The organism is Bacillus sp. FJAT-25509 (assembly GCF_001420605.1).
Lineage (GTDB): Bacteria > Bacillota > Bacilli > Bacillales > Bacillaceae_G > Gottfriedia.
The window spans coordinates 288,356-346,026 of record NZ_LJIZ01000038.1 but is presented as its reverse complement, the minus strand read 5'-3'; the positions used below and the strand labels follow the sequence as shown (position 1 = coordinate 346,026).

General features: G+C 31.7%; 57 protein-coding genes, 1 pseudogene and 1 other annotated feature (2 of these 59 running past the window's edge). Of the genes and pseudogenes, 10 read left to right on the top strand and 48 right to left on the bottom strand.

All coding sequences use genetic code 11. The features are described 5' to 3' along the window. Together AN960_RS23585 and AN960_RS23580 are read right to left on the bottom strand one after the other, a co-directional pair. Positions 1–479 carry the 5' portion of a zinc metalloprotease gene (locus tag AN960_RS23585; RefSeq protein ID WP_056477243.1) on the bottom strand. 106 nt of this gene lie to the left of the window's left edge, so 479 of the gene's 585 nt are visible here — the first part of the coding sequence; it begins with the start codon at positions 477–479; the stop codon falls past the left edge of the window. 477 nt (positions 480–956) lie between these two features. Next, complete coding sequence (locus AN960_RS23580) at positions 957–2,426, bottom strand: long-chain-fatty-acid--CoA ligase (protein WP_056477240.1); 1,470 nt, start codon at positions 2,424–2,426, stop codon at positions 957–959. A gap of 247 nt (positions 2,427–2,673) precedes the next feature. On the opposite strand from AN960_RS23580, the gene AN960_RS23575 reads away from it, so the two are divergent. From AN960_RS23575 to AN960_RS23570, 3 genes are all read left to right on the top strand, one after another. Beyond that, on the top strand, positions 2,674–3,753 hold the full coding sequence (locus tag AN960_RS23575; protein WP_056477237.1) for a site-2 protease family protein: 1,080 nt from the start codon (positions 2,674–2,676) through the stop codon (positions 3,751–3,753). Positions 3,754–4,093: 340 nt separating this feature from the next. Beyond that, positions 4,094–4,270, top strand: coding sequence for a hypothetical protein (locus AN960_RS24700; RefSeq protein WP_156339761.1), 177 nt, complete (start codon positions 4,094–4,096; stop codon positions 4,268–4,270). Between the two features lie 27 nt (positions 4,271–4,297). Further along, entirely contained in the window at positions 4,298–4,954 is a 657-nt protein-coding gene (locus tag AN960_RS23570) for a nucleoside/nucleotide kinase family protein (RefSeq protein ID WP_056477234.1), read from the top strand. A gap of 618 nt (positions 4,955–5,572) precedes the next feature. Here the strand turns inward: AN960_RS23570 and AN960_RS23565 are convergent. The 7 genes from AN960_RS23565 to AN960_RS23535 form a co-directional block, all read right to left on the bottom strand. Then, a complete protein-coding gene (locus AN960_RS23565; protein WP_056477232.1) occupies positions 5,573–6,010 on the bottom strand; it encodes a VOC family protein in 438 nt (145 codons plus the stop codon). A 216-nt stretch (positions 6,011–6,226) separates the two neighbouring features. Continuing rightward, positions 6,227–6,805 (bottom strand): hypothetical protein, encoded by a 579-nt coding sequence (locus tag AN960_RS23560; protein ID WP_056477229.1) that lies wholly within the window; start codon positions 6,803–6,805, stop codon positions 6,227–6,229. 194 nt (positions 6,806–6,999) lie between these two features. Further along, positions 7,000–7,353: a hypothetical protein gene (locus AN960_RS23555; RefSeq protein WP_056477226.1), complete on the bottom strand. Its 354-nt coding sequence runs from the start codon at positions 7,351–7,353 to the stop codon at positions 7,000–7,002. Positions 7,354–7,577: 224 nt separating this feature from the next. Next, complete coding sequence (locus AN960_RS23550; RefSeq protein WP_056477223.1) at positions 7,578–9,200, bottom strand: SH3 domain-containing protein; 1,623 nt, start codon at positions 9,198–9,200, stop codon at positions 7,578–7,580. Between the two features lie 441 nt (positions 9,201–9,641). Then, complete coding sequence (locus AN960_RS23545; protein WP_056477220.1) at positions 9,642–10,136, bottom strand: VanZ family protein; 495 nt, start codon at positions 10,134–10,136, stop codon at positions 9,642–9,644. A gap of 169 nt (positions 10,137–10,305) precedes the next feature. Beyond that, positions 10,306–10,671 (bottom strand): hypothetical protein, encoded by a 366-nt coding sequence (locus AN960_RS23540; protein WP_056477217.1) that lies wholly within the window; start codon positions 10,669–10,671, stop codon positions 10,306–10,308. Positions 10,672–10,973: 302 nt separating this feature from the next. Continuing rightward, positions 10,974–11,432, bottom strand: coding sequence for a VOC family protein (locus AN960_RS23535; RefSeq protein WP_056477214.1), 459 nt, complete (start codon positions 11,430–11,432; stop codon positions 10,974–10,976). Positions 11,433–11,595: 163 nt separating this feature from the next. Here AN960_RS23535 and AN960_RS23530 point away from each other — a divergent pair, with 163 nt between their 5' ends. Then, positions 11,596–12,522, top strand: a complete 927-nt coding sequence (locus tag AN960_RS23530) for a helix-turn-helix transcriptional regulator (RefSeq protein ID WP_056477211.1) — start codon at positions 11,596–11,598, stop codon at positions 12,520–12,522. A gap of 314 nt (positions 12,523–12,836) precedes the next feature. Here the strand turns inward: AN960_RS23530 and AN960_RS23525 are convergent, their stop codons facing one another. Then, a complete protein-coding gene (locus AN960_RS23525; protein WP_056477209.1) occupies positions 12,837–13,613 on the bottom strand; it encodes a hypothetical protein in 777 nt (258 codons plus the stop codon). A 539-nt stretch (positions 13,614–14,152) separates the two neighbouring features. Between AN960_RS23525 and AN960_RS23520 the strand changes: the two genes are divergently transcribed. Beyond that, positions 14,153–14,347: a hypothetical protein gene (locus tag AN960_RS23520; RefSeq protein ID WP_056477206.1), complete on the top strand. Its 195-nt coding sequence runs from the start codon at positions 14,153–14,155 to the stop codon at positions 14,345–14,347. A 134-nt stretch (positions 14,348–14,481) separates the two neighbouring features. On the opposite strand, the gene AN960_RS23515 is transcribed toward AN960_RS23520, so the two are convergent. The 10 genes from AN960_RS23515 to AN960_RS23470 all read right to left on the bottom strand — a co-directional run bounded on the left by AN960_RS23515 (position 14,482) and on the right by AN960_RS23470 (position 24,693). Beyond that, positions 14,482–15,381 carry a peptidase MA family metallohydrolase gene (locus AN960_RS23515; protein WP_056477203.1) on the bottom strand — a complete coding sequence of 300 codons (900 nt, stop codon included), beginning with the start codon at positions 15,379–15,381 and terminating at the stop codon, positions 14,482–14,484. Positions 15,382–15,597: 216 nt separating this feature from the next. Further along, entirely contained in the window at positions 15,598–16,509 is a 912-nt protein-coding gene (locus AN960_RS23510) for an aminoglycoside phosphotransferase family protein (RefSeq protein ID WP_056477200.1), read from the bottom strand. A 141-nt stretch (positions 16,510–16,650) separates the two neighbouring features. Further along, on the bottom strand, positions 16,651–17,118 hold the full coding sequence (locus AN960_RS23505; protein ID WP_056477197.1) for an NUDIX domain-containing protein: 468 nt from the start codon (positions 17,116–17,118) through the stop codon (positions 16,651–16,653). 159 nt (positions 17,119–17,277) lie between these two features. Next, on the bottom strand, positions 17,278–18,441 hold the full coding sequence (gene argD, locus AN960_RS23500; protein ID WP_056477194.1) for an acetylornithine transaminase: 1,164 nt from the start codon (positions 18,439–18,441) through the stop codon (positions 17,278–17,280). Beyond that, on the bottom strand, positions 18,434–19,204 hold the full coding sequence (gene argB / locus AN960_RS23495; protein ID WP_056477190.1) for an acetylglutamate kinase: 771 nt from the start codon (positions 19,202–19,204) through the stop codon (positions 18,434–18,436). Before argB ends, argD begins: the two co-directional genes overlap by 8 nt. A 14-nt stretch (positions 19,205–19,218) precedes the next feature. Next, positions 19,219–20,442: a bifunctional ornithine acetyltransferase/N-acetylglutamate synthase gene (gene argJ / locus AN960_RS23490; protein WP_056477187.1), complete on the bottom strand. Its 1,224-nt coding sequence runs from the start codon at positions 20,440–20,442 to the stop codon at positions 19,219–19,221. A 13-nt stretch (positions 20,443–20,455) separates the two neighbouring features. Next, positions 20,456–21,487 (bottom strand): N-acetyl-gamma-glutamyl-phosphate reductase, encoded by a 1,032-nt coding sequence (gene argC, locus AN960_RS23485; RefSeq protein WP_056477184.1) that lies wholly within the window; start codon positions 21,485–21,487, stop codon positions 20,456–20,458. Between the two features lie 179 nt (positions 21,488–21,666). Further along, positions 21,667–22,887, bottom strand: coding sequence for a phospholipase D-like domain-containing protein (locus AN960_RS23480; RefSeq protein WP_056477181.1), 1,221 nt, complete (start codon positions 22,885–22,887; stop codon positions 21,667–21,669). Between the two features lie 157 nt (positions 22,888–23,044). Further along, positions 23,045–23,623, bottom strand: a complete 579-nt coding sequence (locus AN960_RS23475) for a TetR/AcrR family transcriptional regulator (protein ID WP_056477178.1) — start codon at positions 23,621–23,623, stop codon at positions 23,045–23,047. Between the two features lie 41 nt (positions 23,624–23,664). Next, the gene (locus AN960_RS23470) at positions 23,665–24,693 is read right to left on the bottom strand and encodes an alpha/beta fold hydrolase (protein ID WP_056477175.1); all 1,029 of its coding nucleotides are present in this window, start codon (positions 24,691–24,693) and stop codon (positions 23,665–23,667) included. A gap of 427 nt (positions 24,694–25,120) precedes the next feature. Between AN960_RS23470 and AN960_RS23465 the strand changes: the two genes are divergently transcribed. Further along, entirely contained in the window at positions 25,121–25,963 is an 843-nt protein-coding gene (locus AN960_RS23465) for a hypothetical protein (RefSeq protein ID WP_056477172.1), read from the top strand. 332 nt (positions 25,964–26,295) lie between these two features. Here AN960_RS23465 and AN960_RS23460 read toward each other — a convergent pair whose 3' ends face one another. The 12 genes from AN960_RS23460 to AN960_RS23405 all read right to left on the bottom strand — a co-directional run bounded on the left by AN960_RS23460 (position 26,296) and on the right by AN960_RS23405 (position 35,894). Then, on the bottom strand, positions 26,296–27,153 hold the full coding sequence (locus tag AN960_RS23460) for a GNAT family N-acetyltransferase (RefSeq protein WP_286131789.1): 858 nt from the start codon (positions 27,151–27,153) through the stop codon (positions 26,296–26,298). A gap of 150 nt (positions 27,154–27,303) precedes the next feature. Next, positions 27,304–27,489 (bottom strand): hypothetical protein, encoded by a 186-nt coding sequence (locus tag AN960_RS23455; protein ID WP_056477169.1) that lies wholly within the window; start codon positions 27,487–27,489, stop codon positions 27,304–27,306. Positions 27,490–27,530: 41 nt separating this feature from the next. Further along, on the bottom strand, positions 27,531–27,767 hold the full coding sequence (locus AN960_RS23450) for a hypothetical protein (RefSeq protein ID WP_056477166.1): 237 nt from the start codon (positions 27,765–27,767) through the stop codon (positions 27,531–27,533). 206 nt (positions 27,768–27,973) lie between these two features. Continuing rightward, a complete protein-coding gene (locus AN960_RS23445) occupies positions 27,974–28,399 on the bottom strand; it encodes an SRPBCC family protein (RefSeq protein WP_056477163.1) in 426 nt (141 codons plus the stop codon). A gap of 182 nt (positions 28,400–28,581) precedes the next feature. Then, positions 28,582–28,770 carry a hypothetical protein gene (locus AN960_RS23440; RefSeq protein ID WP_056477161.1) on the bottom strand — a complete coding sequence of 63 codons (189 nt, stop codon included), beginning with the start codon at positions 28,768–28,770 and terminating at the stop codon, positions 28,582–28,584. A 77-nt stretch (positions 28,771–28,847) separates the two neighbouring features. Next, the gene (locus AN960_RS23435) at positions 28,848–29,231 is read right to left on the bottom strand and encodes a DUF5412 family protein (protein ID WP_056477158.1); all 384 of its coding nucleotides are present in this window, start codon (positions 29,229–29,231) and stop codon (positions 28,848–28,850) included. A gap of 237 nt (positions 29,232–29,468) precedes the next feature. After that, positions 29,469–29,648: a hypothetical protein gene (locus AN960_RS23430; protein WP_056477155.1), complete on the bottom strand. Its 180-nt coding sequence runs from the start codon at positions 29,646–29,648 to the stop codon at positions 29,469–29,471. A gap of 233 nt (positions 29,649–29,881) precedes the next feature. After that, positions 29,882–30,652: a 3-hydroxyacyl-CoA dehydrogenase gene (locus AN960_RS23425; RefSeq protein ID WP_056477151.1), complete on the bottom strand. Its 771-nt coding sequence runs from the start codon at positions 30,650–30,652 to the stop codon at positions 29,882–29,884. Positions 30,653–30,682: 30 nt separating this feature from the next. Then, positions 30,683–31,834 carry a thiolase family protein gene (locus tag AN960_RS23420; RefSeq protein WP_056477148.1) on the bottom strand — a complete coding sequence of 384 codons (1,152 nt, stop codon included), beginning with the start codon at positions 31,832–31,834 and terminating at the stop codon, positions 30,683–30,685. A gap of 29 nt (positions 31,835–31,863) precedes the next feature. Continuing rightward, positions 31,864–33,012: an acyl-CoA dehydrogenase family protein gene (locus tag AN960_RS23415; RefSeq protein WP_172795452.1), complete on the bottom strand. Its 1,149-nt coding sequence runs from the start codon at positions 33,010–33,012 to the stop codon at positions 31,864–31,866. 187 nt (positions 33,013–33,199) lie between these two features. After that, positions 33,200–34,204 (bottom strand): zinc-dependent alcohol dehydrogenase family protein, encoded by a 1,005-nt coding sequence (locus AN960_RS23410; protein ID WP_056477145.1) that lies wholly within the window; start codon positions 34,202–34,204, stop codon positions 33,200–33,202. 841 nt (positions 34,205–35,045) lie between these two features. Next, positions 35,046–35,894: a DegV family protein gene (locus AN960_RS23405; RefSeq protein WP_056477142.1), complete on the bottom strand. Its 849-nt coding sequence runs from the start codon at positions 35,892–35,894 to the stop codon at positions 35,046–35,048. 315 nt (positions 35,895–36,209) lie between these two features. Between AN960_RS23405 and AN960_RS25250 the strand changes: the two genes are divergently transcribed. Further along, complete coding sequence (locus AN960_RS25250) at positions 36,210–37,229, top strand: barstar family protein (protein WP_286131788.1); 1,020 nt, start codon at positions 36,210–36,212, stop codon at positions 37,227–37,229. A 148-nt stretch (positions 37,230–37,377) separates the two neighbouring features. On the opposite strand, the gene leuD is transcribed toward AN960_RS25250, so the two are convergent. The 9 genes and pseudogenes from leuD to ilvE all read right to left on the bottom strand — a co-directional run bounded on the left by leuD (position 37,378) and on the right by ilvE (position 47,715). After that, a complete protein-coding gene (gene leuD, locus AN960_RS23395) occupies positions 37,378–37,953 on the bottom strand; it encodes a 3-isopropylmalate dehydratase small subunit (RefSeq protein ID WP_056477140.1) in 576 nt (191 codons plus the stop codon). Further along, positions 37,931–39,325 (bottom strand): 3-isopropylmalate dehydratase large subunit, encoded by a 1,395-nt coding sequence (leuC, locus tag AN960_RS23390; protein ID WP_056477137.1) that lies wholly within the window; start codon positions 39,323–39,325, stop codon positions 37,931–37,933. Before leuC ends, leuD begins: the two co-directional genes overlap by 23 nt. Then, entirely contained in the window at positions 39,322–40,389 is a 1,068-nt protein-coding gene (gene leuB / locus AN960_RS23385) for a 3-isopropylmalate dehydrogenase (protein ID WP_056477134.1), read from the bottom strand. The genes leuC and leuB overlap by 4 nt, the downstream gene beginning before the upstream one ends. A 41-nt stretch (positions 40,390–40,430) precedes the next feature. Further along, a pseudogene (locus AN960_RS23380) lies at positions 40,431–41,552 on the bottom strand (2-isopropylmalate synthase); the annotation flags it as partial. A gap of 3 nt (positions 41,553–41,555) precedes the next feature. After that, complete coding sequence (gene ilvC / locus AN960_RS23375; protein WP_286131796.1) at positions 41,556–42,596, bottom strand: ketol-acid reductoisomerase; 1,041 nt, start codon at positions 42,594–42,596, stop codon at positions 41,556–41,558. A 16-nt stretch (positions 42,597–42,612) separates the two neighbouring features. After that, positions 42,613–43,128 carry an acetolactate synthase small subunit gene (gene ilvN, locus AN960_RS23370; RefSeq protein WP_025671139.1) on the bottom strand — a complete coding sequence of 172 codons (516 nt, stop codon included), beginning with the start codon at positions 43,126–43,128 and terminating at the stop codon, positions 42,613–42,615. Further along, the gene (gene ilvB / locus AN960_RS23365; RefSeq protein WP_056477353.1) at positions 43,128–44,831 is read right to left on the bottom strand and encodes an acetolactate synthase large subunit; all 1,704 of its coding nucleotides are present in this window, start codon (positions 44,829–44,831) and stop codon (positions 43,128–43,130) included. The genes ilvN and ilvB overlap by 1 nt, the downstream gene beginning before the upstream one ends. 84 nt (positions 44,832–44,915) lie before the next feature. Then, positions 44,916–45,152 (bottom strand) — a binding site (T-box leader). Next, entirely contained in the window at positions 45,151–46,818 is a 1,668-nt protein-coding gene (gene ilvD, locus AN960_RS23360; RefSeq protein ID WP_056477128.1) for a dihydroxy-acid dehydratase, read from the bottom strand. (Overlaps the previous feature by 2 nt.) A 6-nt stretch (positions 46,819–46,824) precedes the next feature. Further along, on the bottom strand, positions 46,825–47,715 hold the full coding sequence (gene ilvE / locus AN960_RS23355) for a branched-chain-amino-acid transaminase (protein ID WP_056477125.1): 891 nt from the start codon (positions 47,713–47,715) through the stop codon (positions 46,825–46,827). Between the two features lie 262 nt (positions 47,716–47,977). Between ilvE and AN960_RS23350 the strand changes: the two genes are divergently transcribed. Then, on the top strand, positions 47,978–48,166 hold the full coding sequence (locus AN960_RS23350) for a hypothetical protein (protein WP_056477121.1): 189 nt from the start codon (positions 47,978–47,980) through the stop codon (positions 48,164–48,166). Between the two features lie 402 nt (positions 48,167–48,568). Here the strand turns inward: AN960_RS23350 and AN960_RS23340 are convergent, their stop codons facing one another. Both AN960_RS23340 and AN960_RS23335 read right to left on the bottom strand, forming a co-directional pair. Beyond that, positions 48,569–50,095 (bottom strand): ABC transporter permease/substrate-binding protein, encoded by a 1,527-nt coding sequence (locus tag AN960_RS23340; protein WP_056477114.1) that lies wholly within the window; start codon positions 50,093–50,095, stop codon positions 48,569–48,571. Position 50,096: 1 nt separating this feature from the next. Continuing rightward, positions 50,097–50,849 carry an ABC transporter ATP-binding protein gene (locus tag AN960_RS23335; protein WP_056477112.1) on the bottom strand — a complete coding sequence of 251 codons (753 nt, stop codon included), beginning with the start codon at positions 50,847–50,849 and terminating at the stop codon, positions 50,097–50,099. A gap of 211 nt (positions 50,850–51,060) precedes the next feature. Here AN960_RS23335 and brnQ point away from each other — a divergent pair, with 211 nt between their 5' ends. Next, a complete protein-coding gene (gene brnQ / locus AN960_RS23330) occupies positions 51,061–52,395 on the top strand; it encodes a branched-chain amino acid transport system II carrier protein (protein ID WP_056477109.1) in 1,335 nt (444 codons plus the stop codon). 67 nt (positions 52,396–52,462) lie between these two features. Here brnQ and AN960_RS23325 read toward each other — a convergent pair whose 3' ends face one another. Continuing rightward, entirely contained in the window at positions 52,463–53,635 is a 1,173-nt protein-coding gene (locus AN960_RS23325; RefSeq protein ID WP_056477106.1) for a lactate 2-monooxygenase, read from the bottom strand. 362 nt (positions 53,636–53,997) lie between these two features. Between AN960_RS23325 and AN960_RS23320 the strand changes: the two genes are divergently transcribed. Continuing rightward, a complete protein-coding gene (locus tag AN960_RS23320; RefSeq protein ID WP_056477104.1) occupies positions 53,998–54,474 on the top strand; it encodes a nucleoside deaminase in 477 nt (158 codons plus the stop codon). Positions 54,475–54,530: 56 nt separating this feature from the next. Here AN960_RS23320 and AN960_RS23315 read toward each other — a convergent pair whose 3' ends face one another. The 4 genes from AN960_RS23315 to AN960_RS23300 all read right to left on the bottom strand — a co-directional run. Beyond that, a complete protein-coding gene (locus AN960_RS23315) occupies positions 54,531–54,989 on the bottom strand; it encodes a YkvA family protein (protein WP_056477101.1) in 459 nt (152 codons plus the stop codon). Between the two features lie 135 nt (positions 54,990–55,124). Further along, a complete protein-coding gene (locus AN960_RS23310) occupies positions 55,125–56,747 on the bottom strand; it encodes an ABC-F family ATP-binding cassette domain-containing protein (protein ID WP_056477099.1) in 1,623 nt (540 codons plus the stop codon). 124 nt (positions 56,748–56,871) lie between these two features. After that, positions 56,872–57,510 (bottom strand): SdpI family protein, encoded by a 639-nt coding sequence (locus AN960_RS23305; protein ID WP_056477096.1) that lies wholly within the window; start codon positions 57,508–57,510, stop codon positions 56,872–56,874. Further along, positions 57,507–57,671, bottom strand: the 3' portion of a protein-coding gene (locus AN960_RS23300; RefSeq protein WP_056477093.1) for an autorepressor SdpR family transcription factor. It continues 114 nt past the right edge of the window; the window shows 165 of its 279 coding nt (coding positions 115–279); the start codon falls outside the window, past its right edge; its stop codon occupies positions 57,507–57,509. Before AN960_RS23300 ends, AN960_RS23305 begins: the two co-directional genes overlap by 4 nt.

Sequence of the window (57,671 nt, the reverse complement as noted above, 5' to 3'; positions counted from 1 at the left end):
TTTAGCCCAAATGCATGTCCAATTTCATGACTAATAGTTACTTGTTGATATTGAGGAAATTTTGACAATAAACTTTCGGATAATTCAATTTTTGACCAATACCAATTTTGTACAGACGGATCCACTTTTGTTTGATTTACAAAAAACATAGTTTGTCCTACAATACCTATTCCAATTGATTGGACCTTGTAAATATCAACTGTACTAGCACTTTTATTTGTTGTTTTTCTATATGAAATTGGTGTCGTAATACCAGTGTATTTTGTTGAATAAGTCCACCGGTCAAATGCATTTGCTATTTTAGTAGAAAACGTACTTGCCGATGAGTCTACCCAATAAAATTTTGTACTTTTTCCGTAGTTTCCAATTCCAGAAGACATCTTATGGCCTTTATAAGTGGTATAAGTTTTTGCGTTAATTGGAATCATAAAAACAAACATTATTCCTAACAATAAGGCTTTTTTTATAAATCTTTTCATAAAACCCTCCACAAATAATTTTTTTAAACTCATTTTTGCTGTTGAGATCAATTGAGATGGTAAACAACAAAATGAATTCTATTAAATCTTACCAAAATTTAGCATTTATTTGTTTGTAGTAATGTGTCTATAATAAGAATTTCAGACTATACCAACCTCTTAATTTAGCAGGACTATTTACCAGATTAATTATGTGATAATTATTCCACTCAATTAGAATATACCTATAAAAACAATCTAAATTTAACGGATTCAACAACTTCGAAAACCAGTTTACTAAAGGAATAATTTTTCATAGAGATACTTTAGTGTGATTTAAGAATTAATACCTATAATAAGAAAAGGAGAATTTATCTATTTTTACTATCGAACAAAAATTTAAACAAAGGTTAGTAAAAGATTTATTAGCATTGTTTTATAATAAAAATCTACAAAATAGCAAAAAAAAAAGACCATTCAAATGATTGGTCTCTAAAATTATTTAAGATTTCTTTTTAAAATTTTCCCAGTACTATTTTTAGGTAGTTCTTTTACAAAATAAATTTCCTTTGGAACTTTATAATAAACAAGTGCTTTTTTGCAAAAATCAATGATTTCACTTTCTAAAAGTGAGTCATTTGAAACGACTAAATAAGCACATACACTCTCACCTATTAATTGATTCGATTTTCCGACAACTGCTGCTTCAATAATATTAGGATGCTGATAAAGGCGCTCTTCTATTTCTCTAGGGTAAACATTATATCCGTTCGTTATAATAACATCTTTTTTTCGATCTAATAAAAATAAATACCCATCTTCATCCTTTTTACCGAGATCACCTGTTTTAAACCAACCGTTTAAAAATGCTTTTTCAGTTTCTTCTATATTATTTAAATAACCACTCATTACATTTGGACCAATCGCAACAACTTCTCCTACTTCACCAACTGGAACTTCTTCACCATATTCATTTACTATTTTTGTCTCAACACTAGGTAGATCTAGACCAACCGATCCCGGTTTACAAATACCACGATATGGATTAAAAGTAAGTACTGGAGCTGTTTCAGATAATCCATAGCCTTCCACAATTGACACACTGTATTTTTCTTGAATCGACTGTAATAATTCGATTGGTATAGATGCCCCACCAGAAATACATGCTCTCAAACTACTAAAATCGTTTGCTGTCGCGCTTTTTAATTGATATAAATAATTATAAATCGTCGGGACTGCTGCAATTAAAGTAGCTTTTTCTTTTTTTATTACGTCAACTAATTCAGCTGGATTAAATTTAGGAATGATGATCGTTGATGCTCCATTTAACAAAATCATATTTACACATAATGTTAAGCAAAATGAATGAAACATAGGAAGGACGGCAATCATTTGATCATTTTCGCTTAATTCGATTAACTTAGAAAAATCATTTGCATTTTCAATTAAATTAAAATGGGACAACATTGCACCTTTAGGATTACCAGTTGTTCCCGATGTATACAGAATGACAGCCGTATCATCCTGTCGGGTTTCAATTTCTTCTAATTGATTTTTTATTTTCACTATCGGTTGTATTTCATCTATTAAAATAATATTTAATAATGTAGGACACTGTTTTTTAACACTTTTAAGTTTTTTTTCCTGTTCACTAGTTGAAATAACAAGTTTTGTAGAAGAGTCATTTAAAATATAGCTAAGTTCACTCTCCGTAAAAGCCGGATTTAAAGGAATTACAATTGCACCAAGTCTTAATATTGCTAAATAAGTTTGAATAAACTCAGGAGAATTTCCTAATAAAATCGCAATTTTATCTCCTTTTTCAATCTTATTTTCGACTAAAATTTGAGCCAGGTATTCACAAGATGAAATGAGTTCTTCATAATTTGTTTTATTTCCATTGTATTTATATGCTATGTTTTTCCTTTTATTTTCCGCTACTTCTTTGATGATTCCATATATGTTCATTACTTTATCAATCCTTAGTTAATTTCGTTGTTAGTATTTCATACAATTAATTATTCTTGAAAAACACAAAAGTTAGAAAGAGACCTTTCTAACAATCAATTTGACTATTCTATATTCACACTTTAATCTTAATTTTTATTTCAAATTCAATAAAAGTACCGACTTTAGTCCTTATTTTCTATTAGTCTATAATGGTATAATTTTAATACTACATAATCATATCATAATTAGCGAGCAGGTGAAATGAATGGCACAACCAATAATCAACAGTAAAACAAAAAAATCGTTAACAAGAATTGGTGTAGTAATCGCAATAATAGGTACTAAATTAAAGCTAATATTACCGTTATTAAAAGCTGCAAAATTTTTATCTTTCTTAAGCATGATCTTGTATTTATTTGTATACGGATTTACATTTGGATGGTATTTTGCTTTCGCACTCGTTTACTTATTAATTTGTCATGAAGGCGGGCATTTAATTGCTGCGAAACAAAAGGGTCTACCAACTTCACCAGCATTTTTTATTCCTTTTGTCGGGGCAGTTATTTCACTTAAAGAAATGCCAAAAGATGCTGTAACGGAATCTTATGTAGCGTTTGGTGGTCCGTTTTTAGGCTTAATTTCAGTTTTACCAGCAATTCCTCTCTATCATTACACGCATAATGAATTTTTCGGATTAGTAATTGCTTTAGGCTGTATCCTTAATTTGTTTAACTTAATTCCGATTTCTCCTTTAGATGGAGGGAGAATTTTAAGTGTTTTACCTCCAATTTTTTGGTTTATCGGTATTATGATGATGCTAGTATATTTATTTTATCAACCTAACTTTATCGCATTTTATATTATTATTTTAGGTATTACTACATTCATTAAACGAATTCGAGAAGCTTACCAGTTAAAGGTAATTAAAGAAAAAATAAAACTATATGAACATACAATTAAACAATTTCAATTTGGGATTTTTAATGACTATTCTGATCGTACGATTGTAAAACGTTTCTTTATCCCATTTTTTGAAGATAATAAGAAACTAGAATTCGAAATTCATAAGGAACGTCTTGAAATAAACTATCTAATTCGAACTGTTCGAGCACGCCTCCATGAACCAGAATTAGATTGGCGAACTTATATTGATGAAAAGATTCAAGAAATTAAGCATAAAAAGGTGGCACCTTTACTGAAACAACAGGAAACATTAGAAACTTACTATGTTTCTAGTAATCGTAAAAAATGGCAAATTTTTATTGCTTATATCATTTTAGCGAGTAGTTTAGCTTTACTTGGATTTTGGAGTTTTGGTTTAATTGAACATGTTTTAGGTAGATAAGTGAAAAAGAACCTATTTTGAAAATACTATTCAAAATAGGTTCTTTTCTTTTAATCGTTTAATATTATGTCCCTTTTATGTATGCCCCTTGATATTCTTACTGTTTTTATTTACTACGGGGGTGTTGAAGAAAAGTATAGGGCTAAGGAAACCATTAATAATATGCATTTGTTAGAGCTAAATAATAGTTTAGTTTAAAAAAAGGTAGAGGAATTTTGTGGCAAAATATGGAATATCTTTAAAGGAGATAGAACTGAACTGAATTTTATTTTACATACTTTTTTGCGTAAATTTGAGTTTTGTTTATATTACATTTAAAAAAGGCAGGAGGTATACTACAATGTTTGGATATGTAATTTTGGGAATTGTTATTTTAATAATTGCATTTGGCTTCTTTATGGAAAAGAAGTTTGGAACTGGCTCTCCAAATAAAAGCGATAATCAAACATTAAATGAAGAAATAGGGAGAGAATCAACCAATCCTAATAATTCGAATAATATTAATGGACCATACTAAAAAGTTCTTCGCTAAACAGGGGGAAATATGTTAAGGAGCAAACTAATTTCTGATTTAGTAAATAAAATATTGTGCTTAAAAATAGATCATCCAATTCGAGTGGGTATTAGTGGGATCACAGCATCTGGTAAGACAACAATTGCAAATGAAATTGCTGAGGAACTTAAACACAGGAAAAAGAACGTGATTAGAACTAGTATAGATAATTTTCATAACCCGAGAGAGATTCGCTACAAACTCGGGAAGGAATCTGCTTTAGGATATTATGAGTTTGCCCATGATTACGAGTCTTTTAAGCAAAAACTTTTAATTCCTTTAGGACCAAATGGCAACCTACATTATCAAACAACTTCCTTCGACTTGCTTAAAGATGAGTATATTAATGCAGATTTAAAAGTTGCAACCAATGATATGATCTTTATGATAGATGGAACATTTTTATTTAAGAAGGATTTGTGTAACCTGTACGATTTTAAAATATTCGTACATACCGAATTTGATATTGCAAGAAAAAGAGGAGCAATCCGAGAAGAACGAGCATTCGGAAGCCTTGAAAAAGCAGAAGAAATGTTTATTAAAAGGTATCATGCAGCTTCGAAACTCTATTTGGAGCAACACTCACCTCAGCTTAATGCCGATGTAATTATTAATAATAATGATTTAAATAATCCGAGTTTTGTATAAAAAATAATAAATTTTTGTTCTACTAACTCATGCTTCATTCTCAACTAAAGGCTATCTATCTAGACAGCCTTTTTTTATATTTGGCTCCGTTGAATTTAAAGATTGATTTTTGAACTTAAAAAAGATTGTCTAATTTGATACCCTTGAAGAAAATCTTAATCAAGTAAATCATACTTTAATTCAATAATATTCTTCCTTACATGTATAAAATTATTATGTATTTTCTTTAGTTCTGTATGGTCTTGGAGACGGGATTGAAGTTAATCTTTAATTAATTCATCGTATTCTTCTTCGTCTATCTCGATTGGAATCCATTCACCAGAACGAGGATAAAAACCTTTTAAAAATAATAGGTTAAGTGATTTTAATGGGGATTACCTTATCATAATCTGCATATGCTTCTGGGAATAAATCATACTCTAATGTTCTCATATACTTTATCCTTTCTTTTATGGTTTTTACTGTACTACTATTAAACTAATTATAACATTCCTTAAATAACTATCCTGCCGTTTACTTCCATAAAAAAATCGACTAAATAGCCGATCATGTTGTTCATCCAATGTACACGATAGTTTAAGAAGAAATCTTTAAAGTTGGAGATCTACCATTCAATATTTAACTGATTTTCTCCGCCAACTCTAAAATAATTCCCTCTGGACCACGAACGTAGCATAACTTATAACTTTCTTCATATTGCTGTATCTCACTAAAGATTTCCATGTCTTTCTCTTTCAATTTTGCAACAATAGCTTCGATATCTTCAACAGCAAAGCAAATGTGTCGGATACCTAGCGTATTTGCAAAAGGTTTCTGAATATCTGTTTCATCTGACGGCGAATAAAATTTGACTAGTTCTATCCATGTCTGACCATCTGGCATCCCTAATCCTACACATGCCGTTTTAACATCTTTAAGCCCAACTATTTTGTCTAACTGTTCTCCATCCAATTCCCATTCCGCGTGCACTTCAAGTCCTAAATCAAGAAAAAACGCTTTAGCCGCTGAAAGATCATTTACGTTTATACTCACATGATCTATTCTATTGATCTTCATATCTCAACCTCCTATGTTCCTGTTATTTTCAATTTCTGTGTAGTTTAAGGTTTGTTTGATATTCTAATTCCCTTAAAACAGAAAATATCCTTCTTCAACTAATCTGCCATTTGCTTATATAAATAAAGCTACCTATTTAACTATTGCAATGAGTTAGTTGAACAAATTTCTTTCAAGTCAGCATATTCTTACTGAATTAATTTACGATTTTATGTACTATGCAATTTGTTCTATTTTACACTTTTGGCAAAGTGGATATTCAGATAAAAAAGAAGTCATTCTCTGTTTCATTTCGCCAAATGAAATACCGTAATAATATAAAGCTGTATTTTCAGAACCTTCCCAATAGCTATAAAATCGTCCACAACCATCAAGCACTTCATCAATTTTTTCGATCACATAGTTTATATCACAGTTCTGATACACTTCTTCAGACAATTCTGTACCATTTAAATAAAGTGCAAGTCCTTCAAGAGTTCCAACAGATTGTTCGAGCCCATCGCCTCTCAGAAAGGACCCCTTTGGTACACCAATTCTATCAATAATTTGTAATAGTTTATCAACGTTTTCCATTTTGTTATCTTTAAGTAATATTTCTATATCACAAAACTCTATTTCGCCGGTTGCCTGTTGCATCGTTCCGCCACCGTCTATGGTTCCGCATTTACTAGCCTCTAAAGCTTCGTTTATAGGTTCCTCGAATAACTCGCCACGATCAATAGGTAGTACCCGTGCATTAAGTTGTAATGTTAAATGATAATTATTATTTTTTTTAAAAATATCAAACAGTCCCATTTTTACCTCCACATATTTTTTCCGTATTTTTTCGTTAAAGTGATTTAGTTTAAGAAACAACTTTTTTAGTAAAATATAGCCCTAAGCTAATAATATCAATATCTAAGACTATAAAACTCATTTACTTATGGTATAGTTCGCCTCAATATTATTAATGTAACTAAAACAATGCGTTTGTTGAATAAGATTGTCTTTTATTTTTTAAAGTTCACAAATGAACCAATTAAAGCCCCTATTCCTCCAAAAAGTAGTGTTGATGAACCTTTTAAAAATGAGCGTTCAAAAAATGCGATATTTAATAGCCCATTATAAAGAAAAATAAATATGAAGCAGATTACAATAAAATACCACTTTGAAGTAAACCCACGATTCAAACCGTGTTCTTTCATTTTCTTTTTAATCAAATGTTGAGTGTAGAATAAGAAAACAAGAAAAAGAACCAATAAAACTAACACAATGCTAATCGAAATTTTCATTTTTATAATTGTATAAAATATCATAAAAACAATTCCAATAATTATTAATTCAATCCGTTCATACCTATTCATAATTACTCCTTTTTATTGGTTATTTCAACCTGTTATTTTAACTAAAATGTTGATAAGAAAATTATCTATTATGTGTCAGTAATCGTCAATTGGGTTATTTTTTGTGTACTATGAAAATAATTTCTGTATAAAAGGAAGTCTATGTCGCACTTCCATAGTAGTTACATAAGGATATAAAAAAAACCTATCCAAATTGATAGGTTCAAAATTAAATTATTATTAATTTATTTCAAGTACTTACTTACCACATATCCTAAATTCCCATCAACATTCACATAATTCCATCCAGTAAATTTCTGAAGTACAATGACCTGCTTGTTTTTACTAATAACTTTTATTGAACGAGACGATGTACTTTTCGTTAATTTTAATGGAATTGCAGCAGTAGTAGTTTTTTTCTGATTAATACCGTTTGTAATCTTTACCTCTGACTTCTTCACATAATATACATTTGCTCCGTTGGCAATCTTTACATAAGTTTTATCTTCACGAATTACAATAAAACGCATATTTTTAGGTGCTCTTTTTTCATACTTCTTCAAATACTTGTCACTATAAAGGGCTGCTCCATTTGTTTTGGTAACGTCTAAAAACTTAGGTGATATTAAACGGTAGTTATTTTCAATATAGTTAAAAGATCCATATACTGTATTTGATTTCACTTGAGTATAAACTGGATCATTAACAAATCCGCTTAATGCAATCTCATATTTTACAATTTCTTTCTCACCGATTGGGGTGATAGTATTTGTTTCTGGATTTTTTATTGGAAACTTCACAACCTGAGTCGTTGTTTTAGTTGGTATCTTATTAAATGTAAAATCTGTATATCCTTTGTTACTTCTTAGATAGCCCCAACTTGTACCTGCCGGAATATCAAGTGTAATTGAAAATCCACCTTCTACTTGCTGTACAGATTTTATTTTAGGACTTGTAAAAAAAATAGGACTGCTTTGTTTGATTTCAAAAAATGCTCCAGGAAGATTTAAATCTGGACCCCCATGCCAATTTGGTGTGCTTGAGAAATCACGATTTCCATAAGTGTCGTATGACATTATATTTAATGTTTCTGGTCCTTTTGTAAGGTTATAAAAATTCTGGAGGTATGTATAAGTTCCGTCTGGATTAAACTCATCTTTTGTAATTACCTTCAAAAGATTTGGTATTGTCTTTATTCCACCACTATAGATCTCCATTTTTTCAAAATCAGGGTCACTTGGACGCTTGACTGTTAAGTAAGCATAATCCCCCTTTTCATTAACTTTAATGAGTTCAGCGTGTCCGGGAGGCGTATAATCAATAATAAAATTTTTACTTACTTCTTCGCAATTATCATTTCTTACAACTAAAGTATACAATCCATCTTCATTAATTAAATCATTTGTGAAAACTTGCTTAGCTACACCATCTTTATATAATAAACCGTTTCCATTAAAATTTAGTACAGAAGGGTTAACTGTTGATTCCAAAGTTATTGATGGTGGCGTAGTGTCTTTTTCTGTTGAAATGTCAGTATTATAGATTAGACTTCTTCCATCAGCAGTTATTTCATAAATTTTATAGTTATACGTTGTATTAGAAACTAAGCGTCTATCATCCAATCTAAAAGACATTCCATAATCTATTGTACCAATTACTTCATTATCACGTTGTAATTCATAACTTAAACCTTCTTGATTAGGTTTCTCTAACCAATTAAAAGAAATTTCATGTTCAGTTTTTGTAATCTCAATATTATCTGTTGCTGTTGCATAAACTTCTTTTGGAAGATATAAACCAAATAATCCAACCAAAAAACAAACAAGAATGAGGAAGGTTGTCCTCAATTTATTATTTAAACTCAACAAAATAAATCCTCCCTATATTAAAACAAATAGAATACCAAAATATATTTTAATAGAAAGATTCTCTAGGATATAGTGGGAAAAAATGGAACACTTTTTGCACAAAAAAACTGATTTCTAATTATTTTAATAGAAATCAGCTTTTTCATATTTATAGATACATAACTTTATCTTTCTCTTTTTTTACTCTTATAATTATCTTTGCTGTTAACTGCTCTGGTTGTTCGTACGCGAACTGAATTTCAGTAAAAAGTTCGTTTATAATCTCCTCAACATTCCCTAATGTTAGTTTTTTTTGAAAGAAACTCCACTTTAATCTGACCTTTCAAATTTCATTCCTCTCAAAATAATTTAGAAATTACTTATAAAGAAAAGAGAATCAATTGCTCTTCATGAACTACAACTAATGCACTGCGATAGTTGAATAGTTTAGTCATATTTTTGTTATAAATCAGTGGTTATTTTTAGATGGTTTTTCCTATTATAGATTAATTGAATGAGTTTAATTGGTACATAACCTAATAACCCTCTAAGAGTATTTAAAATTAAATCATCAATGTCAAAACTTCCTAAGTCAAATAATAGCTGAATTAATTCGTAAGTTAAACTTAAACTAAAAGTTGTAATTAAGATAACATTAAAATTTTTAAACCTTTTCAATAATATTGGAAGGATGAAACCAAAAGGTACAAAACCTATAATGTTTCCAACTATGTTTGTAATCCTAATATTTAGATTTATGTCAGCTAAAAATAAATAATAAATAATAGTTTTTAAAGGAATAAAATTATGTCCATGCCAACGATCATCATTATTGTTAAAATTAAAATGACTGATTATTTCTGATGGAGAAACATATTTAAATAGTATTTGATTTGTAAGGACGACAAGATATAGACAAAATGCTAAGGTTAAGACAATTTTCATAAATAATTTCATAGATTTCTACGACTCCTAATAATTATTAACCACTCACCAAATATAACATAATTTACCAATTTTATTATATTCCTTATTCAACTAATCTACCATTTTTTGCATAAAAAAAGAGCCGATCACAGCTCCAAATTGTTATTGAACTAACGTATGCGTGGGGTTGATTACAAAATTATTCTATAATTTGTGTTTTCTTAGCTTTCATAACTCTAAAAAAGAAAAGTATATGAAAATATAGATAGACAAAGATGCCTAAACCTGGAGCAAAAATCACTGGAAATGAGTACAAGATTAATTGTATCAAATAGTCATATATTTGCTTTTTAGGAGGAGTTCTTTTTATTATGTAATCTATTATTAGAGTTACAGGTATCCCAATAACCACGTATACAATAAAGAACATTAATGAAATAAACAAATAACCCATACCATTTGCATATGCTAAGTTTTGTTCACTTCGAAATTCTGGAAAAATTAATATATGAACAATATCAATTAGAAAGATAGAAACAATAATTGCTAGAAATATCTTTTTCATAAATACACCCTTTCTTAGGACTTATTATAATGGATTCCTAAAAGATAGAGTCAATTTTTGAAAATTGATTAAATAATACCGCTTACCTTATTGAACTAAACTGCAATTTAAGACAATAAAAAAATCGACTATTTAGCCGATTTTTTATTCAACATACGCTAGTATTAGTTAAATAATTTCTTATTATTTTTACTTTTTACTACATTGTCCCATATGGTATAGACCGCACTTTGTGCAAATAGCAAGAAAAGCCTACATTAAAATTAAGTGTTAAATAGATTTGTGCAAGAAATTCAAAACGATCAATTTTCTTTTTGATGACCTCTTTTTACAGCCTCTTCTGATAGTGCAGTAAAAATTTGAAAGGTAATACCGAATTTGTCGGTTACAATGGCGTAGGCAGGACTAAAATGAACTTGTTTCAGTGGCATCACCACTTGACCTTCTTGTTTTAACATTTCGTAAAACTTATTTGTTTTCTCTATTTCATTAGTAGTAATACAGATGTTAACATTGTTCCCGTTTCGATATTGTATACCTGGAAACATATCTGCAATCATGATATTGGTCTCGCCGATTTTTATAATTGCGTGTGCTACTAAATCCTTCAATTTTTCTGGTAGAGGGGATTTAGGATCTTCTGGTGCATCCCCGAATGTTTGGCAAAATAAAAGATTTGCATCGAGTGATTCCTTGTAAAATTCAATAGCTTCCTTTGCATTTCCATCCATCATCAAAAATGAATTCAATTGTACTGTCAAAGTAATACAACTCCTTTAAATTTCAGTGTAATGTTAAATCATTGGTCAGGTTAGTAATCCAATATATCAACGTGATTGTATTGTTTCCTACATCAATATTGATTACACTTACTAGTGTAGTGCCTAAAGGTGACAAATCTAGGCACCATTAAGAGGTGTTTTTATGAAAAAATCAGAACGAATTAATCAAATACTTCGCTTCATCAATCAAAAACAGCATTTTACACTTAAAGATTTAATGCAGGAATTTCAGATTTCAAAAAGGACAGCACTTAGAGATGTGGCTTCATTAGAAGAAATTGGCGCTCCAATCTATGCAGAATACGGTCGTTATGGGGGATATCGTTTACTTAATCAAATGAAGCTTCCACCTATCTATTTTAATAATCAAGAAATCCTAGCGCTTTACTTTGCAATGCAGGCACTTCGAAGCTTTTCAAATTTACCTTTTCAAGTATCCTATCGTACAATTCATGAAAAATTCATTAACGAACTGTCGGAATCTCAAAAACAAGATATAGAGAGGATGCAAAATCGCGTATCCTTTCAACATACTGTACAAAACAAAGAAAGCATACATTTAGAAATATTATTAATGGCAGCTGTTCAAAATATCGTACTAAAAATAACCTATCAAAACAACCTTCGTACTATTCACCCTATTGCAATATACGTAATGAAGGGATATTGGTATTGTCAAGCATATGATATGGATAAAACGGCTTACCGTGTTTTTCGCTGTGATCGTATTTCTTCAGCTGAAATAACAACCATTCAACCTTTGGAAGAATTAAAAGAAATAACTAAGCAAAATTCGCATTCACTTTGGAATCCATCAGAAAAAGCAATAAAGTTTAAATGGTTGATAAACCAAGCAGGAATAGAATTATTTCAACAGGAACATTATCCATCTATGGAATTAATCTACGAGTTTGAAAATTCATATATTATTGGTACATATGAGCCAAATGAACTTGGTTTTATCATTAAATATCTCGCCAGATTAGGGCCAACAGTAAAAATCATAGAGCCCACTAATTTAAAGGAAGCTTTACGAAAATATTATAGAGATATTATAGAAAATATATAATCAATGGGTTCTATCAAATTTTTGATAGGCTAAAGGAATACAAAAATTGAAAAAGAACTGGTTTTGAGTGAATTTCTTCGATAATGTGTAAGTAATTAATGCATTCCTTCATATTATGTGGTTTTATAAATAAAGTAGTCGAGACAAAACGAAGCATGAGAGGGGCTTAGGGGTAAATTGACATGATTCTAATTTTGCGAAAATATATCATTTCGTTTTTTTATGGAACTAAACTACCATTAAGCTCAAAAAAAACAATTGACTATTCAGCCGATTGTTTTTTTCAACCATTGAGTTAGTTGCTTAAGATTATATTATTTTGTTCTTAAATGTATCTTGTCATCAACATGGACCAGCGTACCGTCAGTACTTATTAGTTCAATATAAACTTGATTACTATCTCTCAATTTCTTTCGATAATCAAATAACTTAAAACTAAATGGAATCGTTATTACTTCATTATTTGATTTTGTATTTTCAGGAAATAAATCAGCTATTTTAATAGGAAATTCTGAATCATCACCAACGTCATTACCACTTATTGCTAGAATTAAGCCCTGATCAAGCGAAGTGTATTTTGCAATGCTAATTTTTCCTTCGATATTTTCATCCCAATTGTATTTCTTTTTAGTTAAAATAATATTTCTAGGATACGAAGCTAAGTACTGTTGGATAAACTGTTTTTGCAATTTTTGACTAATATAAAATGTAGATTGTTTACCGTCATACGGGCTCGTATCGTGTTCAAATGTCCAACCATATTCCATAAAAGTTAGCTTTACTTTGTATGTATTCGGTTTTCTTTCATTGTAAATTTCTTTCTTATTTTCTAACAATAAATCTAGCATCCATCCGTAATCTGCACTTTTTAATTCAACTTGATTACCTAAACGTTTGTCATTACTATTCACTCGTATTGATTCAATAAAAAAATCAGGATCATTTTCTTTAACATACTTTAGGTTTAGCTTTTTAATAGAAATTTGATCCCTCTCGTTATCAGGTATATTGCACTTTACCAGTAATAAACAGGATAAAAGTAATAAAGTAATTAATATGATAATCTTCTTGAAATGTGATGTCTTTTTCAATAAACATATACCTCAATTCATTTAAATAACTACTTTTAGTATAACATTCTTAAGCAACTAAACTGCCATTCACTTGAACAAGAAAAATTTAATTTTAGTAGAAAAAATGCGAAATTCCCCCAAATTACAAATACCCGTTTAATAGGTATAATTTACTTAAAGCATATTAAAATGGCGTGGGTACAATAAATATCTATAATTTTCTTCAACTATTTTTTCTTTTTATTGGAGTGAATTTATTCCATCATTTATTTGATAGACAATATGAAAAAGAAGGTACTATTTAAAAAGATACTTTTACTATTACTAGACATAGTCTAATTGCTGCAATTATTGGTTTTATAGTCATTTTCATTTTTAAAATTGTTAAAAGTTATTTTATACTAGCTTAAATTATTATTGAACTATCTCCAAATTTGATTTTTCGAATTTTCTAGTTAGACATTTTAATTTAGAAGAATTGTTTAAATGGCTGAAAAAATGATGAAGATAATGTTGAGAATTAAAAGAAAGAAATAACAACATTAGGGGGAAAAGAAATGGAAATAATGTTAAAACTCGGTTATTTTTCGCTTGGTACACTTCCGATCATTTATGAATTAGTTGAAGAACTTAAGAAAAGAAAAACTGAAACAAAAAGCAGTAAGAAAACCACTTTGATTAGAAGTTTATTATTCTCAGTGGGTATGATCATAATTTTGTATTATTTTTACGATGCCTTTTTCAATGTTTAAAAGTTTGTTAAGTTGATATTATAAACTTAACAATATTTCAAGGCGGAATAAAATAAAAAACGAAACCAACTTTCTAACATATTACAAGGTCAACCAGCTAGATTTCTGGTTGACCATTTTTAATGATTTATTTTTCATTTGTAGGAAACCATAAATTTATCTTCCAAATCATAAAGAGTTATTCCTGTTATTTTTTCGAAACTTTCCTCAAATTTCCCTGTTGAGTTTGTTGAATAAATTATTTCTTTTAAAACTCCTTCTTCATAGTTATCCACAAGGTATTTTATCGCGAAGTAACTTTCCATATATACATTTGTATCCTCTTGAAATCTTGCGGTTTGCCACTGCTTCCCATCATTTAATTGATCAAAAGGTACTACTTTGAAATTTGTAGGCTCTACTATTGTTTTATCATTTCCAATATATTCAGATATACCTTCGTTAAACCATAATGGATAAGCTGAAGCACCACCTTTTGTACTTGCTACCATTTGACTAAATATATAATGGGTGTACTCATGTAAAATAGATTTTTGAAAGAAATATAGTGATGTTTCCTTTTTTTCTAAAATCGATTCTTTATCTTCGTACTTTATTGCTATTAGTTTATCAAAATCCGAATAAAACCCAGACACATCAATAAGACCACTTAACTCCTGCATCTCTTTCTTATCTTTAAATACGATTAGATCAACAGGCTTTACTTTTACTGTTCCAAAGACCTTTTTATTTTTATTAATCGCCCAATCTAACGTTTCCTTCGTAATTGGAATAAGTTCTGAAAAATCATTTGGATAGTAAATAGTAACATTATGAAATTTATCTTTTAATCTAGTTTCTTTTAGGTCTCTTTCGGCTTTCCCCTCAAAATTCGCAGTCAGAATCATTTTAATTGATTGGAGATAAGGTAATTTTTCGTTAGTTTTGTTCTCTAAAGCTTTGTGAAAATATACTCCCACACCAATGACAAATAAAAATAAAACAAGTATTATGGCAGATAAAGTGATACCGAAAATCTTAATAAATCTTTTCATTTTGCTAAACCTCGCTAGTTTCAGGGATAAAAGAATTAATAAATGTAAGAATATTCCCACTTTATCATTAAATTTAAATAACTTGCACTAGATTCTCATTAATTAAAACAAATTGCCTAGCTCTTTCTTATGCAACTATTGCCATTTTGTTCCATAAGAAATTCAACTATCTTCTCTAACAAAACCTTATATTTAGATAAAACAACCAAAAAAATTTTACTGATAATATTTTTTATGTAAATCTTTAAAAACATTTATCGCTTTAAAAAAGTATTCATTATAAGTTCCTTCATCTTCTAAACTCCAACATGTTGATAATACAGCATGCGAATAACCCCACAGTAGTACTCTTTCTTTATTTAGATTCAATTCTATTACTAGTTGATCAATTCGATTTTCTAGAGTTGTAGAAATATCTTTCCCCTCTAATTTGTTCAAAAGAAACTGGATGATGTCATATTCTCTTTCACCTATTAATCCTTTTGGATCAATAACTTTCCATGTGTTTTCTCCAGCTTTTAATATATTATAATGATGTAAGTCCCCGTGAAGTAAGTATTTTGTAGTTTGTGTACGATTCATTTCCTTAAAAATAGTAAATGCATCTAATAGCATTTCTTTTGATATAGGGTCTAAGCCATTAGGAAATTTTTCAACAATTCGTCTTAAGCTATTTTCTCTACTTAATATGGAAGGTATTTTAGTAGATTTAGGTGCAGCTATCCATAAGTTTTTCATCACTGTGACAGCTATGTGCATTGCCTCTTCTTCATTTTCAATTGTAGCCAGAGTTTCACCAGGCAGTAGTTGTTCTAGAATTAGGATTCCTTCATTAAGATCGTAGTCAATAACTTTAACGAAATCATTCTCTTTAAACTCCTTTAAAGCTTCAACCTCACTATTAAATTCCTCATTAGGGACTGCTAATTTAATAACTGCGTTTTTCTGACCATCTATTAAAATTGGCGCAACAAAATTATATGATAATTCAAATGGAGATAATATTTTCATATTCCATCGAATTTCACATCTTTTACACAAGTCTTCAAAATTCTCGAGCCATAATTCTCCTTTTTCTTTATGGATATCTTTAATGGTTTTTATAAACTGATCTGGAAGAGCTATCATTTAATCACCCTGTTCTATAAAGAATCGTTTTTGATAGATGAACTAACGTATAATTGCGCTTTGGAAAAGTAGAAAAGTTGAGTCCCTCAAAAATTACATAGAGAAACTCATCTCTCATTAAATGAAAGATGGAGTGTATAATCAAATTAGTTGTTCTTTTAATTTGTACTCTTCAATTAATCGATTATTTTGATGTTTACCTTTTGCATATTTAATAATTTGAGCTTTAATATTTGGAAATAAGATGATCTTGTCTAATTCATTGATTGGTACCCATTTTACGCCAGTTTGGTTTGGATCTGGATTTAGTGGCATTGTTGGAATTGAGTCTTCTTTAATATGACAGCGAAACATTAAACTTAATCCATGTATTTTATGACCGGTCATATGAGGTGCATTTTCTGAAACAAATACTAGTTCACCTACCTCAACATCTACACCTGCTTCTTCAAATGCTTCTCTTTTTACAGCTTCAATAATTGTCTCACCAGGTTCGGTACCACCAGCTGGTAAATTATAATGAATTCCGTCCTCATCTGTAAATTGAATTAATAACACTGAATCATTTTCAATAATTAAAGCACATGCTCTTACGCGAATATGATACATAACCTAGCGCTCCTCCCCTAATAAAAGTGATTATTCCATTATCTAAAAAATAAATTCAACTTTCAATCTATTTCTACTAATCAAGTAGAAAGACCTAAATAATAAAAAGGCATCATGGTATAGGTCCATGAATGCCTTCTAGTCAAAAAATACTATTCACTATTTAACTTGGCTATTTAAAAAATAATTAGAAAGTACTTGTTTCATAATTTGGATTGCTTCATCTATTTCCTCGTATGATAAATTGATTGGCGGTAATAGTCTTAATACATTAGGGCCAGCAGTACCAACGATTAAACCATTCTTTAAAAATTGCTCCACTAATTGATCCACAGAAAGATTTAATTCGATACCAACCATTAATCCTTTACCGCGTATTTCTACTATTTGTGGAAACTCTTCTTTTATTTCGGCTAATTTATCAAATAAATACTGTCCTTTATCTTTTACACTATTTAAGAATGGCAAATCATTAATAATATTGATTGTTTCAAATGCAGCAGCCATTGCTAAATAATTTCCACCAAAGGTTGAACCGTGCGCACCTAACGAGAATGTATTTGCTAGTTTGTTCTTACCGAGCATTGCCCCAACTGGAAAACCATTCCCTAAACCTTTTGCTAGCGTAATAATATCTGGATCTAGTGGAGTTTGTTCATAGGCAAACATTGTTCCTGTTCTGCCCACTCCGGTTTGTACTTCATCAACAATGAGTAATAATTCATGTTTTTTACAAAGAGCTTGAACCCCTTCAAAAAAATCATTATTACCAACGATTACACCACCTTCACCTTGGATTACCTCCAAAATAATTGCTCCAGTATTTTCATTAATTTCATTTTGTAAAGCATTTAAATCATTATAAGGTACATATGTAAAACCACTTAACATTTCGCCGTATCCTTCATGAATTTTAGACTGACCTGTCGCAGCCATTGATCCAAACGTACGGCCATGAAAGCTTTGTTTAAAACTAATAATTTGAGATTTACCTGAATGTTTTCTTGCTAATTTTATAGCTGCTTCATTCGCTTCTGTACCACTGTTACAGAAAAATACTAATCCATCCTTAAAGCTTTTTACTAAAATTTTAGCTAGCTCTTCTTGTTTTTTAATTGTAAATAAATTTGATACATGCCAAATCGATTCTACTTGTTCTTTTAGTGCATTTACAACGTTTGGATGACAATGACCTAAGTTACAAACAGCAATTCCACTTAAAAAATCTAGGTACTTGTTATTTTCGTCATCATATAAGTAAGTACCTTTTCCATTTTGAAAATTAATTGTTTTTTTATTATATGTTGGGAATAAATTACTCACTTAACACAACTCCTTTTGAAAATACTGTCCCGTTAATCGTTCCATTTTCATTTAAGAAATTCTCACCTACAATAGCCACTGAATTTACAACATTTAATGCATTTAAGGCACTTGTAACTTTAGGAATCATGCCACCATAAATTGTTTTTTCATCAATTAATTTGTTAACTTCACTAGGTGTAATCTTTTCAATTAATTTATGTTCAAAATCTAAAACACCATTTGTGTTTGTTATAAAGCAGAGTAATTCCGCATTCATTGCCTTGGCGATACTTTTTGCCGCTTCGTCTGCATTAATATTATATTTTTGGCCTATTTTATCCACCCCGACAGGTGAAAGTACTGGTACATAATCATTGTTAAGTAGTAAATCTAATAGATTCGTATTTACATCCTCAATTTCTCCAACCCAACCTAATTTTCCCTTATTAAAAAGTGAAGCTTCAAGTAATAGATTGTCACATCCTGATAGACCAATCGCTTTAATATTATATTGATTACAAATAATCGTTAAATCTTTATTGATTTTTCCATTTAGTACATATTCTACAATTTCTAGAACTTCAGATGAAGTCTTACGAATGCCATCTTCCATTTCTACTGGAATTGAAAACTTTACTAATAAGTTATTTATAAGTGGTCCCCCTCCATGAACAAGGATGACCTTTTTACCGCTCATTTTTAATTGGTTTATATTTTCAAAGAATGTATTTGATAAGTTATGGATTAAACTACCACCAAGTTTAATGACTACTGTTTCCAATGTTTAATTCCCCCTTATGTGCGATAGCTTGCATTTATTTTCACATAATCATAAGTTAAATCGCAGCCCCAAGCAGTACCAATTTCATCTCCTTCGTGTAAATGGACATCAATATAAATAATCTCATTTTTCAAAGCAACTTTAGCCTCTTCTTCATTAAACTCAACTGGTTTACTACCAAATAGAACTGTTACACCATTAATGGCGATGTCGATTTGATTAAAATTACCTTCGACCCCACTATATCCAATGGCACCAATAATTCTCCCCCAGTTAGCGTCTTCACCATAAACAGCTGTTTTTACTAAATTTGATCCAACGATTGATTTAGCAATTTGATTTGCATTTTTTTGGCTTGAAGCTCCATTTACATTTACTTCAATTAACTTAGTTGCCCCTTCACCATCTCTAGCAATCTTTTTAGCCAAGTCTTCACAAACTAATTGAAATGCGGCTACAAAGTTAGCCCAATCTGGATGACTTTCAGTTAATTCCTCATGTTCAACAGCTCCATTTGCCATAACTAAAACCATATCATTTGTTGAAGTATCTCCATCAACTGTAATTTGGTTAAATGTCTTATCTGTCACTTCTTTTAATAAAGTTTGTAACTGACAAGAACTGATCGTCGCATCAGTTGTCACAAAACCAAGCATAGTTGCCATATTTGGATGAATCATTCCAGAACCTTTAGCAGACCCAGCAATCGTTACAAGCTTTCCATCGATCAATACTTCATAACAAGTAGTTTTTATAACTGTATCTGTCGTTAATATTGCATGGCCAAAATCTTCTCCATCTTCTAACTTATTCCCGAGAGTTAACTTGTCAATTCCACCTTTTAATCGATCCATTTTTAAATATTCACCGATTACGCCCGTTGATGCGATTGCGACTAAGTGTTCTGGCAGATTAAGGTGCTCAGCACACCATGATCTCATTAAATAGGCATCATCTTCTCCTTTTTTACCTGTACATGCATTTGCACAACCACTATTTACTAAAACTGCTTGAAGCTTATTACTATATGAAATACTCTTTTTTGTAATTGCAATTGGTGCAGCTGGAAATAAATTTAATGTATAAACTGCCGCAACTGATGCTGGCTTCTCGGAATAAATTAATCCTAAATCTTTACGTTTATAACGTAGTCCAGCATGAACTCCACTTGCATAAAAACCATTTGGTGATGTAATTGTTCCATTTATTTTTTTTATATTCTTTTCTTTTGTTATCAACTTTTATCTCTCCTTATGGAAATATTGGTGTAAATTGTAAACCTGTTTCATCTGGTAAACCTAACATTAAATTCATATTTTGAATCGCCTGACCTGCCGCTCCCTTAACAAGGTTATCAATGACAGAAACGATTGTGATTCGATTTGTACGATCGTCGTAAGTTGCGTATAAATCACAAAAATTTGAACCATAAACATCTTTTGTACAAGGTACACTATCTCTTACTCTCACAAAATAGGAATCTTCATAACTTTGATTATAGATTTCTTTTAATTCATCGTTACTAATTTCACGTGTTGAAGTAACATAAATTGTTGACAAAATTCCTCTTGTCATTGGAACTAAATGTGGTGTAAAAGTTATGAAATCCTGTTTTGAATCAATTGATTCAATAAATTGTTCAATTTCAGGTATATGTTGATGTTCAGTAATTTTATAGGCTGATAAATTTTCATTTCGATTCATAAATTGAGTCGTTTCATTTGCTGTTTTTCCAGCTCCAGAAATTCCAGATTTAGCATCTACTATTATTGAATTTTTCCCTACAATTCCTGCCTTTAATAATGGTGCGACTCCAAGTAGCGTTGCTGTTGGATAACATCCTGGATTAGCTATTTGGTTAGATTGTTTGATCGCTTCTCGATTAAGTTCAGATAGTCCGTATGTAAATTCGTTTGTTTTTGAAAAACAAGGATGCGTATGTTTATACCATTTTTGATATGTTTCTTCTTTGTTTAATCGAAAATCCCCTGATAGATCAATCAATTTTGTTTTCGAAAAATCGATTTCTTCCATTAACTCACTGCTAACTCCATGTGGTGTAGCAAAAAACAAAATATCATTTTCGGAAACAGATTTATTTTTATTCCACTTTTTTATTGGCCCACTAGAACGATTAGCTAAATGTGGATAATAAGTAGACAAATCTTCCTTATAATTTGATGTTGAATAAAAATTCATACCGCTTATTTCCGGATGCATTGATAGGAATCTTACAAGTTCCAGACCACCATATCCGGTTGCCCCTATAATACCGATTTTCATTTTTATATCCCCTTTTATAAAATTATATTCTTCATTATAATTATGAATAAATATAAAATCAATTGTATTTTTATAAATATTTGAAAATAAAAAAAGATTAACCAATTTTCTTGGTTAATCTTTCATTATTTTTTCATTGTATTCCTTAAATTAAAATACAGTACAACTAGTTGTTTGCCCTATAAATAAAATTCAAATACTTTAGCAATTTTTTCTTTTATTCGTTCTTTAAAAGGTAAATTTTTAATATAAGTAGGCGTAATTTCAAATGATTGATTGAATACATTGGCTAATTCTGGTTCTACCTGTTTGATAAACTGTTGATCATATATATAACAATTCAATTCATCCGTTAAATGAAATGACCTGGAATCAAAATTGGTTGTGCCAATCATTAGAACTTTATCATCAATTTTAATTACTTTACCGTGAAAAATACCTTTTTTAAACCCATAAACTTTTATGTTATTTTTCCAAGCTTGCTTTATATATGGAAATGCTGCTTGTTGTACTAAAAGTGCATCTGACTTATGAGAATATAATACTTTTACTTCAATTCCTCTATTTGCTGCATCTAATAATGAATCCCATATTACTTTATTATTCGGTATAAAATAAGGAGAATAAATTGTAATCGAATGTTTTGCTTGTTTAAACAATTTACTATATTCTTGCTCAATCCCTATTTTAGTATAAGAAACAAATTGATGCTGGCTTTTCCCATTTTTTTTACTGATGGCCATCTGTGTAATTTTTTGGTCTGAATTTTTTCTCCAATCATGTACAAATTGTTTTTCTAAGCCTTCAACACCGCTACCTACTAACCTAAGTTGAACATCTTCCCAAGGTTTTAATCCTTTTTTTTCATCTATATACTTTTTACCTATATTGAACCCACCAATATAGCCAATTTCTCCATCAATAATCGTCATTCGACGATGATTTCTGTTGTTTAACGATGCAAAAAAATAAGATAATTGCGGTTTATTAAAATATGTAAAATGTACTCCATGATCGATTAAAGATTTTCTTTCTTTTCGCTCTAATAAAATTCCACCAAGACGATCAACTGCATAATAAACTGGAATTCCTTCATCACTCTTCTTTTTTAAGACATCTAAAAATTCATGAGATACACGATCATTAGAAACTGAAAAAAAGTAGATATGGACTTCCTTTTTTGCATTCCTAATATCATTAAATAATTGGTTATTTAATTTCTTTCCGTTCATATAAATCGACAAATCACTATGTCCAATTGGATAAGTTATTGGCTTTTCAGCAAAAACATTCTTTTTTTGAGCTTTTTCCATTTCAATCTCATTTAAAGCAAATAAAATTACTAAAAGTGAAAATAGAAGAACTAAAGTTTTAAAGATGAATTTTAATATTTTTTTCATAGATTCCTCTTACATAGGTTTGGCATAAGAGTATTTTTTGAATAAAATGTCTTAAATATCCATATTTATTTTAATTATGGAAAATAAAAGGCTGTCTAACTAGACAACCCTTAAGGACTTTTATTACTAAGAATTTTTATTTCAATCAGCGTACCTTTTAAGCCCTTAACATTTTCATCAAAAAATCAGAAGTAGGTAAGCCAAATTTATCATCCACAAGATCTTGAATGGTTAAGCTATTTATCACATTGATATACCATACTAATATTTTTCGTGGATCTTCTTTTAAAAATTCACCACTTTCTTGACCTTTTATAAATATTGGTACTAGTAAATCAATTAAATAATCAGGCGAATATTTAGATAATAATTCAGTCACTTTTTCTGGTACTTCTGTTTTTTTCCTCGCTTGTTGGACAATCATAAATGCATATTTATGGTTTTCGTCTAACATTTTTTCAGTTAATAATTTTAGTAGTTGGTATGGAGTTCCTTGAAAAAATTGCAATGAACTTAGCTCTCTTTCAGACTCAAGCATTAAACCTTCGATAATTTGAAAAAACAGTTCTGCCTTTGATTGAAAGTGACGGAATATTAAACCTTCACTAACTTTTGCCTCAGTTGCAATTACACTTGTTTTCGTATTTTTATAACCATTCAATGCGAATATTTTCAAGGCAGATTGTTTTATAAGCACCTTTCTATCAGTTTGTTGATTATGATCTTTTGGTAACAACTTACTCACTCCAATTTATACATTCTTACTTATTTATTTTTTTAATTAATTGCTAATGGCCTTACTCTATTTATTAATTCTTGTAAAAACTGCTCAGGTCTTGCAAAGCAAGCTAAGTGTCCGGCGTTATTTATATAAATAAACTCTTTTAAAGGTGCTTCGATTTCTTGCAAAAACCGTTTTGCATTTTCGGTAGGCGTAATAATATCATGGTCTCCTTGAAAAATAAAGAAAGGAATTGAAAATACCGTTCCTAGCCGGCCATAATTAAAGTTTATCAGTTCATTAAACAATTGATTTCCCGAAAATTTCATCCCTTTAAATATATCGAATAGATCGCTTACATTATGTTGTGGTGATGAAAGCATAGAAGGCAATATAAGGTCCATTACCATATTAGGAACATTTTTTGTAGATTTTACTAATATCTGATTTCTTTTATCAAACTCTTTTTGTGTCCATTTTGATTGATCTGGTCCTAAATCTTTTAAAAACTTTAGTCCCCTCGTATTCCCTGCATCAGTCAAAGCATCAATCTCCAATTGGTATGTGATATTTTCATAATCAAAACAGTTTTGATCAGTTCCTACATACGCATAAAAGAGATTTGGCCTTTCCTTTATTAATAATGTGGCTATAAGACTACCGACGGAACTTCCAACCAAAATAATTTTATCTTTTTCAAGTTCATTACAAATTAGACTACATAAATCAATTCCATCTTCTACCAACTGGTTTAATGTAATTTTACCACAGCCTTCTTTACCATTCCTTTTAAAAGTTTTTCCTGCACCACGCTGATCCCATTGAACAATCGTAAAATGCTTTTCCCAAGAACATATTAAAGAACTAAAAACAGTATAAGTTGAGGCAGGGCCACCATGAACCAATAAAAGAACAGGGTTTCTTCTATCTTCTCCTCGGATTGTAATCCATTGATCAATCCCCCCAATCGTTACATACTTTTCTTCATTAATCATATATTCAGAATTAATTTCTAACTTCTTTTCATTTTTCCTTTGATTAAATTTACGAAAAAAGATATCAGGTAAAATATTGGATTTTGTCATTTAGAGTCTTTCCTTTCTAATGTCAAATAGTGAGTGAGTTACTCACTCATAATATATTATGCATCTTGCTCTGTCAATTCTACTAAAACATATAAAAAAATTAGAAAACTTCCATTTTTCATTTAATCACCATATCTACCTTAAACTATTTATTTATTAATCCAAATATGTTTGTTTTTTCAACTTCCCCGCTATTTTGTTCAAAAAAATTCCACTAAACAGTCGTCAAGTTGTGCAGCTCAGCAGTTGTTAGTTTTATAAGATTTATTAATATATTATTTAGTTAAGTATGAGTAAAGCCCCAAAAGACTAATCTCATTTTCCTTTTTAAGAAGGATGCCTTATATTTCCAAATTTTTAATAGCAATTTTTTCTAAAAAATAACACAAAATAGATGTATTCTAAACATCGGAGTTGACTTATAGTTGTGAAAAAAGTTTTATTTATTGTAATCCTGTCCCTTTCATTAATTAGCTTTACAGATTTTACTTACGCTATAACAGACGAACCAGTACTTACCCCAATTAGCTTTCAAATAGAAATTCAGGATTGGGAAGCTGTAAACAAAATAATCCCAAAATACTCTTTGTTCACTGTAATCGATGTTGAAAGTGGAAAGAGCTTTAATGTACAAAGAAGAGCTGGTAGTAGGCATGCAGATGTGCAGCCTTTAACAAGAGAAGATACTAGGATAATGAAAGAAATATACGGAGGGAACTGGAGTTGGCGAAGAAGGGCTGTATTAATTTTAGCTGATGACAACCTAATCCCTGCCTCCATGCACGGAATGCCACATGGTGCAGGTTCGCTTCCAAACGGTTTCTGTGGTCATTTTTGTATTCATTTTATGGGAAGTACGACACATCGGACAGGTAAGGCAGACTTATCTCATCATGTGATGATCCTTAAAGCTGCTGGGAGGATTAATGAATATATGAGTAACCTTCCACCGTCCCAACTACTAAATGTATTATTTGTTACGATTAAAAACAGAGATAAAGGCTTGGTTAAAAATATTGCCATAAGTAATCAAAAAAATATGAAAAAAGAACTTAAGAAATTAGAAAAAATTGATGCGATTCAGTGGACTTTGCCCCAAACCAAGGAATTAAGAGCATACTCTATTGCAACTGAAATCCCAGTTGAGGTTAATCTTTTTATAAAAGATATAGGCCGGATTAGAAAGAAACTTTCTTTTTCATTGGTGAGAACGTCTCCTATTTCTCCATGGAAAGTGAATATCGATCCTTTGCTTTCAAGCATTAACTAGCTATCTAATTACAAGGGGTCAAGTTTTCTGTGTTTTTCAGTTATATCATTTCTTGATCCGTCATTAACATTAAAAAGGGCTACCATAGTAGCCCTTCTTTACACCTAATGTCTTGCACAATTGCAAATGAAATCCTTTCAAATCTGAACTTTTGTATATTCCTAAAATATTGAAAACCGCTTTAATTTATTCATTTTAGCTAATGACCTTAATATTTTGTTTTTTCCTTCAACTAAAGTTAAAATGGATAGACCTATTATTACCGTTATGATATGAAAAAACGTCTTTTCATTCAATTATGGCAATGCTTTAGTTCAATAACAAACCACAATCTATGCTCTAGGAATTACAACTGCATTGCATGTTTTTTCATAAAATTCTATTGGTCCCGCTCCACCGATTATTGCATACTCATAACCAATTTCATTCATATCTTTTAAACAGTGATGAAGTAAAGAAAATCCAATTCCGTTAATCCTCTTAGTTAACGAGACTCCCATTGGTCCAAAATAACATTTTTTATTTTTATATACATCATAACAAGCGAATCCGACAATTTCTCCATCTTTATCTAAAGCAATAAATATCGAAGGCTCAATTAGTAAGAACGCATCTTTTATTGTTTGGATCCAATCACTTGAAAAGTTATGATTTACAAAATTAAATAGATTGATATAATCATTTCTATTTATTTTTCGAACTTTTATTTGCTTAGTAGTATCTGGAAATATGTAATGATCAAGATGAGTGATCATATCGCGAGAAGTAGTACCAAGTTCTAAAATAATTTGTTTTTGCTCTTCTGTGAGAAAGTTTTCAACTACATTTTTATTAATTAATGCCTTTAATAAATGACCTACATTGAGATATACTTGATTGTATTTTTTCATATATTCAGTAGCAAGTACCATTACTGCCAATACTTCACTGGATACAGATACATTAAAAAATTCACTCACCAAATTTTGAACTGGAACAATATCCGATTGATCAATCAAATTTCTTAAAGAGTTTAAATCAATATTACATTTCAATGTAATTTCGCCAAGCGTACCAGTATTTTCCTGAAAACATGCTAATAGTAAGTGTTCTGGTCTTAAGACCTCATTTTTTGAAGATTTAACTTCGCATTCTGCGTTTCTAATAATTCTTTGAATTCGATCAGTGAGTTTAGTATTTGATTTAGTCAATATTACTACTCCCTTTTAAGCGATTTTTCATTTTTGAATTTAATAATCTCTTAAAACTTATTAAACTTTCATCATTTTCCCATTAAAAATGAGCTGCCTTAATTTTATTACAAATCATATTTTCAACTACCGTTTAAAATCAACGTGGTTCTAATTGTTCTTTTTGCCCTTATTATCATATCTCAATTTTAAAATGTACAATATTGAGGCAATCGTTACAGTTACGATTGATGTCATTAATTCTATTTTTTTATTGTCTAAAGTCATATAAATTATATTTACAATTATTATTAGTAAAAAGAAAATTGTTCTATACTTTCGGACAATAACTTCCATTTATTCCGCTCCTTTTTTCCCTTAAGTTAACTCCTAGTAATTTACCAAGCTATGTTGTTTTTTTCCCTGCTTTTATATATCCATTCCACAACTTTTCCAATAACAAAACCAAAGATAATTGGATTCAATGAACCACCAAAGGAAAATCCTCCATTTGAAGTTTCCTCAAAATTGAACCATTTTAAATATTCGATGTTAAATAAATAACCACACAAGTACAATACAAAAGTTGTAACAATGAATACAATTGTTGGAATCCAGAAAGTTTTCCTTTTCATTTAAATACCTCCTTAAATTCTTTTTTTGGTAAATTATTACATTTTATATTTATAAATAGAATACCATGATTAACTTGTTTAGTCTTGACCAACTAATCAGCCAAAAACCTTAAATAAAAGGCCACATATATCGATTTGGTATGAAAATATGCATTCTAAGCAAAAAAAAGAGAATGATTCAATAACATCATTCTCTTTATATCTACTTAAATGTTTGTTTGTTCTGCATATTTTTTAAAATTGTCTAGAATTGCTTGCCATCCTTGTTGTTGAAACTCAACAGGATTAGTTGTTTCAGGATCGAATGTTTCAATTACTTCCGTTTCGTTTTCTTTACCACTAAATGTGATATTAACCTTTCTTCCATCACCTAGAGTATAAGCAATAACCTCATATTTTTTTACTTCATCATAAATCCCACCAAAGTCGAAACCAAAACTGCCATCTTTTGCTTCCATTCTTGAACGGAATTCTCCACCAACACGCAAGTCATTTTCTGCAATTGGTGTGTGCCAGTCGTCTGAAGCACTGTTCCATTTTTTAATATGTTCAGGTTCTGTCCAAAATTCCCATACTTTTTCGATTGATGCATTAATAGTTGCTTTTACTGTAACTTGTTTAGATGTTTCCATTTTAATACCGCCTCTCTTGATACCAATATTTTTTAAAATAATCAAAATTTGTGGCTAACTACATTGTATACGATTTCAAAAAAACGTTCTATCTATTCATTTTTTTCGTTTCTCATAAATGTATACAAATTATTTATTTTCTTATATTCAATACTTTGATAATAGTTTATTGAATCTACTTATTAACTTTTAGCTAGTTTATAAAAGTTAGATGCAAGGCAACAAACTATTCCAACAATAAGTACACTAAATGAAATAGTTGTATTTATTAGTCCAAAGGAAATAGTATTTGTAATCAAACCAAATCCCCAAACAAATAAAATCGTTCCAATAACAATTAACGTTTTTCCTGTCTGAGAAAATTTTTTCATTATATCCCCCTATTTTCAATAATTGACGCTTCGTTTACTACAACAAGGTAATATGCTGTTGTTAATTGTATAAGACTTTACATATTTCTGAAATCATAGTTTTCACTGCTGATGTTAATTTGTTTCTGATTCACTAATATTTCTTTATTATTTACCCATTGAATATTAAAAGGTTCACCTGGCAGCCACAATATAAATTTTTCTTTTTCCTTCTTATCTTTGGAACTCAACTGACCAATATAACTATAATCTGACTTCATAAATACTCCACCATTTAAATAAATCGTTAGTTTATGTTTCTTGTCAGGAGATTCAAGTTGTTTTATTTCATCAAGATTATTAACATTGACATCCTCCAATGCTGTAATGGCGTTTGTCTGATTAGTACTAAAAAAATAAAAAGCACCAATGTATATAGAAATTACAATAATAGTGTATATGACTACTTTCCGTTTAATCATAATTTAAAATTCCCCTATAAAAATTAATATCCAAGTATATCTAATTCTTTATTATTGAACTTAATCCATGTTTATATCCTCTAAACGACTTTCCATTACTTTATCCCCCAACCAAAATTCAATTAATCTATTATTCTTTTTATCAACATATCCTATTATGTCGAAACCCTGCTCTACTCTTTTAAAATAATTTGGTCCGTATAATGAAATTTCGGTAGTTTCATAGTAATAGTAAATTTAGCGTACACCTATTTTCTTCTCACTTTTTATTACAAAATAGATAGAGCAAGCTAAAAATATAAGACCTAATCCTACACCATATATCATTGAAAACTCAAGTACATTTTTAAGCGCTAATCCACCTGTAATTGAAGCAATAAACAAAAGTAAAAATAATACTGTGTATTTATTTTTCATAGTTAGAACACTCCTAAAAATTAATTACTGCACTGATACATTTTACCATATATTGGAAATTTTATAGTTGTTTTTTTGAAAATTCTTATTCAACTAATCTTCCAAGTTAGCTAAATAAGAATATCAATAATCTTCTTTAAAACGATCTCCACTTAAAACAACTACTAATTCCAAACATAAAAAAAGCAGGAGAACAAGTTAATACCCTGCTCTTCCTGCATTTGTAGTCACTCTTATTTTGGTTGCATACGAATTGCACCATCTAAACGGATCACTTCACCATTTAACATTGGATTTTCAACAATGCTCTTCGCTAAGTGTGCGTATTCTGATGGCTTACCAAGACGTGATGGGAATGGAACCATGTTTCCTAATGATTCTCTAGCTTTTTCTGGTAATACATCAAACATTGGTGTTTCAAATATACCTGGAGCAATACTCATCACTCTGATGCCGTATCTTGATAAATCCCTAGCAATTGGTAATGTCATTCCAGCTACTGCGCTTTTTGATGCACCGTAAGCTGCTTGCCCCATTTGGCCATCAAATGCTGCTACTGAAGCGGTGTTAATAATAACACCTCTTTCACCAAATTCATTTGGTTCATTGTTAATCATTTGTTCAGCGGCTAAACGAATAACGTTAAACGTACCAACTAAGTTTACATTAATGATTTTTTGGAAAGATTCTAATGAATGAATTCCGTCTCTTTTAATTACTTTTTCGGCTAAAACAATACCCGCACAGTTTACTACTGTATTGATTGAACCATATTTCGTTAAAACTTTTGCAATTGAATTTTTTACACTTTCTTCTGAAGAAACATCTGTTTTTTCGAAACAAACATTGTCTTCACCTAATTCAGCAATTAAGCTAGTAGCTCTTTCTTCATTTAAATCGAAGATAGCAGCCTTCCCACCATTTTCTACGATCATTCTAACTGTACCTGCACCTAGTCCTGATGCTCCACCTGTAACGATTGCTATGCTATCACGAATGTTCATTTTTTAAATCCCCCAATTTGTTGTTGTTTATTAATTTAATCTCTCAATAATCGTTGCATTTGCCATACCATGGCCTTCACAGATCGCTTGTAATCCAAAACGTGAGCCTGTTTTCTCTAAAGCATTACACAATGTAACCATAACCCTTGCTCCACTAGCCCCAAGTGGGTGACCTAATGCGATCGCACCACCGAATATATTTAATTTTTCAAATGGTACATTTAATTCTTTTTGCCATGCTAAAGGAACTGCAGCAAATGCTTCATTTATTTCAAATAAATCGATTTGATCGATTGTTAAACCACATTTATGTAGAACTTTTTGAGTAGCTTGAATTGGTCCTGTTAACATTAACTGAGGGTCAGATCCTACTACTGTTCTCCCAATAATTCGAAACTTTGGTTTAAATCCTAATTGATGAGCCTTCTCTTTACTCATTAAAAGTAAGCCTGCAGCACCATCACTTATTTGACTTGCATTTCCAGCGGTAACCGAACCAGTTTCAGTAAATGCTGGTTTTAAAGTTGCTAATTTCTCAATAGAAGAGTTTTCTCTAGGTCCTTCGTCTTTTGTAACTTTAACAAGTTCACCTTCTTGATTCGTAACAGAAACTGCTACAATTTCTTCTTCAAAATAGCCTTGTTTCATTGCTTTTAATGCTTTTTGATGGCTATTATAAGCAAATTCATCTTGCTCACTTCGACTGATATTCCACTTCTCATTTATGCGTTCTGCTGAAATCCCTTGGTTAAAGTCACCAAACCTATTCGTTAGTTTTTCATTCCATTTTGATCCTTTTAAATTCGAAAACATTGGTACACGTGTCATGCTTTCAACACCAGCTGCAATGACAATGTCCATATCTCCACTTAAAATGGCTTGTGATGCAAAATGGACAGATTGCTGACTTGACCCGCATTGACGGTCAATCGTAACACCAGGCACTTCAATTGGTAGACCTGCTAATAAAGCGGCAACTCTACCAATATCACCAGCCTGTTCTCCAATTTGAGTAACACAGCCCATAATCACATCATCTATTTCTTTTGGATCAAATTCATTTCGACTTACTAATTCCTTTAGTACTATTGCAGCTAAGTCATCAGGTCTTGTTTCGCTAAAGCTGCCGCCTCTTTTACCAATAGGTGTTCTTAAAGCATCAACAATAACTACTTCTCTCATAAATTTGTTCCTCCATTTTTAAGTCTGGATTAATTTAATCCCATTTGTTTTGCAATAATCGTCTTCATGATTTCATTTGTACCTGCGTAAATTGACATGATCTGAATATCTCTGAAGCGTCTAGCAATCTCGTATTCTTCCATATATCCATATCCACCATGCAATTGGAGGCACTCTGAAGCAACTTTTTTGCCTAAATCTGTAATCCACCATTTTGCCATCGATACTTGCTTAACAACATTTACGCCTTCTATGTGCTTATAAATTAAGTCCTCAATGAAAGTACGACCAATTTCAATTTCAGTAGCCAATTCTACAAGTTTAAATTGAGTATTTTGGAACCCAGCAATTGATTTTCCAAATGCTTTTCTACTTTTTACATACTCAGTTGTCACTTTCAACATTTGTTCAGCTGAAACTAATGCTTCTAATGCAACTACTAATCTTTCTTGCTGTAATTTTTCCATTAAGTAATAGAAGCCTTTTCCTTCTTCACCTAATAAATTCTTTACAGGTACTTTAGCATCTTGGAAAATTAATTCAGCCGTATCTTGGCTATGAAGTCCTACTTTATTCAATTTCTTTCCTCTAGAAAACCCAACTGTATCTTTTTCGACAACTAGCAAGCTTATTCCTTTATGAGCAGGTCGAATTGTCGTATCAGTTTTAACTGCAATGATAATTAGGTCTGAATGAATACCATTCGTAATAAACGTTTTCTCACCATTAACGATATAGTAATCCCCTTCTTTTACCGCAGTTGTTTTAATATTTGCTAAATCCGATCCAGCACCTGGTTCAGTCATCGCAACAGCACTAATATATTCACCTGAAATACATTTAGGCAACCATTCCATTTTTTGCTCTTCATTTGCATAAGCAGTCAAATAAGGTACAACAATATCATTGTGCAATGCTACACCAACTAAACTTGAACCAACTTTCTCAAGTTCCTCTATAATAATGACTGAATAGCCAAAATCTACACCTAACCCACCATATTTTTCGTCAACGTAAGGACATAAAAATCCTTCATTTCCTAATTTATCCCAGAATGCTCTAGGTATCATTTTGTTTTGTTCCCACTCTTCATAGAATGGTACAGCTTCTTTTTGTAAAAACTTTCTAAGAGCCGTGCGGAAGATTTCATGTTCTCTAGTTAAGTAAGAATGTTTCATAATAAGCCCCCCAAAATAATTAATCATTTCGTTAAAACGCTTACAATACTCAAAATACTAAATTTTTTAAATATTACATTTGTAATAATCATATGATGTTAATTGTAATTTATCAAGGAGCAAAAAAAAAAGAACTGAATAGTTCAGTTCTTTTGATTGAAGACAAACCTCAGAAAAATAAGACAAATTAACCAATTTTAATTGTAATTTTACCAAAATTATTTCCTTCACCCATACGTTGTAATGCACTAAGCACATCGGTAAATTCAAATGATTCATCTATAATTGGTTTAATTTTATGTTCTTCAAAAAATGCTAACATTTGTTCAAACTCTCTTGGACTTCCCATCGTTGTCCCTCGAATGTCCATATTTTTAAAGAATACTTTTGGCAAAACAGTTTGAGGAACTGGTCCATTTGTCGCACCGAATGATACGATTCTTCCACCTTGAGCTGTCAAATCTATTAATCGATTAAATGATTCTCCACCAACTCCATCGATCGTAAGATTAACAAATCCATATTCTTTACGAAGTTTTTTATACCAATCATTTTCTCGATAATTAAAACCAGCAGTCGCACCTATTTCAATTGCCTTTTCAATTTTTTCATTGCTACTAGATGTAACTAGTACTTTTGCCCCGAATGCTACAGCAATTTGCAATGCATACAATGCTACTCCACTACCAATACCTGGAATCAATACTGTATCATTCTTTTGTAATTGACCGCGTGTAATTAATGCTCTATATGCAGTAAGTGCAGCTAATGGAATTGCAGCAGCCTCTTCCCATGACAAGTACTCAGGTTTTTTATAAACATTTTCAACTGGTAGTTTAATAAATTCAGCAAACGTGCCATTAGAAGGCATACCAAGTACAGTGAATTCATCAGAATTGATATCGTCACGATCTCCCCAGTTTAAACTCGGGTTCATTATCACTTCATCACCTACAGTAAACCCTGTTACTTCATCTCCAATAGCCTCAATAACTCCTGCACCGTCAGATCCTAAAATTCCATCTAGCTTCATTCCTGGATACATGCCGTGAGTTATAAAAAAGTCACGTCTATTTAATGATGCTGCCTTTAGCTTAATTACTACTTCAGTCGAATGAACAGTACCAATCTCAACATTTTCCAATTTTAGTGACTCTGGCCCTTTAGTGTCTCTTAAAATATAAGCTTTCAATTACACCTCTCCTATTCATCAAAGAATTTAAATATGTAAAAAGACAAATCTTACTCATTTTTATTTTACCAAAAAAGTTAAATACGGTTTAGTAAAATGATTAGGGTGGAAAGTTTGTGGGGGATATTATGAGATGGATTCTGGGATATATGTGCTATAGTTTATGAGTTTTAGGGAAGGATTTTAGATTTGCTTTACCTATTAATTATGTGGTTTTATATTTATTCAAACTAATTCGGTACGTGAAATTCCATTTAATACCCTTGATATTGTGTGAATCCAAAATTGATTGATTCATGATAAACTAGTCATTTATTTGCTAAATTCTTCTATTTTTGTGCTATTTGAAACTTTTTTATAAAAGATCTTCTAGATTTCAAGTTAATTTTTGTAGGTTACATACGGATTGGAACATCTTATTTGCAGCTTGGGATATTTTGTTTGCACTTTTGACGTTTTAATTTGCAGTTATTAGAAACAACAATCCACCAATAGTCCTTAATTCAATAATATTATCAACCTAGTTTTTCAAGCGTTCTTTCCTATTGAAATAATGGCAACTTAAACTTCTATCCTACTAAAATTAATTTCCACAGGAATAATCTACTGAATTCAAAATATAAGAATTTATATATTTAAATATTACAAACTTTCTAACTTTTCTACACTCCACTTTGTCAAAACCTGTTTTATTATTAATAAATCTGTCTCTTTATAACATACAGGAATGTATTCTTATTTCCTACTAAACTATTATTTATTATATCTATATATTTTTTATTTTAAAAGTTTTACTAAAACAAAAAAACTCTCACCACTTTGAGAGTCGAAATGAATTTTCTTAATTTGATAGAAAAAAGATTCCTATTGCACTTGGCCCCGTGTGGACGCCGACTGCTGAACCAACTGAGTTTTCTATAATCTGTTCAATACCAATTAAATCCTTTAATTGTTTAATAAATTGTTCGGTAGAATCATCTTTTACCCCGTATACAACTGCAACATTTTTACTAAGTTCATCTTTTCGAATCTTCATTAGTTCAAGCATGCGATTTAATGCTTTTTTTCGACCTCGTACCTTTTCAAGTGGTTTAAATTTCCCTTCGCTAACTTCCATAATCGGATTTATATTTAGCATGCCTCCTAAAAATCCTGCAAACTTACCAACACGACCGCCTCGTATTAAATATTGGAGATCTTCTATCGTAAAAATATGTTGGATCTTATTTATATTGTGATGTAATCTTTTGATTAGATTTTCAAATGATTCATCATTATTTAAGCCTTCGATTAACTCCATCACTAGTACACAAATTCCAAGTGATACTGAACGAGTATCAATTATATGAATAGAGGCATTTGGATTGTTTTCTAAAATATCTAGTTTTACTAATTGTGCAAAATTATACGTACCAGATAAATCACCGGAACAAGTAAGATAGATACAATTTTGATTAGCACTACATGAGACTAAAGTTTGATAAATTGCATCGTAAGAAGGTAAAGATGAAGTAAAGTTCTCTCCATTTTTCATTCTTTGCATTAGCTCATGTGATTTTAAATTGACTCCATCAAGATACTCTTTATCTGATTGGTCGTAGACTCTTAATGGTATGACTGAAATATCGTATTTCTTCAATATCTCAGTTGGAAGATCAGAAGAGCTATCCACAATTATTTTTAGGTTCAACTTAATCACCTCTTTTTACAAAAATAATGTATTTTTAATCTTATTAAACAACAATCTAAATATTCAAACAACCATTTTTCTTTTAAGTTAATTTTATCGACAAAAATAAAATTAATTTTACGAAAAGTACATTGAAAATTCACTTGTTCTACAACATGGTAGTTTAATTGAATAAGAATGTCAGAAATTCGATGTATAAAAAGCGAATTCCAATAAAATAATTTAAAAAATTGATTAGCATTTCTAAAATTATGAATTATTTCGCTTTTAATTTTATGGTAAAATGGAATTATATGGAATTTTCGGAGGTATCTAGTGGAATTAAATGCAGAAGTAAAATCAGAGAAAGTACCGGTTAAGTTTGATTTCGAGCTTTATGGCTCAGAAAAGGAAATGCGATTGATCAATAACCAATTGTTTAATGAACAAAAAATATGTGCAAAAGGGATTCTTTACATTGCGTTTACAGTACTTATATTATCTTTATCAATTTTTACTTTCGTTTGGATAAACGAAGAACAAAATTCTCAAGAACAATCAATTATTTTTACGCAAATAGCTGATGAATTAAAAAACAAGGAATTAATTACTCCAGAATTGATCAAAAACATAGAAAGCTTAATAGAAAGTACCGATCATATTTCTGAAGTTAGAGTATTCAATTCGATGAAAATTTGGAATGAAGGAATAAATTTGACTTCTTATCATACTGAAAACATGGAGCCAGATTTTCAATTTAAAAGAATTGTATGGTCCCCTAAATGGTTAGTTCCTAAATTTTTCCATAGTGGAGAAGGAGAACGTGAATGGTATATTGAGATGAAACATAGGAGTTTTAGTACATTTGCAGGATTTGTTTTATTAGTAGGCTTATTAATCTATTTAACCTTATTTACTATATGGACAACGAAAAATACATACCAACATAAAAGAATAAATATTGGATGGATTATTCTATTTGCTTTCTTTAATGTGTTAGGATATTTAGTTTATCGATATCGATTTGTCATTAGAAAGTTTTTTACTGATTTTCTAAAAGAATTTAGCAGATCAGAAGAAAAAAGTATAACGATTGATGTATCGTTAATCAACAACAGTCACGAATTGCATCAAGTATTGAAAGAAAAACTATCATTTCCAGATACTTATAGTGAAGATTGGGATGACTTTTGGGCTATAATTGCATGCCAAGTTGAGTTACCTAAGAAACTTCAATTTATTGGTTGGTCAGAATTAGAGCGAAAACTACCAGAAGATTCAAAAATTATGATCGAGTACCTTCTTGAACATAACCAGGAATTTCCTGATTGGCATTGTAATTTTATATGTAACTAACGCGTTATTATAAATACAGTCAAATTAGAAAGTGCTCTTTAAAATTCAAAATTCAATATTCGACTTAACTTACCGTCCTATTTATACCCATGCTTTCACACGAAACCAGATAAAAAAGAAGTGTCTTATAAGACACTTCCTTTTTTAGTTATGCGTGTAATTTTTCATATTTTTCAATATCATTTTCATATTTCATCGTAATCGCAATATCATCTAAGCCATTTAGTAATTTTTCTTTCCAAACAGGATCAATTGAAAATTCAAAGTTCCCAAATATTGTTTTTACGACTTGTGTTTCCAAATCCACTTCAATTTCTTGATTTCCATTTAATGTAGATAATTTTGAACGAATCTCATCATTTAAGACAATCGGCAGCATACCATTTTTTATACAGTTATTGTAGAAAATATCTGCGAAACTACCGGCAATAATAATTGTAAATCCATAATCATTTAATGCCCAAGGTGCATGTTCTCTAGATGAACCGCAACCAAAATTATTTGCGCTTATTAAGATTGAAGCATTTTTTCGATCATCATCATTTAATATAAATGATTTATTAGGTGAGCGATCATCATGATATCGCCATTCATCAAATAAAAATTCTCCAAAGCCAGTTCGTTCTATTCGCTTTAAATATTGTTTTGGAATAATTTGGTCTGTGTCGATATTATCTAACATAATTGATACAGTTGTGCCTTTATGCGTACGTAACGGTTTCATTTGCTTGCTCCTTTCGAATATCAATAAAATGACCATGTACTGCAGCAGCCGCTGCCATTACTGGACTTACTAAGTGTGTTCTTGCTCCCTTTCCTTGTCTTCCTTCAAAGTTTCGGTTGGAAGTAGATGCACAATGTTCGCCAGCTGGCACTTGGTCTGGGTTCATTGCTAGACACATCGAACAACCAGCTTCCCTCCACTCAAATCCTGCTTCTATAAAGACTTTATGTAGTCCTTTTGCCATCGCTGCATTTCGAACCTTTTTTGATCCTGGAACAACTAATGCACGCACATCAGATTTCACTTTCTTTCCTTTAAGATAATTTGCCGCTTCCTCTAAATCTGACAATCTAGAGTTTGTACATGAACCGATGAATACATGCTGAACAGGAATTTCTTTCGGTGTGATTTCTGGCTTTAATCCCATATATTCATAAGCTCGTTCGTAGTTCTCATCCTTGGCTTTTGGAAGGACTTCATCAATTCTTACGCCCATTCCAGGATTTGTTCCCCAAGTTACATATGGTGCAAGGGTTGCTACATCGACTTCGATTGTTTTATCAAATGTTGCTCCCTCTTCTGTATATAATTTCTTCCATTCTACTAATTTTTTATCATATGAATTGATAGTATATTTTCGACCTTTTAAATACTCGAAAGTTTTTTGATCTGGAGCAACTAATCCTGCTTTTGCTCCTCCTTCAATCGCCATATTACATAGAGTCATACGCTCTTCCATTGACATATTTGTAATGGCTTCACCATAAAACTCAATGACATAGCCAGTTCCCATTGATACACCATAAGTTGCTAGCAAATGAAGAATGATATCTTTAGCATATACACCTTTTGGAAGCTTTCCTTCAAGTTTCACACCCATTGATTTCGGCTTAACTTGCCATAAAGTTTGTGTTGCTAACACATGTTCGACTTCGCTTGTTCCAATCCCAAAAGCTAAAGCACCAAATGCACCGTGAGTAGATGTATGACTATCTCCACATACAATTGTTTTCCCTGGCTGAGTTAATCCAAGCTCTGGTCCAATTACGTGAACAATACCTTGGTCTTCATCTGTAATATCTGCTAAAGGTATATTGAACTCCTGACAATTATTTCTTAATGTATCCATTTGTTGTTTAGCAATTAAGTCAGTGATGACTAATTGATTTTGTGTTGGTACATTATGATCCATTGTCGCAAAGGTTAATTCTGGTCTTCTTACTTTTCGATTAGATAATCTCAATCCTTCGAAAGCTTGCGGTGAAGTTACCTCATGAACTAAGTGTAAATCGATATACAATAGCTGGGGTTTCCCTACTTCACCAGTTACAACATGATTTTGCCAAAGTTTATCAAACAATGTTTGTTTCATCGAATTGTTCCTCCAACTGTTTGAAATTGTAATTCCTTTACTACTTGCTCAGTAAATTCAATCGTTGAACTTTTGCCACCTAGGTCACCAGTTAAATAGCCATTATTTATTGAATTAACAATCGCGTTTTCAATTGAGTTTGCTTCATCAACTAAGTTAAAATCACGAAGCATCATCGCCACTGACCTTAAAATTGCAATAGGGTTAGCCTTATTTTGTCCAGCTATATCTGGTGCTGAACCGTGAATTGGTTCATATAATGAAGGACCCTTACCAGATCTACTTGCAGAAGGTAGCATTCCTAATGAACCAGTAATCATCGAAGCTTCATCGCTTAAAATATCTCCAAATAAATTTTCAGTAACGATTACATCAAATCTTCTTGGGTTTCGAATTAACTCCATCGCGGCTGCATCAACAAGAATATGCTCAACTTCTACTTCTGGATAGTTAGAACTTAATTCATTTACAATTTTTCTCCAAAGTTTACTAGATTCTAATACATTTGCTTTATCAACTGATGTAAGTTTGCCTTTTCTAGTTTTTGCTAACTCAAATCCATACGTTACAATCCGTTCAATTTCTTCTCTAGTATAGGAAAGCGTATCGGTTGCTTCATTTTCATTATGGAATCGAGGTTCGGAAAAATAAATTCCGCCTGTTAATTCTCGAACGACGACAAAGCTTACATTTCTTACTTGTTCAGATTTTAAAGGAGAATGATTTACAAGTTCATCGTAAACATCGACTGGTCGAATGTTTGCGTATAAATTAAGTGATTTTCTTAACCTTAATAAGCCACTTTCTGGCCGTTCAACACCTTGATCCCATTTTGGTCCACCTACTGCCGCCAATAATACGGCATCTGAATTTAAACAATTATCTAATGTTTCTTTCGGTAAAGAAGTACCTGTTTCATCAATCGCGTGACCTCCGAATAAATTTGTTGAAAAAGTAAAATCATGTTGATAAGATTTTGCAATTTGTTCTAAAACCTGTACAGCTGAACTCATAATTTCTGGTCCGATTCCGTCTCCTGGAAGACATGCGATCTTTAATTTCATTTTAGAACCTCCTTTTTGCTCCACTTACTAATAATGTTTAATAAATCTGCATCTGTAATTTCTTTCTTTGAATCTGTTAAAGCTTTAAATTGAACAAACGCTTCGTTAATAATTTCGGTTGAAAAGTTGAATCCAAGTTCTTTTAATTTGTCAGTAAAAGCATGACGGCCTGAATGTTTCCCTAATACTAATGAATTTGTAGAAAGTCCAATTAATGAAGGGGGTATAATTTCATATGTTGTTGGTTCTTTTAGTACTCCATCTTGATGAATACCCGATTCATGAGCAAATGCATTTGTACCAACAATTGCTTTATTCTTCTGGACAACCATACCTGTAAGACGACTAACAAGTTCACTTGTCTTCGTAATTTCATGTAATCGTAAATTAGTATTTTTCCGGTAAATATCTTCCCTAATATGTAGTGCAACTGCTATTTCTTCTAGTGCAGCATTTCCTGCTCTTTCCCCAATTCCATTGACTGTGCATTCAACTTGGGTTGCTCCAGCCTGTATAGCAGCTAATGAATTCGCTACTGCCATTCCAAGGTCATCATGACAGTGACAAGAAAAAATTGCTTTATGATAAGACGGTACATTTTCTTGTAAATATTTAAATAGATCGTAGTATTCTGAAGGACTTGTGTAGCCGACAGTATCTGGAATATTAATCACATCTGCACCTGCTTTAATAGCAGTCTCTGCAAATTCGGCAAGAAATGCTCGATCAGTACGACATGCATCCTCAGCTGAAATTTGGACTTTTGGAAAAAAGGATTTTGCAAGCTGCACACAATGTTTAGCAGTTTCCAAAACTTCTAATCTCGTCATGTTTAATTTATATTTCATATGAATGTCACTTGTTGCTAGAAATATATGCAGTCTCGGTTCCGCAGCATTTTTTAACGCATCCCATGCTGTCTTAATATCTGAATCTTTTGCGCGAGAAAGGCTAGAGACAGAGACAGAACGAATCTGTCTCGCAATCTCTTGAATACCTAAAAAGTCACCTTCCGAGGAAGCGGCAAAACCAGCCTCAATGATATCAACACCTAAAGCTTCTAGTTGTCTTGCAATTTCGAGCTTTTCAAATCGATTTAAATTAACCCCAGGAGATTGTTCGCCATCACGTAATGTTGTATCAAGAAACTGAATTTTACTCATTTTTTATTTCACCTCGACCTTTTCTTTTCTTTGGATAAATGGCATCATTGCACGAAGTTTTTCTCCAACCTCTTCTAACTGATGCTGCTTTTCACTTTCATTAATTTCGTTATATACTGGACGACCATTTTTATTTTCGTTAATCCAGCCCTTAGCAAACGTACCATCTTGAATTTCTGCTAAAATATCTTTCATTGCTAATTTTGACTCATTCGCAACTACTCTAGGACCAGATACAAAATCTCCCCACTGAGCAGTATCAGAGATTGAGTATCTCATATAGCTCATTCCGCCTTCGTACATTAAATCAACGATTAGTTTCAACTCATGTAAACACTCAAAGTATGCTACTTCTGGCTGATAACCTGCTTCTACTAATGTTTCAAATCCTGATTTTACTAATGAAGTTACACCACCACATAGTACCGCTTGTTCTCCGAATAGATCTGTTTCAGTTTCCTCTTTAAATGTTGTTTCAAGTACACCCGCTCTAGTAGCACCAATTCCATCAGCGTAAGAAAGTGCTACATTTTTTGCTTCACCTGTTACATCTTGGTAAACAGCGAATAATGCTGGTACCGCTGCTCCATCGACAAAAGTACGTCGAACAAGATGTCCTGGCCCTTTTGGCGCTACTAAAAATACATCAACATTTGCAGGAGGAACAATTTGGTCAAAATGAACATTAAATCCGTGTGCAAACGCAAGCGCATTACCATTTTCTAGATGCGGTTCAATTTCATTTTTATAAACAGTTGGTTGATGCTCGTCTGGTAATAGAATCATTACTACATCAGCTGCCTTTGAAGCCTCTGCAACCGTAGTTACATGTAGTCCATCATTTGCTGCAGCGTCCCATGATTTACCTGGACGACAACCAACAACTACCTTATGACCATTTTCATGTAAATTTAAAGCATGTGCGTGACCTTGTGATCCATAACCAATTACCGCAATCGTTTTCCCTACTAATACATTTTCCTTCACGTCTGTACCATAATATACTTTAGCCATTTTCAAATTCCTCCAATTTTTTTGTTTTATATTTTTATATTTTTATTTAATAAGAGAGTAGCTTTTGAGCATGCTCCTTATGTTTAGCAGATCTAGTAAATGCGGTTACACCAGTTCGAGCTATTTCTTTTAGTTCGAAAGGTCTTAATAATTCAATCAAAGCCTCTACCTTATCAGAAGTACCAGTTACTTGAACGACAATCTGATCACGGCTTACATCAATAACCGAGGCTCTAAATGGTTCAATTAGACTATAAATTTCATTTCTTGTAGCTGCATTTGTACTCACCTTTATTAAGGCCAGTTCTCTAGCAATAACTGATTCTTCTGTTATATCTGCTACTTTTATCACATCAATTTGCTTGTGAAGCTGTTTAATCAATTGTTCAACCTGTTGTAAATCCTCTACGTGAACGACAAACGTAATTCTTGAAATATGATCTTGTTCCGTATGTCCTACAGAAATACTTTCAATATTAAATCGTCTTCTAGAGATCACTCCTGTAATTCGGTTAAGTACGCCACTGTTATTTAATACAGTCGATGTAATGACCCGTTTCATTATTTCACCCCTTCCATTTCATGAATTCCTTTACCAGGTGGAACCATTGGTGTAACGATTTCAGCTTGATGAACTCGACAATCAATTAAAACTGGCCCATCAAACTCAATTGCTTCTCTTAATTGACTTTCAACTAAATTTGGATCTGAAATTGTTATCCCTTTAATCCCATAAGCTTCAGCAAGTTTCGTAAAACTAGGTTGGCAGTCTAATAGAGAACTAGAGAAGCGTTCATTATAAAATGCTGATTGCCACTGTCTTACCATTCCTAGGGCTGCGTTATTTAAAATTAAAATTTTTACTTGCAAATTATGTTCCTTGATCATGCTCAATTCTTGCAATGTCATTTGGAATCCGGCATCCCCAACGACGGCTACAACTAATTCATCAGGCTTAGCAAATTGTGCTCCTATTGCAGCTGGTAATCCAAATCCCATCGTCCCGAGTCCACCTGAAGTAATCCATTTATGGGGTTCTTCAAAAGGATAATACTGAGCTGCCCACATTTGATGTTGACCAACATCCGTCGAAATCGTCGCTTTCCCATTTGTAATCGAATGGAGTAAAGTTAAGACAGTTTGTGGTTTAATGACTTCTCTACTCGCTTCGTACTGTAGTGGAAAGGCTTCTTTACGACTTTTAAGTAGCTCTAACCATTCACTGTGATTTTGTTTATCTACTTTTTGTTTTAATAGAACTTTCAGAACTTCCTTAGCACATCCAACGATTGGAATATTTGTAGGAATAACTTTGTTAATTTCGGCAGGATCTATATCGATATGTGCTACAATCGCATTTTTAGCAAAGTGTGCTAAATTACCCGTTAACCTATCATCAAATCGTGCTCCGATGTTAATTAGTAAATCACTTTCATACATTGCCATATTTGCTGTATAAGTTCCGTGCATCCCCCCCATTCCAAGGAATAATTCCTCATTTGCTGGAAATCCACCTAGCCCTAAAAGCGTATTGACAACTGGGATATTGAACTTTTTTATAAATTCAGTAAACTCATCAGCTGCTTTTGCATGTAATATACCTGCTCCAGCTAATACGACTGGTTTTTTAGCTTTTTCAATTGCTCCTATTAACTTTGTTATTTGAATATAATTTGGTTCATATGTCGGTTGATAGCCTGGTAATTTAACCTCTATCTCGTCTTTTTTCACTCCTTTTTCAACCATCATATTTTTTGGTAGATCGATAACGACTGGACCTGGACGGCCTGTTGAAGCAATATGGAATGCTTCTTTTACGATTTGTGGAACATCTTCAACATTACGCACTTGATAGTTATGTTTTGTAACTGGCATTGTAATTCCAATAACATCTGCTTCTTGAAAGGCATCCGTTCCGATTACATTTGTAGCAACCTGACCAGTAAAAACAACTAGTGGTAATGAATCCATCATCGCATCTGCTAAACCAGTTACTACGTTTGTTGCCCCTGGACCACTTGTTGCGATAACAACCCCTGGACGACCAGTTACTCGTGCATAACCTTCTGCAGCGTGGATGGCCCCTTGTTCATGTCTTGCTAGAATGTGAGGAATATCAGCATCATAAAGTGCATCATATAATGGTAATACTGCCCCTCCAGGGTAACCAAAAATCATTTCAACATTTTCATTTTTCAAAGCATCAATTAGTAAATTTGCACCTGACAATTCTTTTGACAGAGTTCTCATCGAATGATGACTCATTTCTACTTTCCCCTCCATTTTCGGATAAAATTTACCCATTTATTCGCAATAAAAAAAGCCATAACTCCACACTTCAGCAGATGCTGAAGGGGCGAAAGACTTTTCGCGGTACCACCCTTCTTCTTAGGTTAATAACCTAACTTTGGGATTTTGGCTAACCAAAATCTGGTTATAACGTGACCAACGTTCAAGCTTACCTTACAAAATAATTCAGCTTGACACTCAAGAGTGAGTTTCATTAATCAAGGTCATCGGTTCACACCAGCCACCGACTCTCTGAAGATCCTTTTCATAACTACTTTTCTCTTTCAATGCTTTTTCATATTTTTAAAATTCCGCCTGTATTAGCAGAAGTAACTAACTTTGCATATCTTGCTAAATAACCCGTTTTAACTTTTGGTTCATGTAATTTATAAGATGTTTTACGAGATTCTAACGTTTCGTTTGAAATTGATAAAGTAATACTTCTTGATAAAAGATCGATGATGATTTCATCGCCATCTTCAATATATGCAATTGGTCCACCTTCAGCCGCTTCTGGAGAAATATGTCCAATTGCAATTCCTCTAGTAGCACCTGAAAAACGGCCATCTGTAATTAACGCAACTTTTGTTCCTAAACCTCTTCCAACAATTGATGAAGTTGGTGCAAGCATTTCTGGCATTCCAGGTCCACCTTTTGGACCCTCATATCGAATGACAACTACATGACCCTCTTTGACGAGACCTTTGTCAATCGCTTCAACCGCTTCATCGTGTGAGTCAAAACAAATTGCTTCACCAATAAATGTTTGAATTGAGGGGTCAACGCCACCTACTTTAATAACTCCTCCATCTGGGGCTAGATTCCCATGTAAGATCGATAATCCGCCAGTTTGTGAATAAGGATTTTCTTTTTTACGAATCACTTCACTATTGGAGATTGTGGCTTCTTGCACATTCTCGAATAAAGTTTTTCCCGTAATTGTAATGCGGTCACTATTAATTGCCCCGGGAATGGTAGTCAGTTCTTTAATAATGGCTGGAACACCACCTGCTAAATGAACATCATGCATTGAATAGTGAGAAGCGGGACTAATTTTTGATAAATAAGGTACTCTTCTAGCTACGTCATTTATATCCTTTAAGTCGTAATCCACTCCTGCTTCATTTGCGATGGCCATTAAGTGTAAAACAGTATTTGTTGATCCACCCATTGCCATATCCAGTGCAAATGCATCATCAATTGCCTCTTTTGTAATAATGTCTCTTGGTTTTATATCATTTTCAATGCAATCCATTAGATGGAAAGCTGCATCACGGATTAATTGATGTCTGTCTTTACTAGTTGCAAGTATTGTCCCGTTATATGGTAGTGCTACACCAAGCATTTCCATAATGCAATTCATTGAATTTGCTGTGAACATTCCAGAACATGATCCACATGTTGGACATGCTGACTTTTCAATATCGAGTAATTCTTCTACACTCATTTTTCCTGATTTAAAAGCACCTACACCTTCAAATACTGAAGCAAGAGATAGAGCCTTTCCATCTTTAGATAGTCCACCTGCCATTGGTCCACCTGATACAAACACTGCCGGTACATTTGTACGAACAGCTGCCATTAGCATTCCAGGTGTGATTTTATCGCAGTTTGGCATATAAAATACTCCATCAAACCAATGTGCATTAATTACAGTTTCGGCTGCATCGGCAATGATTTCCCTACTTGGTAAAGAATACCTCATTCCGATATGTCCCATTGCGATTCCATCATCGACACCAATCGTATTAAACTCAAATGGAACTCCACCAGCATCTCGAATCGCTTGTTTTACAACATCAGCCATTTCCCTTAAATGAATATGACCTGGAACAATATCAATATATGAATTACAAATCGCTATAAATGGTTTATTAAAATCTTCCTCTTTAACACCTGCCGCTAATAATAAGCTACGATGCGGCGCACGGTCGATACCTTTTTTTATCATGTCACTTCGCACAATTTATCACCCTTGTTTTACGTAAATTTTTTCTCCATCTTCTACTACTAATTGACGAAATGCGTTTAATAATCTTTGTGTATTTGGTCCTGGTTTTCCATCACCAATCACTCGTCCATCTACCTTAGATACGCCAATTACTTCAGCTGCTGTTCCTGTTAAGAAAACCTCATCGGCGATATAAACATCATGCCTTGTGAACAATTTTTCCTCAACTTCGTAACCTAATGTGTCACCTAATTCCATAATTGCATTTCGAGTAATTCCTTCTAATGCACCTGCTGAACTCGGTGGAGTAATTAACTTATTCCCTTTTACTAAGAAGACATTATCTCCTGAACCTTCAGCTACAAAGCCTTGATCATTTAGCATGAGTGCTTCTTGAACACCAGCTAGTTTCGCTTCAATTTTTACTAATATGTTATTTAAATAATTTAAAGATTTAATTTGTGGATTTAATACATCACTTCGATTTCTTCTCGTTGCTACAGTTACAATTTCCATACCATTTTCGTATAGTTCTTGTGGAAAAAGTGCTAGTTGTTCAGCAATGACAACTACATTTGCTCTTGGACAAGAAGTTGGATCTAATCCAAGATTTCCTTCACCTCTTGAGACGACGAGTCGAATATAACCACTATGTAAATTATTTCGATTTACTGTATCAACTACAATTTGTGTTAACTCTTCTAATGAATAAGGAATTGTTAATAAAATTGATTTTGCTGATTCATATAATCGAATGAGATGTTCTTTTAAGCGAAATACATTGCCATCATATACGCGAATCCCTTCGAATACTCCATCTCCATATAGATATCCATGATCATATACAGAAACTTTTGCATCTTGTTTTTGAACGAATTCACCATTTAAAAAAATCTGTTGCTCTGTCACGGTTAATCCTCCTCAAGAGTTAAAATATTTGTACTTACTTTATTCCAATCTACTAAATAAATCAACAAGTTTTTAGAAAATTTAAAATTCATATTTTATTCAAAAATCGTATAAATATTGGTAAATCAACAATGAAAACCTTTACATTTTTTCAAAATATTTTTTCGACAAAATTTTACTCTTGAAAAATGTTTTTAAAAGGATTATCATATGGTTAATTTAAACAGAATTTTCTGTAAATTAAAATCGGAGGCGAGTAAAAATGGCTACTTTACAAATTAATGGGACTGTTAACGAAATCAATGAAGTGTTGAAAGTAATGAGTAATCATTTTGACATTCAGATTAAAGACGAAAAATCCGATCAGGAGTATTCAGTAGATTTCTCTTATGAAGAATGGGAAAATGATTCTTTCGTAAGTGAGATGTTAACTGGAGCCTATAATGATTAAAAACTAAAATTCTTATCGTATGATAATAAAGACGAGGGTAGCCTATTTTTTAGGCAACCCTCTTTTTTATTTGTTAGTCTGGACTACAAATAAAATTAGTGAATCTGCAATTAAATTTGGTAAAGCTGCAAGTAAAATTAGCAAATCTGCAATTAAATCTAGTAAAAGTGCAATTAAGCCACAATATTTCCAATACCAGTTAAGGTATTTCACCACAAAAACTGTTAAAAAGTTAATACTCTCAAAAAGAAAACTAGCAATTTCCTACTAATTCTAGTCAAATCGAATAAAAAGTCACTATGAATCTGTTAAATATTAACTGTGAATGCACTGAACTTTACGATGTTTGCAATATAAAAGGACTGCTTAGATCAGTTTCCCTGACCAGACAGTCCAATTCGTTTATTTTAGCAATCCCTCATCCTTCAAAAACTCTCTAGCAACACTTTCGGCAGATTTTCCACCAACATTTACTTTATAATTCATTTGTCGCATTTCATCATCTGTTATTTTATTTTCTAATTTGTTTAAAATATTTTTAACTTCAGGATACTTTTTAAGTGTCTCTTTTCTTAGAAGTGGTGCACATTGATATGGTGGGAATAAATGTTTATCATCGACTAACACTTTCATGTTATAACTTTGGAGCTCGCTATCAGTTGAATATGCATCAATTATCGAGAGATCCCCCGATTGAATTGCGTCATACCTCAATTTTGGCTCCATCGTTTTTAAATCTTGAAATTTCAAACCATATAATTTTTGCAATCCTAAATATCCGTCATCACGATCAGTAAATTCTAAAGTGAAACCTGCTTTTAACTGGTTTGCTACTTTAGTTGCATCTGAAATCGTTTCGATTCCAAATTGTTTTGAAATGTGATCTGGAACAGCTAATGCATAAGTGTCATTAAATTTCATAGGTTCCAAATAGCTCAAATTATATTTTTTTGCTAAACCTTCAGCAGCTTGTTTATATACAGCTTTTGCATCATTACTAACAGCCTTTTCTTTCAAAAAAGTAGAAACGACTGTACCTGTATATTCTGGATAAATATCAATATCACCTTTTTTTAATGCATTAAACACAAATGTCGTTTTACCAAAATTAGGCTTAACTTCAACATTTAGATTTGTTTCATCCTCAATCAATAATTTATACATATTCATTATTATTTCTGGTTCAGCACCTAGTTTTCCAGCAATGACAAGATCTGTTTTATTCCAAGATTTAATTGTTAAGGGAGAAAATAATAATGCTAATAAAATAAAACTAGCCGTTATGATCCTTAATGAAAAACTCTTAAAACTCTTCTTCTCTATTAATCTTAAAATTAAATCAAATATAACTGCTAAAAGCGCTGATGGTATTGCCCCTATTATGATTAAATTCATATCGTTTCGGTCGATGCCTAATAAAATTAAACTACCTAATCCACCAGCTCCTATTAAAGCAGCGATTGTTGCAGTTCCAACAATTATGACCATCGCAGTTCGGATTCCCGCCATCATAACTGGTAATGCTAATGGTAATTCAACCTTAAAAAGCCTTTGTCTACCGTTCATTCCTAAACCGGTTGCTGCCTCTAATAGGATCGGATCAATCTCCTTAATTCCGGTATATGTATTTCGCAAGATCGGCAATAATGCATATACACTTAACGCAATTACCGCTGGAATCTTTCCAATACCGACTAATGGTATTAAAATCCCTAACAGCGCCAATGAAGGTATGGTTTGAATAACTGCTGTTGTTCCAATTACAAACTCAGGGAGTACTTTCTTCTTCGTTAAGTAAATTCCAATCGGGACAGCTAGAATTATTGCAATAATAAGTGCAAATACTGAAATTTGAATATGCTCTAACAAAGCAGTTAATAATTGTTCTTTTCTATTTGCAAGAGTCGTCGTAAATGAAGTTAGAATCATCTTATATTCCCTCCTTTACAACAGCCTTACCTCGATAATGATCTATAAATTGTTCAACAAAAGGATTAACAGGATTATTTAAAATTTCGTCTTTCGTACCTACTTGAACTAGTTCACCATTGTGCATAATCCCGATCCGGTCTCCTAAATAAAATGCCTCGTCTAAATCATGAGTGACGAAAAGGATCGTTTTATTAATTTTTGTTTTTAATTGCTTAAGATCCTTTTGTAATTGTAATCTTGTAATCGGATCTAATGCACTGAATGGTTCGTCCATTAGTAATAAGTCCGGATCCCCTGCTAAAGCTCTCGCTACACCTACCCGTTGTTGTTGACCCCCAGATAACTCTGAAATCGGTCTTTTACTAAATTCCAAAGGATTTAATTTTACTAATTCTAATAATTCTTTAGTGCGTTCTTTTATTTGTGCTTTGTTCCATTTTTTTAATTCTGGTACGATTGAAATATTTTCTTCAACATTCAAATGGGGAAATAATGCAATTTGTTGAAGTACATATCCAAACTCTCTCCTCAGCTTATGTTCATCATACTCTTTAATGTTTTTATCATGATAAAAAATTTCACCATCAGTCGGTTTAATTAATCTATTTATTAATTTAATTGTTGTTGTTTTTCCACAGCCACTTGGGCCAATTAAAACAAAACATTCACCTGTTTGAATTGAAAAAGATAAATCCTGAACTGCACTTTTTCCATTTGAAAACTTAAAAGATATATCTTGAAATTGGATCATTCTAGTCCTCCCTTAAAAAAGCCTATAAGTATATATAGTTAGAGGACAAGTTTTCTTATGCTTTAAGTAATTAAAATTAGGACAAAAGAAAATTTTTTTCATCATTTGTGAAAATCGTAAGAATATTAATAGTTTTTGTAGTAAATAGAGCTAATTTTTGGTAGAATGAGAAAATCATTTTTAAATTGCAACGATGATTGAGGGGAATTATTTGAATACTTTAACAAAAAAAGAAATTATGTTTATTGGATTTATGTTATTTTCTATGTTATTTGGAGCTGGTAATTTAATTTTTCCAGCATACATTGGACAAGCAGCTGGAGAGAATGTATGGCAAGCAATAATTGGATTTATTATTTCAGATGCAGGTATTGCGATTTTAGCATTTATAGCAATAGCTAAATCCGGTAATTTTGATACGCTTGTAAAGAGAGTACATCCTATTTTTGCGCTTCTCTTCCCGATGGCAATCTACTTGTCGATCGGACCTGGGCTTGCAATTCCACGAGCTAGTAGTCTGGCATATGAAATGGGAGTTAAACCATTTTTGCCTGCAGGTTTAGCTGTTTCTCCAATAGGACTATTAGTTTATACGATTGTGTTTTTTAGTATCGTTTATTGGTTTGCTAAATCACCTTCAAAATTAGTTGACAGATTCGGTAAAATTTTAACTCCAGCTTTACTAATCTTAATTTTAATTGTTTTTATGAAAGCAATGTTTACAGACTTATCTAGTTTTAAGGATGCATCCTTAACTTATAAATCTAATCCTGTCTCACAAGGAATTTTAGATGGCTATCAAACAATGGATGGGATTTGTGCATTAATCTACGGGATTGTTTTCATCAATATTTTTCAAAGATTAAATGTTACAAATCAAAAATTACAAATTAAATATTTAATGATTTTCGGTTTAATTTGTGCATTATTATTATCGTTAACTTATTTTATAATTGGCTACTTAGGTGCTTCAGCAACGATTACTGGACAAATTGACAATGGAGCAATCGTCTTAACGACTGTAATGAATCAATTATTTGGTAATGGTGGAACGATTGTATTAGGACTTATTTTTACACTTGCATGTTTAAGTGTTTGTATTGGTTTGATCACATCATGTTCTCAGTATTTTAATAGTATTTTCCCTAAACTATCTTATAAAAAATGGGCAATCTTATTATGTTTTATAAGTGGATTCGTAGCAAATTTAGGACTTACTCAAATATTAAAAGTTTCCGTTCCAATATTAGGTCTTTTATATCCAATGGCAATTGCACTCATTGTTCTAGCACTTTTACACGATCAATTACCATTTAAAGGTAGACCTGTTTATTTATTAACAATTTTGTTTGTTGGAATTTATAGCCTAATTGAGATTATCAATTCATCATTTTTAAATAATGGACTTAATGAATTATTATCGATTGTTCCAATGCAAAGTAAAGGATTCGGTTGGGTAATACCCGCTTTACTTGGTTTTGTAATTGGGTGTATGATGGAGAAGTTTTTCGTTAAAGAATATACCGAAGTAAAAAACGCAGCATAATTTAATTTTCAAAAATTAAGAGCGGCTCATTAGTCTAAGCACTTACTGAGGTCGCTCTTTTTAATTTTTAAAAATGTTTATTAAGGTTTTCTTTTACTAACAAAGATGGCTTTAATTCAATAATACTTTTTTGTCCGGATAAAGCCATCGTTAAATCAAAATCAGCTAAAATATTTTTCATTACTTGGATTACTCCGTTTTTACCACCAAGAGCTAGTCCATACATATACGGTCGACCAATTAATACTGCATCAGCACCGATTGCTAATGCTTTATACAGATCCGCTCCCCTTCTAATACCACTATCCATTAAAATTGGTAATTCACCTTTTAATTCACTACAAATGCTCTCTAATGCATCTAAAGTACTAATTGTTCCATCAACTTGTCTACCACCATGATTTGAAACGATGATGCCATCCATTCCATATTCAAGTGCAAGCATCGCATCGTCCTTATGTAAAATGCCCTTTAATAAAATTGGTAATTTAGTTTGATTTCGCAAAAATGCTAAATCTTCCCACGTTAATGCAGGATTGCCAAAGAGTCTTGTCCATAATAGAATTGCTGACTGTGGATCTTCTTTTGGTGAATTATTTAATCTTGAGCAAAACACTGGATCCTCTAAATAGTTCCCGATACCTTGTCCTTGTAAGAATGGCAAATATGCATTTTCAATATCTTTTTCTCTCCAGCCCATTATCGAAGTATCAAGTGTAATAACAATTGCTTCATAGCCATTTGCTTCAGCACGTTTAATCATACTTGCTGCAATTTCCATATCACTACTACAATATAATTGATACCATTTAGGAGAATTTCCTAGAACACTTGAAACCTTTTCCAATGAGTAAGTTGATGCAGTACTAGTAATGTATGGAATATTCAATTCTGCTGCTGCTTTAGCAGTTTCAAGTTCCCCTTCTGGGTGTGCAATCGACTGGACACCGATTGGTGCAAATAAAACTGGTGAATTATATGTTTTGCCAAATAATTTTATACTAATATCACGCTCAGCCACATTACGTAACATTCGCGGTACAATTTTCCATTTGTCAAAGGCTAATCGGTTTTCATTCATCGAGCGCTCACTACCTGCGCCACCTGCTATATAATAAAAAGGTCCCTCTTCTAATTGATCTTGTGCTAACTTTTCTAAATCCTCAAATCTAACAGGAATCTCACTTTTTTTCCCGGTACTATACACTTGCAATTGAATAGAATTCCCGAAATTCTTCATTCCAAACACATCCTTAAAAAAGTTGTAACCGTTTACATATTCTAATTCGGTTCAAATAACTCCTTTAAATTTCTGAATAAATTATTCGACATTTTTAATATTTATAAGTTTTCCTTTCTCATTAAGGACTTAATTTTATATTAAAAATATTTAATTGTATAATATTACTCTATTTTTTGTTCTTAAATACTGTAAGAGAGTGTACAAATAAGTAAGATACCCTTTTTAATATTAATGGTTGATTGAAAGAATAGTAAATCGATTTGGTTAACCAATTTGATTGAATGTTTATTTATATTAATTTAAGAAACTAAATAAATGTAAATACCTTTCGCCCTTATTACTATAAAGGTGGTGTTAGTTTGAATCACTCTGATTGGATTAAATTAAGTGTAAGACTTGCTTACGAAAACTTATTAAATAAAAATGGTGGACCATTTGGGGCAGTTATTGTCAAAGATGGAAAAGTAATTGGTGCCGGAGTAAATGGTGTCACAACATTAAATGATCCAACTGCACATGCAGAGGTCCAAGCAATTCGAAACGCATGTCAAAATTTAGGTACATATTTATTAAAGGATGCTGTCTTATACACAAGTTGTGAACCATGCCCGATGTGTCTAAGTGCCGCCTATTGGTCTAGAATTTCAAAAATATATTATTTTTTCACAAAAGATGATGCTGCAAAAATTGGTTTTGATGATGCACATATCTATGATGAACTTTCATTGCCCTATGAAGATCGAACGATACCAAGTGAACAAATTATGATTAAAGTCAAAGATATTGAAAACCCTTTCATTGTTTGGTCAAAAGAAGAAAGTCATGTTCATTATTAATCAGTATAAAAAAGGTTGCTCATTAATAACTAACGGGCAACCTTTTTTTAGAAATATTAATCTTTTAGCTCATGATCCTGTTCTGACACTTCAATTTCCACTAAATTTGAAGGTTCATCTATTTCGTTATTCATTTCTTTCCAAATTTTATACTTTTCAATATCTTTGTTAATCTGTTTAAATGTATACGCTAAAATCGTTGCATCATCTAAAAAGCCTAAGCCTACGATAAAATCTGGTATTGCATCGATTGGACTGACAAAATAAATTAATGCCCCAATTACAGTCAAAATTGATTTTGTGGAAATATCTCTATAACTGCCATTAATATATGATTTAAATAGATCTATAAATAAATTTACTTTTTCCCAAGCTTCACCTAACGCTCCTTTTTTATTCGGTGCGAGCTTAGCAGCATTTTTCAATAAAGTCGTTGATTTTTCTTTATTTCCTAAATAGGAAGAAGCTTTCTTTAAATACTTTTTAAAAAACTTATTTTCATTTAACTCAGACATTATTTCTCCTCCCTTTTTTATAGTTTATCAAATATGAAAACAAGATGAAAGTACGAAAAACCACTAATCACTTGATTAGTGGTTTCACTTTTTTCACAAATATTGACCTTCAATGTCAAAGGTTTGTGTATAGAATTATTTTTTATATAACTCTTCTACTTGCTTTTGTAAATCCTTGTTCTCTAAGAACTCATCATAAGTACACTCTTTATCAACTAAACCGTTTGGTGTCACTTCAATGACACGGTTTGCAATTGTTTGAATGAACTGATGGTCATGAGATGTAAATAATGCAGTACCTTTGAATGCAATTAAACCATTATTTAATGCTGTAATTGACTCTAAGTCTAAGTGGTTAGTAGGATCATCTAATACTAATACGTTTGCTCCACTTAACATCATTTTTGAAAGCATACAACGAACTTTTTCTCCCCCAGATAGAACAGAAGCTTTTTTCATTACTTCCTCTCCTGAGAATAGCATACGTCCTAAGAAACCACGTAGGAAGCTTTCAGACTCATCTTGTGGAGAGAACTGACGTAACCATTCGATTAAGTTCATATCACTTTTTTCAAAGAACTCTGAGTTATCTTTAGGGAAAAATGCTTGAGAAGTTGTTACACCCCATTTAAATGAACCTGTATCTGGCTCCATTTCACCCATTAAAATTTTAAATAAAGTTGAAATCGCAACGTCATTTTTACCAACAAACGCAATTTTATCGCCTTTGTTTACAGTAAAACGTACGTTATCTAGTACTTTTTCACCATCGATTGTTTTTGAAATTCCATCTACAGTTAATAAATCATTTCCAACTTCTCTCTCTGGCGTAAATCCAACGAATGGATAACGACGAGAAGATGGTCTAATATCATCAAGTGTAATTTTATCTAAAAGTTTTTTACGTGAAGTAGCTTGTTTTGCTTTTGAAGCATTTGAGCTAAATCGAGCAATAAATCCTTGTAGTTCTTTAATTTTCTCTTCTTTTTTCTTATTAGCATCAGACATTAATCTTTGAGCTAATTGACTTGATTCATACCAGAAATCATAGTTACCAACATAAAGTTGAATTTTACCAAAATCTAAATCAGCCATATGCGTACATACTTGATTTAAGAAGTGACGGTCATGTGATACAACGATAACTGTGTTTTCAAAGTTAATTAAGAAGTTTTCTAACCATTGAACAGCCTTAAGATCTAAGTTATTCGTTGGCTCATCTAGTAAAAGAATATCTGGTTGACCAAATAATGCTTGAGCAAGTAAAACTTTTACTTTCTCGCCTGCTTGTAATTCAGCCATTTTTTTATAATGTAAGTCTTCTGTAATGCCAAGACCTTTTAATAAAATCGCAGCTTCTGATTCTGCTTCCCAACCATTTAACTCTGCAAACTCACCTTCAAGTTCTGCAGCTTTCATGCCATCTTCTTCAGTGAAATCTTCTTTCATGTAGATTGCATCTTTTTCTTTCATTACTTCGAAAAGACGAGTATGACCCATAATTACAGTTTGAAGAACTTCAAACTCTTCATACTCAAACTGGTTTTGTTTTAATACTGCAAGACGCTCACCTGGTGTTACAATTACATCACCTGTAGAAGGCTCGATATCACCAGATAAAATTTTAATAAAAGTAGATTTACCCGCACCATTCGCACCAATTAAACCGTAACAGTTACCTGGTGTAAACTTTATATTAACATCATCAAATAATTTTCTGTCCGCAAAACGCAAACTAACATTAGAAACTGTAATCATTTTAATTATATTCCTCCAACTCTTTTGCTCTACTCTTTACAATACCATATTTTAAAAGGAAATTAAATTTTTTCTAAAATAAATTCAAAAACAATCTCCAAATTTTGTAAAAAAACAGCTTAATTTAGTTTTTCATTTCCTTTTTAAAGGCAATATATGAGTATATAGTTGGGAATCCAATTAATAATATAATCAATGGAATGACAATTATTCCCTTATCACTCATTGGTATAAAATAAAGCAATAAAAAACATAAACCAATGATCATAAATACTCTACCGCTAACACGATGTGTTTTTTTCCAAACATTTTCATTACTTAATGTCCAAGGGGTACGGACCCCGATAAAATAATTCGAACGAACATGAGGCATATAATTTCCAAGAAACATAAACAAAAGGCCAATAAAAAGAAAACTCATTGAGCCGATATGAACGTCATAACCTAATCCATAAAATAAAACACTCATATTAATTAAAAAGAAAATAAATAAAATCCCTGTTACCATAAAGTATAAGCTTCTCTGGAATAACTTATAATTCTCTTTTCTTGGATCAATCTTCGGAGTAACAATTGGCAATATATAAACGAAAAGCATGATCGCATGTAGCTCGATAAACGTTTGCATTTTTGAATCGTAATTATTAACTTGTCCTGAAAAATCCCAATGAACAGGTAATTGACTTGGTAAATCATGAAAGTTAATAATCCAAAATACTAATGAACAAATAAATAGTAAAATTGCAATAATATGCTTTTTCAATCTAAGTCTCCTCTCAGGTTATTTTCTTTAAAACTATATGCCCAACTGATAATTTCTTGAAAAACCGTCATATTTAAAGAATAAATAATAAATTGCCCCTTCTTTTCATCTTGAATTAACTTGGCTGACTTTAATATTTTAAGATGTTGAGAAATACTAGG

Coding starts and splice junctions, on each gene's coding strand:
- AN960_RS23315 (WP_056477101.1), bottom strand. CDS start 54,989: ATGTCTGAGTTAAATGAAAATAAGTTTTTTAAAAAGTATTTAAAGAAA.
- AN960_RS23455 (WP_056477169.1), bottom strand. CDS start 27,489: ATGGAAGTTATTGTCCGAAAGTATAGAACAATTTTCTTTTTACTAATA.
- AN960_RS23510 (WP_056477200.1), bottom strand. CDS start 16,509: ATGATAGCTCTTCCAGATCAGTTTATAAAAACCATTAAAGATATCCAT.
- AN960_RS23580 (WP_056477240.1), bottom strand. CDS start 2,426: ATGAACATATATGGAATCATCAAAGAAGTAGCGGAAAATAAAAGGAAA.
- AN960_RS23430 (WP_056477155.1), bottom strand. CDS start 29,648: ATGAAAAATAAATACACAGTATTATTTTTACTTTTGTTTATTGCTTCA.
- AN960_RS23325 (WP_056477106.1), bottom strand. CDS start 53,635: ATGAAGAATTTCGGGAATTCTATTCAATTGCAAGTGTATAGTACCGGG.
- AN960_RS23530 (WP_056477211.1), top strand. CDS start 11,596: ATGAAAAAATCAGAACGAATTAATCAAATACTTCGCTTCATCAATCAA.
- ilvN (WP_025671139.1), bottom strand. CDS start 43,128: ATGAAACGGGTCATTACATCGACTGTATTAAATAACAGTGGCGTACTT.
- AN960_RS23440 (WP_056477161.1), bottom strand. CDS start 28,770: ATGAAAAAATTTTCTCAGACAGGAAAAACGTTAATTGTTATTGGAACG.
- AN960_RS23435 (WP_056477158.1), bottom strand. CDS start 29,231: ATGATTAAACGGAAAGTAGTCATATACACTATTATTGTAATTTCTATA.
- AN960_RS23570 (WP_056477234.1), top strand. CDS start 4,298: ATGTTAAGGAGCAAACTAATTTCTGATTTAGTAAATAAAATATTGTGC.
- AN960_RS23515 (WP_056477203.1), bottom strand. CDS start 15,381: ATGAAAAGATTTATTAAGATTTTCGGTATCACTTTATCTGCCATAATA.
- AN960_RS23505 (WP_056477197.1), bottom strand. CDS start 17,118: ATGTATCATATTCGCGTAAGAGCATGTGCTTTAATTATTGAAAATGAT.
- argC (WP_056477184.1), bottom strand. CDS start 21,487: ATGAAAATCGGTATTATAGGGGCAACCGGATATGGTGGTCTGGAACTT.
- AN960_RS23565 (WP_056477232.1), bottom strand. CDS start 6,010: ATGAAGATCAATAGAATAGATCATGTGAGTATAAACGTAAATGATCTT.
- AN960_RS23310 (WP_056477099.1), bottom strand. CDS start 56,747: ATGATTACAGTTTCTAATGTTAGTTTGCGTTTTGCGGACAGAAAATTA.
- AN960_RS23540 (WP_056477217.1), bottom strand. CDS start 10,671: ATGAAAAAGATATTTCTAGCAATTATTGTTTCTATCTTTCTAATTGAT.
- AN960_RS23480 (WP_056477181.1), bottom strand. CDS start 22,887: ATGAAAAAAATATTAAAATTCATCTTTAAAACTTTAGTTCTTCTATTT.
- AN960_RS23445 (WP_056477163.1), bottom strand. CDS start 28,399: ATGGAAACATCTAAACAAGTTACAGTAAAAGCAACTATTAATGCATCA.
- AN960_RS23555 (WP_056477226.1), bottom strand. CDS start 7,353: ATGAATAGGTATGAACGGATTGAATTAATAATTATTGGAATTGTTTTT.
- AN960_RS23520 (WP_056477206.1), top strand. CDS start 14,153: ATGGAAATAATGTTAAAACTCGGTTATTTTTCGCTTGGTACACTTCCG.
- AN960_RS23425 (WP_056477151.1), bottom strand. CDS start 30,652: ATGAACATTCGTGATAGCATAGCAATCGTTACAGGTGGAGCATCAGGA.
- AN960_RS23575 (WP_056477237.1), top strand. CDS start 2,674: ATGGCACAACCAATAATCAACAGTAAAACAAAAAAATCGTTAACAAGA.
- AN960_RS23415 (WP_172795452.1), bottom strand. CDS start 33,012: ATGAAACATTCTTACTTAACTAGAGAACATGAAATCTTCCGCACGGCT.
- AN960_RS23560 (WP_056477229.1), bottom strand. CDS start 6,805: ATGGGACTGTTTGATATTTTTAAAAAAAATAATAATTATCATTTAACA.
- leuD (WP_056477140.1), bottom strand. CDS start 37,953: ATGAAACCGTTACGTACGCATAAAGGCACAACTGTATCAATTATGTTA.
- AN960_RS23335 (WP_056477112.1), bottom strand. CDS start 50,849: ATGATCCAATTTCAAGATATATCTTTTAAGTTTTCAAATGGAAAAAGT.
- AN960_RS23340 (WP_056477114.1), bottom strand. CDS start 50,095: ATGATTCTAACTTCATTTACGACGACTCTTGCAAATAGAAAAGAACAA.
- AN960_RS23470 (WP_056477175.1), bottom strand. CDS start 24,693: ATGACAAAATCCAATATTTTACCTGATATCTTTTTTCGTAAATTTAAT.
- leuC (WP_056477137.1), bottom strand. CDS start 39,325: ATGAAACAAACATTGTTTGATAAACTTTGGCAAAATCATGTTGTAACT.
- AN960_RS23545 (WP_056477220.1), bottom strand. CDS start 10,136: ATGAAATTATTTATGAAAATTGTCTTAACCTTAGCATTTTGTCTATAT.
- AN960_RS23420 (WP_056477148.1), bottom strand. CDS start 31,834: ATGAGAGAAGTAGTTATTGTTGATGCTTTAAGAACACCTATTGGTAAA.
- AN960_RS24700 (WP_156339761.1), top strand. CDS start 4,094: ATGTTTGGATATGTAATTTTGGGAATTGTTATTTTAATAATTGCATTT.
- ilvB (WP_056477353.1), bottom strand. CDS start 44,831: ATGAGTCATCATTCGATGAGAACTCTGTCAAAAGAATTGTCAGGTGCA.
- leuB (WP_056477134.1), bottom strand. CDS start 40,389: ATGAAATTAAAGATCGCATGTCTTCCAGGAGACGGAATCGGACCAGAA.
- AN960_RS23350 (WP_056477121.1), top strand. CDS start 47,978: ATGGCTACTTTACAAATTAATGGGACTGTTAACGAAATCAATGAAGTG.
- AN960_RS23450 (WP_056477166.1), bottom strand. CDS start 27,767: ATGAAAAGGAAAACTTTCTGGATTCCAACAATTGTATTCATTGTTACA.